General features: G+C 37.4%; 44 protein-coding genes, 1 tRNA gene and 1 pseudogene (1 of these 46 only partly in view). 18 read left to right on the forward strand and 28 right to left on the reverse strand.

Annotated features, from left to right (window positions below):
* Window positions 1–134, forward strand: partial view of a cryptochrome/photolyase family protein gene (locus tag AC59HC_RS14600; RefSeq protein WP_496558883.1) — the final stretch only. It extends 1,162 nt beyond the left edge of the window; 134 of the gene's 1,296 nt are visible here — the last part of the coding sequence; its start codon lies beyond the left edge, outside the window; it ends in the stop codon at window positions 132–134.
* 97 nt (window positions 135–231) lie between these two features.
* Here the strand turns inward: AC59HC_RS14600 and AC59HC_RS14605 are convergent, their stop codons facing one another.
* The 5 genes from AC59HC_RS14605 to AC59HC_RS14625 form a co-directional block, all read right to left on the reverse strand.
* Window positions 232–927, reverse strand: coding sequence for an ABC transporter ATP-binding protein (locus tag AC59HC_RS14605; protein WP_496558884.1), 696 nt, complete (start codon window positions 925–927; stop codon window positions 232–234).
* Window positions 921–2,267 (reverse strand): DUF3526 domain-containing protein, encoded by a 1,347-nt coding sequence (locus AC59HC_RS14610; RefSeq protein ID WP_496558885.1) that lies wholly within the window; start codon window positions 2,265–2,267, stop codon window positions 921–923. Before AC59HC_RS14610 ends, AC59HC_RS14605 begins: the two co-directional genes overlap by 7 nt.
* Window positions 2,268–3,713 carry an ABC transporter permease gene (locus tag AC59HC_RS14615; RefSeq protein ID WP_496558886.1) on the reverse strand — a complete coding sequence of 482 codons (1,446 nt, stop codon included), beginning with the start codon at window positions 3,711–3,713 and terminating at the stop codon, window positions 2,268–2,270.
* 3 nt (window positions 3,714–3,716) lie between these two features.
* On the reverse strand, window positions 3,717–6,026 hold the full coding sequence (locus AC59HC_RS14620; protein WP_496558887.1) for a TonB-dependent siderophore receptor: 2,310 nt from the start codon (window positions 6,024–6,026) through the stop codon (window positions 3,717–3,719).
* Window positions 6,027–6,156: 130 nt separating this feature from the next.
* Window positions 6,157–6,510: a hypothetical protein gene (locus tag AC59HC_RS14625; RefSeq protein ID WP_411413269.1), complete on the reverse strand. Its 354-nt coding sequence runs from the start codon at window positions 6,508–6,510 to the stop codon at window positions 6,157–6,159.
* Between the two features lie 298 nt (window positions 6,511–6,808).
* Here AC59HC_RS14625 and AC59HC_RS14630 point away from each other — a divergent pair, with 298 nt between their 5' ends.
* Window positions 6,809–7,195 carry a Rid family hydrolase gene (locus tag AC59HC_RS14630; protein WP_202842553.1) on the forward strand — a complete coding sequence of 129 codons (387 nt, stop codon included), beginning with the start codon at window positions 6,809–6,811 and terminating at the stop codon, window positions 7,193–7,195.
* A gap of 576 nt (window positions 7,196–7,771) precedes the next feature.
* On the opposite strand, the gene AC59HC_RS14635 is transcribed toward AC59HC_RS14630, so the two are convergent.
* From AC59HC_RS14635 to AC59HC_RS14660, 6 genes are all read right to left on the reverse strand, one after another.
* Window positions 7,772–10,033 carry a PAS domain-containing hybrid sensor histidine kinase/response regulator gene (locus AC59HC_RS14635; RefSeq protein ID WP_202842551.1) on the reverse strand — a complete coding sequence of 754 codons (2,262 nt, stop codon included), beginning with the start codon at window positions 10,031–10,033 and terminating at the stop codon, window positions 7,772–7,774.
* Between the two features lie 2 nt (window positions 10,034–10,035).
* The gene (locus tag AC59HC_RS14640) at window positions 10,036–11,172 is read right to left on the reverse strand and encodes an FIST signal transduction protein (protein ID WP_110008718.1); all 1,137 of its coding nucleotides are present in this window, start codon (window positions 11,170–11,172) and stop codon (window positions 10,036–10,038) included.
* A gap of 436 nt (window positions 11,173–11,608) precedes the next feature.
* Complete coding sequence (locus AC59HC_RS14645) at window positions 11,609–12,652, reverse strand: MlaD family protein (protein WP_110008720.1); 1,044 nt, start codon at window positions 12,650–12,652, stop codon at window positions 11,609–11,611.
* Between the two features lie 12 nt (window positions 12,653–12,664).
* The gene (locus tag AC59HC_RS14650) at window positions 12,665–13,444 is read right to left on the reverse strand and encodes an ABC transporter ATP-binding protein (protein WP_496558888.1); all 780 of its coding nucleotides are present in this window, start codon (window positions 13,442–13,444) and stop codon (window positions 12,665–12,667) included.
* Window positions 13,444–14,208, reverse strand: coding sequence for an MlaE family ABC transporter permease (locus tag AC59HC_RS14655; protein ID WP_137904014.1), 765 nt, complete (start codon window positions 14,206–14,208; stop codon window positions 13,444–13,446). The genes AC59HC_RS14650 and AC59HC_RS14655 overlap by 1 nt, the downstream gene beginning before the upstream one ends.
* A 38-nt stretch (window positions 14,209–14,246) precedes the next feature.
* Complete coding sequence (locus AC59HC_RS14660; RefSeq protein ID WP_202842549.1) at window positions 14,247–14,909, reverse strand: BON domain-containing protein; 663 nt, start codon at window positions 14,907–14,909, stop codon at window positions 14,247–14,249.
* A gap of 247 nt (window positions 14,910–15,156) precedes the next feature.
* Between AC59HC_RS14660 and AC59HC_RS14665 the strand changes: the two genes are divergently transcribed.
* From AC59HC_RS14665 to AC59HC_RS14695, 7 genes are all read left to right on the forward strand, one after another.
* A complete protein-coding gene (locus AC59HC_RS14665; RefSeq protein WP_496558889.1) occupies window positions 15,157–16,521 on the forward strand; it encodes a L,D-transpeptidase family protein in 1,365 nt (454 codons plus the stop codon).
* Window positions 16,522–16,532: 11 nt separating this feature from the next.
* The gene (locus AC59HC_RS14670) at window positions 16,533–17,408 is read left to right on the forward strand and encodes a universal stress protein (RefSeq protein WP_330746234.1); all 876 of its coding nucleotides are present in this window, start codon (window positions 16,533–16,535) and stop codon (window positions 17,406–17,408) included.
* Window positions 17,409–17,528: 120 nt separating this feature from the next.
* Window positions 17,529–18,716, forward strand: coding sequence for a PAS domain-containing sensor histidine kinase (locus tag AC59HC_RS14675; protein WP_330746235.1), 1,188 nt, complete (start codon window positions 17,529–17,531; stop codon window positions 18,714–18,716).
* A gap of 11 nt (window positions 18,717–18,727) precedes the next feature.
* Complete coding sequence (locus tag AC59HC_RS14680; RefSeq protein WP_496558890.1) at window positions 18,728–19,780, forward strand: response regulator; 1,053 nt, start codon at window positions 18,728–18,730, stop codon at window positions 19,778–19,780.
* Between the two features lie 81 nt (window positions 19,781–19,861).
* A complete protein-coding gene (locus AC59HC_RS14685) occupies window positions 19,862–20,233 on the forward strand; it encodes a hypothetical protein (protein ID WP_496558891.1) in 372 nt (123 codons plus the stop codon).
* 69 nt (window positions 20,234–20,302) lie between these two features.
* Window positions 20,303–20,719, forward strand: coding sequence for an Hsp20/alpha crystallin family protein (locus AC59HC_RS14690; protein WP_202842537.1), 417 nt, complete (start codon window positions 20,303–20,305; stop codon window positions 20,717–20,719).
* An 11-nt stretch (window positions 20,720–20,730) separates the two neighbouring features.
* Complete coding sequence (locus tag AC59HC_RS14695; protein ID WP_202842535.1) at window positions 20,731–22,110, forward strand: MBL fold metallo-hydrolase RNA specificity domain-containing protein; 1,380 nt, start codon at window positions 20,731–20,733, stop codon at window positions 22,108–22,110.
* A 256-nt stretch (window positions 22,111–22,366) separates the two neighbouring features.
* Here the strand turns inward: AC59HC_RS14695 and AC59HC_RS14700 are convergent, their stop codons facing one another.
* The 4 genes from AC59HC_RS14700 to AC59HC_RS14715 all read right to left on the reverse strand — a co-directional run bounded on the left by AC59HC_RS14700 (window position 22,367) and on the right by AC59HC_RS14715 (window position 25,647).
* Entirely contained in the window at window positions 22,367–23,446 is a 1,080-nt protein-coding gene (locus AC59HC_RS14700) for an alpha/beta hydrolase (protein ID WP_429814885.1), read from the reverse strand.
* Window positions 23,443–23,826, reverse strand: coding sequence for a DUF4890 domain-containing protein (locus AC59HC_RS14705; protein ID WP_343639966.1), 384 nt, complete (start codon window positions 23,824–23,826; stop codon window positions 23,443–23,445). Before AC59HC_RS14705 ends, AC59HC_RS14700 begins: the two co-directional genes overlap by 4 nt.
* A gap of 100 nt (window positions 23,827–23,926) precedes the next feature.
* On the reverse strand, window positions 23,927–24,706 hold the full coding sequence (locus tag AC59HC_RS14710; RefSeq protein ID WP_496558892.1) for a LytR/AlgR family response regulator transcription factor: 780 nt from the start codon (window positions 24,704–24,706) through the stop codon (window positions 23,927–23,929).
* Window positions 24,703–25,647: a sensor histidine kinase gene (locus AC59HC_RS14715; protein WP_395973415.1), complete on the reverse strand. Its 945-nt coding sequence runs from the start codon at window positions 25,645–25,647 to the stop codon at window positions 24,703–24,705. Before AC59HC_RS14715 ends, AC59HC_RS14710 begins: the two co-directional genes overlap by 4 nt.
* Before the next feature lie 239 nt (window positions 25,648–25,886).
* Between AC59HC_RS14715 and AC59HC_RS14720 the strand changes: the two genes are divergently transcribed.
* From AC59HC_RS14720 to AC59HC_RS14745, 6 genes and pseudogenes are all read left to right on the forward strand, one after another.
* A complete protein-coding gene (locus tag AC59HC_RS14720) occupies window positions 25,887–26,273 on the forward strand; it encodes a hypothetical protein (RefSeq protein WP_202842525.1) in 387 nt (128 codons plus the stop codon).
* 125 nt (window positions 26,274–26,398) lie between these two features.
* Window positions 26,399–30,746, forward strand: a pseudogene (locus tag AC59HC_RS14725) (CusA/CzcA family heavy metal efflux RND transporter).
* Window positions 30,747–30,748: 2 nt separating this feature from the next.
* On the forward strand, window positions 30,749–31,903 hold the full coding sequence (locus AC59HC_RS14730) for an efflux RND transporter periplasmic adaptor subunit (RefSeq protein ID WP_429814876.1): 1,155 nt from the start codon (window positions 30,749–30,751) through the stop codon (window positions 31,901–31,903).
* 42 nt (window positions 31,904–31,945) lie between these two features.
* Window positions 31,946–32,410, forward strand: coding sequence for a heme-binding domain-containing protein (locus AC59HC_RS14735; protein ID WP_202842517.1), 465 nt, complete (start codon window positions 31,946–31,948; stop codon window positions 32,408–32,410).
* A 75-nt stretch (window positions 32,411–32,485) separates the two neighbouring features.
* Window positions 32,486–34,993: a cation-translocating P-type ATPase gene (locus AC59HC_RS14740; protein WP_496558893.1), complete on the forward strand. Its 2,508-nt coding sequence runs from the start codon at window positions 32,486–32,488 to the stop codon at window positions 34,991–34,993.
* A 546-nt stretch (window positions 34,994–35,539) separates the two neighbouring features.
* The gene (locus tag AC59HC_RS14745; protein ID WP_238349679.1) at window positions 35,540–38,503 is read left to right on the forward strand and encodes a response regulator; all 2,964 of its coding nucleotides are present in this window, start codon (window positions 35,540–35,542) and stop codon (window positions 38,501–38,503) included.
* 92 nt (window positions 38,504–38,595) lie between these two features.
* On the opposite strand, the gene AC59HC_RS14750 is transcribed toward AC59HC_RS14745, so the two are convergent.
* From AC59HC_RS14750 to AC59HC_RS14760, 3 genes are all read right to left on the reverse strand, one after another.
* Window positions 38,596–38,667 (reverse strand) — tRNA-Arg (locus AC59HC_RS14750).
* 413 nt (window positions 38,668–39,080) lie between these two features.
* Window positions 39,081–40,511, reverse strand: a complete 1,431-nt coding sequence (locus AC59HC_RS14755) for a S41 family peptidase (protein ID WP_343639951.1) — start codon at window positions 40,509–40,511, stop codon at window positions 39,081–39,083.
* A gap of 145 nt (window positions 40,512–40,656) precedes the next feature.
* On the reverse strand, window positions 40,657–41,766 hold the full coding sequence (locus tag AC59HC_RS14760) for an epoxide hydrolase family protein (protein WP_482400050.1): 1,110 nt from the start codon (window positions 41,764–41,766) through the stop codon (window positions 40,657–40,659).
* A gap of 344 nt (window positions 41,767–42,110) precedes the next feature.
* Here AC59HC_RS14760 and AC59HC_RS14765 point away from each other — a divergent pair, with 344 nt between their 5' ends.
* Entirely contained in the window at window positions 42,111–42,752 is a 642-nt protein-coding gene (locus AC59HC_RS14765) for an NAD(P)-dependent oxidoreductase (RefSeq protein ID WP_496558894.1), read from the forward strand.
* Between the two features lie 153 nt (window positions 42,753–42,905).
* Here AC59HC_RS14765 and AC59HC_RS14770 read toward each other — a convergent pair whose 3' ends face one another.
* Both AC59HC_RS14770 and uvrA read right to left on the reverse strand, forming a co-directional pair.
* A complete protein-coding gene (locus AC59HC_RS14770; protein ID WP_343639946.1) occupies window positions 42,906–43,673 on the reverse strand; it encodes a methyltransferase domain-containing protein in 768 nt (255 codons plus the stop codon).
* An 88-nt stretch (window positions 43,674–43,761) separates the two neighbouring features.
* Window positions 43,762–46,554: an excinuclease ABC subunit UvrA gene (gene uvrA / locus AC59HC_RS14775; protein WP_496558895.1), complete on the reverse strand. Its 2,793-nt coding sequence runs from the start codon at window positions 46,552–46,554 to the stop codon at window positions 43,762–43,764.
* 631 nt (window positions 46,555–47,185) lie between these two features.
* Between uvrA and AC59HC_RS14780 the strand changes: the two genes are divergently transcribed.
* Together AC59HC_RS14780 and AC59HC_RS14785 are read left to right on the forward strand one after the other, a co-directional pair.
* Entirely contained in the window at window positions 47,186–48,997 is a 1,812-nt protein-coding gene (locus AC59HC_RS14780) for a TonB-dependent receptor plug domain-containing protein (protein WP_496558896.1), read from the forward strand.
* A gap of 71 nt (window positions 48,998–49,068) precedes the next feature.
* Window positions 49,069–49,785 (forward strand): DUF2490 domain-containing protein, encoded by a 717-nt coding sequence (locus tag AC59HC_RS14785; protein ID WP_062670101.1) that lies wholly within the window; start codon window positions 49,069–49,071, stop codon window positions 49,783–49,785.
* Here the strand turns inward: AC59HC_RS14785 and AC59HC_RS14790 are convergent.
* From AC59HC_RS14790 to AC59HC_RS14825, 8 genes are all read right to left on the reverse strand, one after another.
* Window positions 49,782–50,228 (reverse strand): phosphohydrolase, encoded by a 447-nt coding sequence (locus tag AC59HC_RS14790; RefSeq protein WP_041461800.1) that lies wholly within the window; start codon window positions 50,226–50,228, stop codon window positions 49,782–49,784. The genes AC59HC_RS14785 and AC59HC_RS14790 overlap by 4 nt on opposite strands.
* Before the next feature lie 79 nt (window positions 50,229–50,307).
* On the reverse strand, window positions 50,308–50,643 hold the full coding sequence (locus AC59HC_RS14795; RefSeq protein WP_062670100.1) for a YegP family protein: 336 nt from the start codon (window positions 50,641–50,643) through the stop codon (window positions 50,308–50,310).
* 26 nt (window positions 50,644–50,669) lie between these two features.
* Window positions 50,670–50,984, reverse strand: coding sequence for a hypothetical protein (locus tag AC59HC_RS14800; RefSeq protein WP_496558897.1), 315 nt, complete (start codon window positions 50,982–50,984; stop codon window positions 50,670–50,672).
* 148 nt (window positions 50,985–51,132) lie between these two features.
* Window positions 51,133–52,908 (reverse strand): acyl-CoA dehydrogenase FadE, encoded by a 1,776-nt coding sequence (locus tag AC59HC_RS14805; protein ID WP_496558898.1) that lies wholly within the window; start codon window positions 52,906–52,908, stop codon window positions 51,133–51,135.
* Between the two features lie 113 nt (window positions 52,909–53,021).
* Window positions 53,022–53,351, reverse strand: a complete 330-nt coding sequence (locus AC59HC_RS14810) for a four helix bundle protein (RefSeq protein ID WP_496558928.1) — start codon at window positions 53,349–53,351, stop codon at window positions 53,022–53,024.
* 92 nt (window positions 53,352–53,443) lie between these two features.
* A complete protein-coding gene (locus AC59HC_RS14815; RefSeq protein WP_114822156.1) occupies window positions 53,444–54,622 on the reverse strand; it encodes a thiolase family protein in 1,179 nt (392 codons plus the stop codon).
* 103 nt (window positions 54,623–54,725) lie between these two features.
* Window positions 54,726–55,190 carry an IS200/IS605 family transposase gene (gene tnpA / locus AC59HC_RS14820; protein WP_110008743.1) on the reverse strand — a complete coding sequence of 155 codons (465 nt, stop codon included), beginning with the start codon at window positions 55,188–55,190 and terminating at the stop codon, window positions 54,726–54,728.
* An 83-nt stretch (window positions 55,191–55,273) separates the two neighbouring features.
* Complete coding sequence (locus AC59HC_RS14825) at window positions 55,274–57,667, reverse strand: 3-hydroxyacyl-CoA dehydrogenase/enoyl-CoA hydratase family protein (protein WP_496558899.1); 2,394 nt, start codon at window positions 57,665–57,667, stop codon at window positions 55,274–55,276.
* Between the last annotated feature and the right edge of the window lie 4 nt (window positions 57,668–57,671).

The following is a 57,671-nucleotide window of genomic DNA, read 5'->3' on the forward strand; positions in this document are numbered from 1 at the left end:
AATTTGATAAAGATTTACTGTACATCAAAAAGTGGCTCCCTGAATGGAATACACCAGCATATCCATCACCCATTGTAGAACACACCTTTGCCCGCGAAAGAGCTTTGTCAGAATATAAGAAAGCATTAACATAAATAATGTGATATGAAAAATGCCCGGTAACAAAACGTCACCGGGCATCAACCAATTGATATTTAATATGAAAAGTTACTTACTAAAGTAACAGGATCATCAGATTGTTTTCAGATACAGCTCCTGTAATTCCTGCGCTGTAAATGCTTTGGAAGGTAAATTCTGGACAAGTTCTCCCTGTTTCATAATACCGATATTGGTAGCAACACTTACCGCATTGAAAATATCATGAGTTGCCATTAAAACCGTTCTGCCTTCTTTACCCAGCTGCCTTACAATTTCTGTAAATTCTGCAGTAGCAATCGGATCCAAGCCGCTGGTAGGCTCATCCAGAAGAAGCACTTTGGCATCTTTGGCCAGGGCAATGGCAATTCCAACTTTCTGGCGCATCCCCTTGGAATAACCGCCCAATGCTTTATGATGGGCGGTTTCCTGCAAACCGGTACGTTTAAGGAGCGCAGACAGTTCATCTTTCTGGTAATCAAAACCTGCGATTTTGGAGAAGAAATCAAGGTTTTCTATTCCTGTAAGATGAGGATATAAAAGAACCGTTTCAGGAATATACGCAAGATGTCTTTTAATTTTCTGAGGTTCCTCCTTTACCGAAATCTTATTAATGAAAGCATCTCCGGATGTTGCTTTAATGAGTCCAAGAAGAATATTAATTGTTGTGCTTTTACCCGCTCCGTTTTGTCCGAGCAGCGCAAAGATTTCTCCTTTTTTTACTTCCAGATTAAGAGAATGAAGTGCTGTGAAATCGTTGTATTTTTTATGCAGGTTGACTGTTTTTAACATAGTTTTCTGTATTTGTATTGTGAAAGAATGATGAATAAAGCAATGAAGATGAGGTAGGGAAGAAGTATCTGTATCCATTTGATAGAGGAAGAGAATTTGAAAACCTCTATCGTTTGTTGTGCCCAGTTGACAGATTCCGCACTCTTACCTGAGAAAATCAGAGGGTAGAAAAACAGCCTTTTTTTCTCATGGAATTTTTTGAGCGATGAAGCATACTGTAAATGATTATTCATATCAGATTTTGCTAAATGGCTTTGTGCCAGCTGAGTATGAAGATTCGGAAGGAAATAGCCTAAATAGTCTGCTGCCTGATTTCGTTTCTGCATTTTTTCCGTATACAGTTCGGATGATTTTGCAGATTCCAGGTCTCCCATATGCTGCATGGCATAATACCAGGTCCAGGTGAATGCATCATTCTCTTCCACGGTAAAATTTCTGTATTGAGGATATGCTTTGTAGAATTTTTCCATCGTAGGCTGCTTAGCTTCATCCCATTTGTTATGATAGCCTTCTCTCTGTTCCATCACAGCTTTAAGGGACTCATGAACCGGATAAAGCTTCTGTATCAGAATATTACTGCTCATCGGGATAATAAAATTGATGCCCACCCAAACAATCAGCAGAATTAATGCATTCTGGGCCGATGTTTTACGGAACGATACCATCCATCTGCACAAGGCAAACCAAAGAATAATATACAGCCAGCCACTGATGATAAAAGCAATATAATAAGAATCTAAAGGTATTTTTATCCAGACTGAAGCGATGATAATTAATGCAAAATAAACAGCTGTAACAGCCAAAAGACGAACGAACATCTTGTGATCCAGAAGTTTTTGTAAATTACCGCTCTGAACCGACAGCAGCTTCCAGGTTCCTTTTTCTTCTTCTTCAGAAATCAGATTATAGCAGAATGCGACAATCACCAGTGGAAACAGGAAAACAACAACGAAACTAAGGTCAAAATTTCCAACAGCTGCATTGGCGGGATTATAAAAATCTGCATTATAGCGCTGTTCTTCCAGATTCCGGATGGTTACTCCCTGAATAGAAGGGTTTAAATCACGCATTCCGATATTTAAAGCCGCCAATTTGGGTGTTTCATTCACCAGATTGAATTTAATATAATAAAGAACCAGTCCCAGATCATCCTTATGAAATTTTGTATTTCTTTCAATACTTTCTTTCTGAAATGCTCCGCTTCGGGAGATGATGTCTTCGTTCCTGTCCAGGAATTTTTTCCCTGTATAGATAGCCATAAGCCCTGCCATCAAAAGGAACAGAAGTGCAATGATGTACGATTTATTACGGTAAAATTGGATATATAAATAACGGTTCATTTAGATGAGTTTTAATTTTCTTCCACTTATTTCGATAGCAATGATGCAGATAACCATGCACAGAACTAGTGCAGCAGCAGGTATTGGCTGTTGCTTTAAACTTTTCAGAACAGAAGTATACTGATACTGAAAATCCGGAAACTTTTCCCAGTTGTGTTTGTCGATGACAGCAGGCGGCCCGCCGTTTTCCGGTTTGATATTACTGATCTTCTCAATTTGCAAATCATTTAAGTGCTGAGCCATTTTATAGCGATATTCTTCTGCCTGTTTTTGAAACTGATTATAAGAGAAGAAATCTGTTCCTGCGGCAATCATGGAAAAGTTTTTAATGGCAATGGCGGGATTAATGAATCCTGAAATATCAGTCAGATTTTGCTGTTTACTGTAAATGTTCTGCAGTTCTTTCTGATGTCTGATATAGATATGTGAACTTATTTTTTCCCCTTCCTTCATAACGAATCCGCCATAGTTGAAAGGAAGTTCATTGGTTGTTTTTACCTGATATTTTGCCAGTAAAGAATCCTTGATTTTTTTGAAATGTGGATCATCAGGATTATGGCTGTCTCCTGACTTTAAAATATCCTTTTCCAGGCTCGTTTCAAAAGCAATCCGGGAAGGGGCAGGATATAAATTCTGTGCTGCAAACTGAATTCCTTTAGGAAGAACGATAATAAAAAGAAGCCAGAACCCGATAAGGCTGATCAATGCTGATGAGGTACGTTTACTGTTTGCCGACACGACAACGGTTAATGTACAGATAAAAAAATAGTAAATCATGTAAGCAGGCAGCAGTAATGACAAACGTAATAGAATATCCGCAGAATCTGTTGTATCGGACATCAGTGCAGCGACGAAAACAACAGGAATTACAGGAATAAGAAAACAGAGAGAAAACAGCCAGAGTCCCAGAATTTTGCCCCAGATAATCGCTCTTCCGGAAGTTCCCTGAACACTGATGATTTTTAAAGTGGCATTCTCACGCTCCTGTACAATTAGCCCAAATCCTGAAAAGAGAATAATCAACGGGACAATGCTCTGCAGAATAAATGCACTGCTGAACGCTCCGAATCTTACCAAAGTACCCGAGCTCCCCGCTTCCGACAGATTGGCGGTATTCTGTTTATGAGCCTCCAGAAATATGACATTTCCCAGAAAGTCATCCAGTCCGTTGTCAAAAATATTCAGCGGATGTCCGATTCTGAAAACCAGATAGCCATAGTGAGCCATACGGTGCGGATGCTTATCAGGCCTGTGTTCCCAGTTTTCCCGGACTTCCTTCCGGTATTCTTTTATTTTCGAAAAAGAATCGGTGTATTTTGTATATCCTATGCCAATACTCAGCATACAGAACAGGAGTACGGCAATCGTGGTGAACAGATTTTGTTTTCCTTTAAACAAATCCTGCCAGGTTTTTCTCACCATCAGTTGTAAATTAGAAATAGCCATAGTTTAAAATTTATAAGTAGCAGTTAGCAGATAATTTCTCGGAGTTCCCGGAAACAGTCTTAAGTAGTTTTGAGCCCCGATCCAATAGACTTTGTTGGTTATATTATTCAGATTGAAAGAGAGCTGGACAGTTTTTGCCGGAGTGTAATACAATGCTGCATCCAATGTCGTATAGGCGGGAAGTTCAAAGCTTCTTGTAAACCAGGGGATTTTAGAACTCTGATAAAGCATTCCGGCACCGATTCCGAAGTCTTTCAGAAATTCAATGTTTGAAAAGTTGTAGCGTGTCCAGATATTCACCGAATTTTTAGAAGTGTTTTCCTTTCTTTTTCCCACAAGATCACGGTTGGTATCATCCAGTATTGTAGCATCAATATAGCTGTAGCCTCCGTAAATATGCCATTGAGGAAGGATATGTCCGGAAAATTCAGCTTCAAATCCACGGCTTCGGTCAGCACCACGCTGTACAAGTTCATCAGGTTCTGAAGGATTATTGGCATTGATGATTATATTTCTTTGTTTGATTTCATACACTGCAAGATTCAGTGAAATCCTGCCAAAAAGCTGCGCTTTGATTCCCAGTTCTTTAAGATCAGAAGTTAAAGGCTTAAATCGGGCTGCAGATCCGGTGAGGGCTGAGGTATTGGGCATCAGCGTTACGGTATTGGACTGGGGTTGATAGCCGGTTAAATAAGTTCCATATACATTGATATGATCCGTTACACTGTAGGTAATCCCGAATCTGTACAGAAGTTTATTATTTTTGAACGATGACTCATTGGCTTCTTTGAAATTGGTGATATCCTGAAACCATTCCTGACGTATTCCCGATAGTATTGTCAACTTTTTCCATGTAAGAAGATGCTGAATATAAGCCGCATGCGTTGTGGTAAGAGCAGAAGGCAGGGGTGTGATCACATTAAGCGTATTAAAATCAGTACCCTGATAATTGGCTGCTCCCGGATTCAGGTCAAATGGTGTTACATTAGGTCTGGGAATGATTGTTCCATTATAATTGATGGTCTGATAATCTGACGCTTTTGCAGGGTTGTAAGCGGAAACTACAGAGCCATTCTTTAAAAGAAAACCTCTTGCTGCATTCTGCTGTCCGCCTTTGCGTTTTTCCCATATCTGGCTGTCGTAACCTATCAGTGCCTGATGCTGAACAGAACCTGTTTTAAATTTAAAATTGAAATAGGCATTGATGTTATCTGTTGCCCAGTTTTGTTTTCTTTGAACAAACTGCATCATGGCAAGGCTGGAAACCGGGATATTGTTCATATCAGGAACAAATGAATTGGTAGTTCTGTGCTCCTGAAGATTTTCTCTCCAGTATTGCTTCATATAAGATGCATTAAAGCTGATATATTGGTTAAAATGATGGGCAACGGTTCCCATCAGGATCAGCTCTCTTGTTTTAAAAAAGTCATCAGGAGCTCCAAGATTCAAAGATCGTGGAGTGCTGTATAAATCTGTTTTTCCAGCCACTGCCCCGAAAATAGGCTGTCCACGATCCAGATTTCCATAGAGATCATTGAAAATCATTTCTACATTCACGGATGTTTTTTCATTCGGAACAAAAGTGATAGAAGGGGAGATCAGGATACCGCTGTTTTTAATATGATCCCTGAATGAACGGGCATTCTGATACGCTCCGTTAAAACGGTATAATAAAGTTTTGCTCTTATTTAAAGGACCTGTAAGATCTGTAGTGACACGATAAGTTTCAAAGCTTCCACCGGATAAACTGATTTCATGACGAGGATTGGATAATGGTTTTTTAGTAACCATATTGATGGTTCCTCCGGGATCTACACTGGACATCGTAATACTTGCCGGACCTTTGAAGACCTCCACACGCTCTATATTGGAAGTCATGGGCTGCAAAAAATAATATTGCCTTGTCCGCATTCCATTGATGATCTGGCCTTCTTCATTCTGGCTGATCCCGCGGATGTTGTATTGATTATAATAGCTTGAAGGAGAAACACCGTTCACATTTTTCATGACATCTCCAAGCTGAAAAGCCTGGCGGTCGGTGATCAGTTCTTTGGTAACGGTATTGAGTGTTAAAGGCAGATCTTTGTTTTTCATCGCAATCTTGGTGGCGGCAAAAGAATATTCGGAAGTATAATCTTTAGACTTTCTTCCGATAACTTCAACAGTTTGTACCACCGTAGATAACGAATCTTCCGGACGGGATTGAGCACAAAGAAGTGATGAGACAGTGATGAAACCTGTACTGAAAAGCTTCACCGGATTTGGGGAAATACAATAAATTATTCCCGAATAATTAAAATTACTGGTAGTCATGAATAAGCATGTACGGGCAGTGAATGGCCCATTAATAAAAGGATATCCTTAATTGTGTAAAGACACAGGTATCCACGGAATTACAGTACAGACCAAAAAATCTGTAAACGAAATATTAAGGCAGCATCGATTAAGCTACCGCGGAAAATAAGGCTGGGGGAGCTCTGGAGCTGAAAAAGTCAAGAAGACAACGATATGAAATGGCTTTTGGCTGCGGCATTTCATTATCACTGGTTGTGTCAATGGCAAAATCCATGTTCAAAGAGTCAGGAAGAAGAATTTGTGTCATATGCATATGAAGGGCACACTGACATTCGTCGTCCTGAGAAATGGAAAGAATTTTCTCTTCTTTTGACCCTTTTTTATAGATCACTTTACTTTTGGCGTGTCTGGCATGATCAAGACACGTGGTTACCCCGCTGACATTTGAAACAAATATCAGAAGTAAAGAAAAAACAAAAAAGACCCTGAGAAATTTTTGCATAATAGAAAACAAATGTACAATTTAATTTGATAAAAATTGAATGATGAAGAAAAAGTAGGTGATGTTTTCTTTAAAAATTAAAATAATTCAGTTCCAACTATCATTTACCGGATCGAAATGATTGTCTATTTGGGTTTGCAGCAATATTGATAAGCACTGATATGAAATAAAGCACTTATAAAACTACGGTATTTCGTATAGTATTTTTTGGTGACTCCATTTAAATAAGTTTATAATCAATGTATTATGATTTTGTGCCTGTTTATTGATTATAGATTATTGTAAAAATAAATACATTATGAATACTAAAGAATTCAGAACTTTTGATATGCCCTGGGAAAAGGCATATGGCTATGTGCAATCTGTAAAAAGCGGTGACACAGTGTGGATTTCCGGACAATTGGGCCACGATATGCAGGGAAATCTTGCAGAAGGAATGGAGAACCAGTTCAGACAGACCTATCAGAATATAGGCAAGTTGCTGAGTGAATTTGGATTAAATGCCGGCCATATTACAGAAGAAGTCATCTATGTTACCGATATGCAGGAAGGCTTTGAAAGCAGAAAGGTTTTAGGAAAAGAATTTTATGGTGAGTTCTGTATGGTTGCCAGTACCATTGTCGGAGTGACTGAGCTGGCACTTCCCGGACAGAAAGTGGAAATTAAAGTTACAGCTAAAGTTTAAAGGATTATCAGAATTCTTTGTACTGTTTTATCCGGTATATGATTGAGATCATATTCGACGGTATTGGCACTTTATTATATTTGGCCATTGAAAATTTCATATTTCTGACAAATTACAGTATAACCTCTCAGTGATTCGGGAGGTTTTTTGTTGAAAAAATTTAAGTATAACAATGTACAATTTGTTTCATGATTATTATTTATTTTCCTAAAATACAAATAATTAAACGCTAACATTACGGTTTCCCGTAGAGAATGATTACAGCTTATCCGTATATTTACAAAGTTTTAAATAACAATAAGTACAGAAAGTTTTTTTAGCCTCCTCAGGGAGGTTTTTTTATGACCATAATCATAACTCAATTTATGGAGATTTATTAATTTTGAAATGTTAATCAAATTTTTTTTATAAGTTTTATCCCCGGAGAGATCCGGGGATTTTTCATTGTATAATTTGGTATATCAGATTCAACCAGGGAAGCAGGCTTTGGAAGACTGTTTTATGATATTATGGATTGACAGGAAGATTGCAATCTGAAAATAAGATCAATCATACTTCCGGCTCAGACAGATGAGGCTATTTAATCTCATCTTTCAATTGAATCACAACTATTTCAAGGGTCTTTTTTATTTTTTCAAATAAGGAATACAGTTCAGGAAATTCCTTATTTTGTTCCTTTGCAAGTAATTCAAGCTGTTTTACAACATCCTCAATAGAAACTATTCCAATAGACTGTATGCCCGGTCTGATTTTATCCATCAGTGTTGCAATTTCGGTGTAGTTTTTCTCTTCAAACGCTTTTTCCACCAATGGAATTATTGTCTCGGTCTGCACAATAAATAATGAGATCATTTTCTGTATAAATTCTTTATCACCCCTGCTGAGTGCTTGTATCTTTTTCAGGTTGTAGAGGCTTTTTTCATCTGTATCAGATACTGTCTCTGCAGTTTTTTCATGAATTTTGACATACTTATAAATGATATTCAGTAAATTTTCTTCATTAAAAGGCTTAGTGATATAATCATTCATTCCCGCGTTAATGCAATGATCTATTTCTGTTTTAAAAGCATTGGCCGTAAGTGCTATTACGGGAGTCTTAATTCCAAGTTCCTTTCTTACTATTTTAGTTGCTTCGATACCATCCATTTCCGGCATTTGCAGGTCCATCAAAATAATGTCAAATTCTTCTCTTTTTAAAATTTCTATGGCTATTTTACCATTTTCGGCTTTGGCGACGCTGCATTTAAAATGATGTAGTGATTTTTCGGCAACCAGCTGATTAAGGGCATTATCTTCCACCAAAAGAACTCTTGTGCCGGCGATGGAAATATGTTGATTTTTCCAGTCATTTTTTTTCAGATCCTCTTCACTGCCTCTGTCCAGAAGTAAAGTTATTGTAATAGATGTACCCGTATTTTTTTCACTTTCTACATTAATTTCACCCTTCATAAGGTAAATAAGTTCCCGTGTAATAGACATTCCAAGACCAGTACCTCCATATTTTCTCGAAATTGAACTGTCTTCCTGATTGAATTTTTTGAATATATCACGTACATATTCTTCGCTCATTCCAATTCCTGTGTCCGTAATGCTGATTGAAATGGTCTGTTGGTCGGGGAAACTTTTCAGGACCTTGGATTCAACTCTGATCTGGCCCTCATTGGTGAATTTTAGGGAATTCCCAATAATATTATACAGAACCTGTTCAAGCCTTAACGAATCACCTTTTAAAACAGAAAAAATATCAGGTGAAAAATAGGTAATCAGTTTGAGTTTTTTCTCATCCGCTTTTGGTTTAAGAACAGAAATCACCTTTTGAATGCTGTCTTTTAAAGAAAAACTTTTGTTTTCCAGAGACATTTCTCCCGATTCAATTTTAGAGATATCCAGTATGTTATTGATAATTGATAATAAATGTTGTGAAGCATTATAGCTGTTTTCTACAAATTCTTGCTGATCTGAAGACAGGTGGCTTCTTTTAAGTTCACGCAAAAAACCAATGATGCCATTAAGAGGAGTTCGGATTTCGTGGCTCATATTGGCCAGAAAAACCTCTTTTGCTTTTGAGGCCTCCAGGGCTTTTGCTTTTTCAAGTTTTAATTCGTCTTCCAGTTTTTTTTGGTCGGTTATGTCAAGATGAATTCCTATGGACCCTAATAAATTTCCCTGATCATCATAACTGGGAGCTCCACTTATGGCCCACCATCTTGTTTCCCCCTTCTTATTCCTGACAGGAAGCTGATACACACTAGAAACTCCTTTTTTTCTTAATTCTATCTGATCTTGTATGAAACGGATATTATTTTCTCCATACAGGAAAAGTTCACTGGGATTTTTGCCAATGACTTCATCCAGTGAAAACCCTGAAACATCACAAAAACTCTGATTAGCGTAGCGGATAATTTCATGATTATCTACTTCAATGAGCCCTAAATTCATATTAGCAATAATATTACGGTATTTTTCTTCCTGTTGCTTTATGTAATCTTCGGCCCTTTTTCTTTTTCTCAGCTGTTCAGAAAGATACAGGGATAATTCTTTAAGGTCTTCTGATTTTTTTATTTCAATATCGGAGTCAATAATCTTTAATGACTCGTATAAATTGCTGATAGATTCCTGTTTAAGGGTATTTTCATCTTTAAGATTTTGATAAAGCTCCTGATATTCTTCTTCACTTTGTTTGAAAGCGTAGTCCATGAGTTCCTTATCCCTGTCAAATGATTTGTAGGATTCATTAACTGCATTGATGAAATTAGTAAACTGCGAATGATTTTTACAGTCGTCCGTAAGGTATTTATTAATCTGCCTTTCAAGCAAATTGTGTAATTTGATTTCCATAGCTATTCAATTTCATTCACTGTGGTAATGGTAATCGTTTGATTGTGCAGAGCACAGTTGCCAAACGGGCTTAAAGGAGATAATTCTCCATATGAATAAAATCCGGTCAGTACCGTATCTGATTTGAAAACATCCCGAACAATATCTGCTTCTTCATACACTCTGTCACCCAGTACGATCTTTCTTCCCACGCAGCTGATAATGATTCCCAGTTTAATGTTATGTTGGGTCATCCGGAGGCATTCATTGGCTGCGTCATTTGCTGCATCAATAAGCCTGTCCATATTGGCTTTCATAAACCTTACTTTGCTTCCTTCCGGTAAATCTCCCGCAAAAATCATTGTGTCATCTTTAATGGACAGAATCGTTCTTACTACTGATGACGGATCTTTGGATAGCTTAAGCGATAATGGAAAAAGCAGGGCAGAGCCGGGAAGCTCTTCAGCATATTTTCCTAGATATTTTTTATAGAGATCCAGTGCGTTTTTATTATCAATCTCGTAAAGAAGATTATTTTGTGATTTTGTAACTATCCTTTCAAGTCCAAAGCTTTCCCAGCCTCCGATTGAAGAATGTGATAATTCAAGATGTTCTCCATAAAATCCAACAGCAAGAATTTTATTGGGCTGGGGAACCTGATTGAGCCCAACCACTGTTTTTTCAAATTTATCCCCATCTCCGGCAAGTCCCCCTGAGATCAAAACTTTTTCCGGACGGCTGGCGTTAAGTCCATGTACCAGCTGGCTGCCATTTACCTTGTTGCCATCTGAAAGGATGAATACCCATCTAAGCCCTTCTGAAGGCAGATTTTCAATTAATTTTTTTCCTGCGTCATAGCTGTCTGAAAAATTTTCAATATCAATTTGTGACGTTTTTATGAAAGATGTTGAAAAACTGATTGCGGTTAAAACAACTGTTCCATCATACACTTCATTACAAAAAATTTCTCCTGAGGAAGAGGAGAGGGCGATCTCTGCATTCGGAAACTTTTTCTTTAAAAGAATAAAAAAGTCCTCTTTTTCTATAATATTTCTGGTTCCAAATCCTATGACGAGCTGCACTTCGTGATAGTCAAGCTTTTCTTCATTTCTTTCTGATTTGAAATCTCCGTTTATAAAAAGTAATTTGGCAACTTTCATGTAATTATTGCTGTTTCAAGGTTATTAATCGCTTATAAATAATTGATTTTCCTATTTTTTTTAGATGGCTTTAATCTGTTTAAAGAGTTCACCATCTTGAATGTCAGGTAATCGAAAGTCAGTACAAATTATACCAGGATATTTGTATGGGGTTGAAATGCAGTTTTTTGTATTGCTGAATAGCAGGACTTCGTAATCGGGATTTAGCGGGAGATGATATTTTAACATTTCTCCAAAGAAATTATTATCGTCGGCTATAAATATTTTACACATTTGCGTTGGTTTTAGTTTTAAGTTTACTACTAAAATAAGTAATTTTCATCAACTAATGAATTATTTTATCATAAAGATTGATAAATTTAAATTATAATCGATTATTATTGAATATAGTGTGTGAAAGTAGTAGGTGAGTATTTGAATCTATTAAAACAGGCTCTCACTTATTCCTAGTCTTTTTTTTGAAATATCCTCTCAATAAAAAGTTGTTTCGGGCCGCAGCCTCTAATTCCCTGAGTTCATCAACCCCTTTACCGATATTATTGATGGTAGAATCTACAGACCTTCCCAATCTTGGATTATCAACCAATTTGGAAACTACATTTTCGTCATTGTTGATCTTTGTAGTGAATTTTTTCAGATCCTCAGAAGATTTCTCCAGATTGGTCAATGTTTTTTCCAGTGAGGCCGCTAAAGTATCATTTGTCGTTATTTGAGAAAGTATATTGTTCTTATCATTGAGTTTCGCAGCGAAAAGGCTGATCTGCCCTGCACTGTTTTTTAAATCAAGAATACTGCTTTCCATATTATCGCTCAGACTTTTATCAGCAAATACCCTGTAGATAATTCCATCCTTATTGTGGAGAACAGGAGTGAATGAAGCGAAATCATTCATGCTTGTCTGAAGATTCTGTACCGTTTTGTCTATACGGTTCGCAAAATCCTTACTGGTCATTATTTTTACCAGTAAACCGTCCTTATTGTTCATCTTGGCTGTGAAATCAACCAGTCCGGTGGTAACGGTCCGGATATTGTCTGCGCTTTTCTTAATGCTGAAAAGGACATCTTCAATTTCCGTGCTTTTGTATGAAGCAATTACAGTATTATTACCAACTACATTGGCAGAACCTGTTCCCGGAGAAATAACAAGTACTTTATCACCAACCAATCCGTCTGAAGCGATGCTTGCAACCGCATCTGTCTTAATATACTGCTGAACATCTTTTTTGATGCTCATTTTTACCATAACCAGTGAATCAGAAATAAAATCTATTTTACTGACAGTTCCGATATTGATCCCGGAAAGGCGTACATTGCTGCCTTGTTTTAATCCGCTTACATTTTCGAATTCTGAACGCAGAATAAAGTTAGAACCAAATATATTTCTTTTAAGGCCAATAAAATAGATGGTCAATATAAAGAGGATGATCCCTGCGATAACAAAGATTCCTAATTTCAGATTATTTGATGATTCGTTTTTCATGACTTCCTCCGTTTATTTTTCAAAAAATGATTTTATCCAGCTGTCCGTATTGCTTTCAATAGATTGATAGGTTCCTTCCATATTGACCTTTCCATCTTTCAGTACAATAACCCGGTCACTGGTATACTTTGCACATAATAAATCATGGGTGATAATGATAGAAGTTGTATTGAACTTCTGCTTAATGCTGCGTATCAGTTCTATAATTTCTTTGGCAGTAATCGTATCCAGCCCTCCGGTTGGTTCGTCATAGATCATTATTTCAGGCTTGATGATCAGAGCTCTTGCGAGGCCTATTCTTTTGCGCATTCCTCCTGAAAGTTCCGATGGCATTTTGTCGATGGCTTCTTCAAGGCCAACATTGCTTAGCGCTTCTGTAATGGCTTGATATATTGTTTCTTCACTCAGATTTTTATTATGATGCTGTAAGGTGAATGCTAAATTTTGTCTCACCGTCATAGAATCATATAAAGCTCCGCTTTGAAACAGAAAACCAATTTTTTTCCTCACCTTGTTAAGCTCTTCTTCATTAAGGCTGGTTATTGCTTTTCCGCCAATATAGATTTCTCCTTCATCAATTTTGGTAAGACCTACAAGGCATTTTACCGTAACGGACTTTCCTGAACCTGATCTTCCTAATATCACCAGATTTTCTCCTTTTTTAACCTGAAAGCTGATCCCGTCCAATACCTTATTATTGCCATAAGATTTGCATACATTCTTAAACTCGATTAGCGGTCCGTTAATCTGAGGTAAGGTAAATTCAGCGTTAAGGTTTTCATATGTTTTCATTACAATTCAAAAAATAAATCCGCGATCTGTACTGCGAGCAAATCAATAATAAAAATCATCAGGGAAGCTGAAACTACGGCTGTGTTGGCAGCTTTTCCTACACTTTTTGTTCCTCCTTCAGCACTAAAACCATGATAACAGCCGATAATTCCGATAAAAAAACCGAAAAAAAATGTTTTCAGGGTTGCCGGAAGAAGATCGGCAAATTCCAGTGACTCAAAAACATGGGAAAAATAGTGACTGATACTATTATCTCCGTGAATATTGATTCCTATAAAACCTCCCAGAATTCCCACCAGATCGGCAAAAATTACCAGGACAGGGATCATTAATGTTGTGGCAAGGGTTCTTGTTACAACAAGATAACGGTAAGGATTAATGGCAGAAACCTCCATAGCATCAATCTGTTCGGTAACCTTCATAGATCCAAGCTCGGCACCTATTCCGGATGAAACTCTTCCTGCACAGATCAGAGCGGTAATAACCGGAGCAATTTCTCTTATTAATGAAAGGGAAACCATACCCGGTATCCAGGATTCAGCCCCAAATCTGGACATCGCCGGACGTGACTGAATGGTAAGTACCAGCCCCATGATAAAAGCAGTTACGGTTACCAGAGGTAATGACTGATATCCCACAACAAAACATTGTCTGGTAAACTCTTTATATTCAAAACCGGATTTCACCATTTCTCTGAAAAACCGGGCAGAAAAGGAGGCAATATTGCCTGCAATAGCAAAGCTTTTTGTAAGAAAAGATTTCACAATATTCTGTTTAATTTCTGATAACCGGAATCGTTTACTTATACATTGTATTCATAATCGACTTCCAGTTTGTTTTTTAAATGTTTAATACCAGGAGTTTTCCAGGCAATCCGGCCTGCTTCTTCCTTTTGCTGCCATGAATGGACAGTTCCTGTCAGGGTTACTGTTGTACCAGTTACAGAGACCGTTATTTCTCTTTCATCAACAGCACTTCTTTTCAATGCTTCTTCTACTTTATTTTTACTGACCGTATCATCAGTATCGGGATTGATGGTGATATTATTAAAGATACCTTTTATTCCGGGGAGGAATTGTACTGCATTTTCAGTAATCTCTCTCTGATAATCCCAGGGAAGCTCACCATCCAGATCTACCCATCCGTTTTCTACCTTAACCTTTATCTTATCCTGAGGAATAATAACATTGGAAGCAAAAGCACTGATGATTTCAGCACCAATTTCAGCATCCGTTTTTACCTTTGAATCCGGAAGTTTTACCTGGATGTTTTCGACCAGTACCCTTACTCCGGCTACATTTCTGGCTGCATTTTCTGCCTGTTTCTTTTTCGAAAAGCTATCAACAGTTCCGGTTAAAGATACAACCCCATCTGCTGCCGTAACTCCTATTTCTGCAGGGTGGAGCAGAGGTTCCCACTTGATGGCATCCTGTACATCTTGCTGTAATTGTTCGTTTGTTTTCATCTGTAGTCAATTTTATACTTCAAAGTTCAGGAAGACTTACAGTTAAAGGAATGATGGCAGTCATTCTGAAAAATGATGTTGATCATATGATGGTTGTGCATATAATTTTTAAGTTGATTTATCAAAACAGATGATTGCTATTCATATAAGAAAAATAGAGTACAGGATTATGTCATTTTTTTATGTGATAAGGGTCATTATTCATCAGGCAATGAATTTGGAACTTTACATTCATAAATTAAGGATTATGAAGACTTTATTGAATTGGATAACTGTTATTTTCAGTATTACATTTTTCCACGGACAAGATATAAGTGCTGCCAATCAAATAGCAATTGTACTCCGTGATAAAGCTGAACTTACGGAACTGCACTTTCCAAAATCTGTAAACCAGTTTTATCATCAACACGGGTTTGAATATGTCTGGATCAATCCTTCTGTAAAGAAGAGCCTGCTTCAGGATGCCATTCTTTTATTGAAAGATACCGGTAAAAGGGGATTGTCTTCCAAAGATTACCATGGACAGAGTCTTACCCCGGAAATTTTAAATATTGTTGCAGAGCAAACTCAATATACAGATACCAAAGAAAATGCTGTAACTGATATTTTAATGACAGATGCTCTTATTACTTATATCAATTACCTGCACTTTGGAAAATACAATCCTTTTTACAGTTCGTCTTTTATTGATGGTAATAATATAGAAGGTTTTAAGGCAGTAGAGATATTGCATCAGGCATTACAGAAAGATGATTTACAAAAAACAGTTCTGGATGTTCAGCCTGAAATTAAGGAATACGTTGATTTTCAGAATTATCTGAATGTGAATTATGGCGATGGTGTTAAAAGCCGGGAAGAAGAATTTAAAAAGATAGCTATCAATATGGAGCGTTTGCGCTGGATGGACGCAAGCAGAGATACTTATCTGTTGGTGAATATTCCTGCTTATTCCCTGGATTTCGTTCAGAAAGACAGGATACTCCATTATAAGGTGATTGTAGGAAAACCCTCTACGCCAAGTCCTGTTTTAAAGAGTACCGTTGATTATTTTACAACTGCTCCTGACTGGAAAGTTCCTCAAAATATATTCATAAAAGAAATGCTTCCTAAAATAGTAAAAAACAGCCGGTATCTCGAAGATCATCATTATTCACTGTATGACAGATCAGGAAAAGCAATACCTGCTACTTCTTCAAATTTGAAACAAATATATAAAAACCCGTATCAATACAGTATAAGGCAGTCTTCCGGCTGTGATAATGCGCTTGGAGCTGTCGTTTTCAGATTTTCAAACTCCTATGGGGTATACCTTCATGATACCTCTCAGAAACAATTATTTGAAAAGACGCAGCGGGCCTTAAGCCATGGATGCATCCGTGTAGAAAATGCAGGAGACCTGGCTGCCCAGCTGCTGAAATATGATGGAGCTGAAAAAGAGATCCCGCTTATGAAATCTTTTATGGATCGTTATGAAAGAAAAGATTTTGTTTTAAAACATCCGGTTCCTATCATGATTGCTTACCTTACCTGCCTTATCAAAAACGGAAAGCTGGTATTCTATAATGATATTTATAATCTTGATCCTATCCTGGAACGTAAACTTCAATTTTAATAACTAAAATAATGAGAACAATTGTAGTACCCACCGATTTTTCAGAGCCCGCCAGAGCTGCCGCAGAATATGCTCTTCACCTGGCACATACATTAAAAAGTAATATAGAGCTGTGTCATGCCTTCCATATTCCTGTAGAAGAGCCGATGCTCGGACAGACCGCTTGGACTTTATATGAATATCCTGTACTAAAGAAAGAATATGAGGATGAATTGAAGAAAGAGGTAAAAAGTATTGAATATAAAGAAAAGCATTTGTGGGGAGAGGATTCTTTTCCTTTTCATCCTTCCATCTATTATACATGCGAAACAGGAGATCCCATACGGCTGATCAACGATACAGCGGCTAGAAACAGAACATTACTGGTGGTAATGGGAATGAAAGGAGCAAGCAATCTTGCACGGTTTCTTCTCGGGAGCAACAGTATCAAAATGATTGAGCATACTGAATATCCATTACTTCTCATACCGGCAGGATATCAATATCAGGACCTGAAAAAGATTGCATTTGCTACAGATTTGAATATACAGGATATAAAAATATCACATGCGCTGATCAAATTTGCGAAGTATTTCAATGCTGAGCTGCTTATTACCCATATCACAGACACCGCTGTTGATCTTATAGATAATACATCCTATCAGCAGAAGAAAGATACTTTTTTTAGAGATCTGGAAGGAAAAATTTGTTATAACTATATTGAAAGCGAGAGCATTGATACAGGACTGAACATTTTAAAAGAGAAAAGCATCGATATGCTGGTTATGGGTCATCAGCAAAAAGGTTTTATAGGCAGGCTTATTGCCGGCAGTCATGCAGCCAGACAAGCTCACGATTTGCAGATTCCTTTATTGATTATTCCGGAAGGAGGACACATCTATTTTTAAACTCCGGAATATTGATAAAAATAATAATTAAAAAATATTTATTTGTTAACATATTAAAGTGTTTCATAGGAGATTGATTTAAAATACTTATCTTTAATAAGGGTAAGTATTTATTTTTTTATGGAAAGCACCAGACTCTTACAAGCAATTATTGAAACAGCAATAGACGGGATTATTACTATTGACAGTCAGGGTAAGATTGAAAATTTAAATCCCTCTGCGTTAAAGATATTTGGGTACAGAGAAGAAGAGTTAATTGGTAAAAATATTTCTGTATTAATGCCGGAACCCGATCACAGCAGACACGATGGTTATCTTCTGCGCTATCAGCAGACAGGAGAGAAAAAAATAATTGGTAAAGGCAGAGAAGTAAAAGGACTTAGAAAAGATGGTACCCAGTTTCCATTCAGGCTTGCTGTAAGCGAAGTCCAGCTCCAGGACAGGGTTATTTATACCGGGTTTATTCACGACCTGTCTAAAGAGAAAGAAGCTGAGGAATTCCTTAAAAAATACACCGGAGAACTTGAAGACCTGGTTGAAAAGAGAACAAAATCTCTTCAGGAGATGCTAAGTGCTTTGGAAAAAGCAAAAGAAGAAGCGAATCTTTCCCTTGAAAAAGAAAAGGAGCTTAACCGGATGAAAAGCCGCTTTGTATCTATGGCTTCGCATGAATTCCGTACCCCTTTAAGCTCTATGCAGCTTTCTGTCGTTCTTATTGAAAAATACCTTCAGCTTGCTGATCATTCTCAAATCCTGAAACATCTTCATAAAATAAAAAATGCAATTGCTGGTCTCAACGGGATTCTTAATGATTTTCTTTCCCTGGAAAAACTGGAAGCGGGTATGGTAACCCCGGCATATAATGAGTTTGATATTATAAAATTCTCAGAAGAACTTGTGGAAGAAATGCAGCTGATTACCAAAGACAATCAAATTATAATTTATCAGCATACCGGAGTAGAAAATCTTGTCAGTCTGGATCAGAATTTATTAAGAAACTGCCTCATGAATCTGATCAGTAATGCTATAAAGTATTCCGGGGAAAATACACTTATTGAGTTTTGTACGGAAATAAATAAAGAATATTACCTGATGACGGTAAAAGACAATGGAATAGGGATTCCTGAAGATGATCATGCAGGGCTCTTCCAGCCTTTTTTCAGGGCTCATAACATTGGTAATATTCCGGGAACCGGTCTGGGACTAAATATTGTTCTACGGTATGTTAATCTGATGAACGGGAATATAGATTTTAATAGCGAGCCTGGTAAAGGAACTCAGTTTACGTTGTCTTTTACAAGGAAATAAGTTCATTATGTATGGAAAAAACAAAAATATTGATCATTGAGGATCATGATGACATCCGGGAAAGCACATCCGAAATTCTGATGCTGGCCGGCTATGAGGTTTTGCAGGCAAAAAATGGCAGACAGGGAGTGGAGCTGGCCATCAGATATATCCCTGACATCATATTGTGTGATATTATGATGCCTGAACTCGATGGGTATGGAGTATTATATCTTTTAAGCAAAAGAGAAGAAACTTCACTGATTCCCTTTGTCTTTATTACAGCTAAAGCGGACAGGGCAGAAATACGCAGGGGAATAGAAATGGGGGCGGATGATTATCTGACAAAGCCGTTTGATGATATTGAACTTTTAAATGCTATTGAGAGCAGGCTTAAGAAAAGAGAGCATCAGAAAAAATTTTATAGCGCTAATGACGACCAGATGAACCATTTGTTCCGATCTGTAAGTGGTCTTGAAGAACTGAAAAAATCTTTTGATGTCCGCAAAATCAAAACTCTCAAAAAGAAACAGATTATATACACTGAAGGTGATACGGCAAATGCTGTGTACCTCATACTTTCCGGGTCGGTAAAAACTACAAAAATGACAGAGGAGGGAAAGGAGCTGATGACATGTGTATATTACCCTGACGAATATTTTGGAATTACCTCATTGTTTACAGGAAGAGAGTATAAAGAAACGGCCGAAGTACTTGAAGATGCTGCTTTATGTTCTATTCCCAGAGAAGAGCTGGATCAGCTGATCTGTAAATATCCTGATGTGGCAGAAAAGTTTATTAAAATTCTTGCACAAAATGTGGTCAATCATGAACAGCAGCTTTTACATCTCGCTTATTTTTCAGTAAGAAAAAGGATGGCAGAAATTCTCAGCAGATTATATCAGGTGCATTCGGAGACGGGAAATTTTGAAATTTCCAGGGAGAATCTCGCTTCTATGGCCGGTATGGCTATCGAGACAGTAAGCAGGATACTCGGAGACTTTAAAGAAGAAGGTCTTATTGACAGAAATGCAGGGAGAATTACAATTTTGGACATTAGCCGATTACAGAAAATGAAAAATTAAAATACAGATCATCTTTAATAATGATTTTGCACACGGCTGGCTTTTTTATTCTTCAATACATTTGATGAATGAACAGAAGCTATGAAAGTGATCGCATATAATATAAGTCAGATTGACAAAGAATTTCTTGCTTTAGCCAATCATAAAAGACATAAAATGACCATCATCAGCGTTCCGTTGGATGAGGCAACAGTATATTTTGCCCAGGCAAAGGATGTTGTTATCATTACCGGTGACGCCTGTTCTGTTTCGCCCTCTATTTTTGAAATTCTTATTTCATTAGGAGTCAGATATATTATAGCATGGCTTAAAGACCCTTTTAAAGATGATGTGCCCGGAATACGGAATGACAGTTTACGATGGACATTTATCAGAAATGCAGATCCGTCCGGTGCCTGGGAAGTTATCAATATTATCAATAGGTGGCAGAAGGATGATGACGATCACAATTAAGTACAATCACTGTCACGGTTTCTGAATACGTCTTATGGTACCTTTGATATCTAATCAAAAACGGTTATTATGAAAACTTTAGCCCAAAAACAATCTGCAGTAAAACTATTAACAGAAGAGTTCTGGAGTAAAAACGAAATTGTTAACCAGCCTGCTAAAATAGAACATTCAGTCAATATCATTGATAAAAACGGAAATTACAAGATACAGGTTAATGCTCCCGGCTTTAAGAAAGATGAATTTAAGATAAAGATAGAAAACGGCGTTTTGAACATTCAGGCTTATACATCAGATAAAAAAGAAGAAATTAAAAAAAATTATGTAAGAAAAGAATTTTTAACCTCTTCTCTTGCAAGAAGTTTCAGGCTTCCGGAAGGTATTGATATCAGTAATATCAAAGCCCACTATAAAAATGGCCGGCTGTACATTAAAATGGGTAAAGCCAATACCGTAAAACAGATGAATAAAAAAGTAAAGGTCCAGTAAATTATATCAAAATGAAAACGATTACTTTAAAATCACTTGGCGGTGCAGAAACAGTTACCGGATCGAAACATTTATTAAAAACTCCTGAACTTACTATTCTTATTGATTGTGGTCTGTTTCAGGGCGTAAAATACCTTAGAGAGCAAAACTGGATGCAGCTGGATACCGATGTTTCGGAAATAGATGCCATTATTCTTACCCATGCCCACCTTGATCATTGCGGATATATTCCGCTTATCGTAAAAAATGGGTTTAAAGGTAAAATTTACATGAGCGGCCCTACTAAGGAACTTACAAAATTGATATTACTTGACAGCGCCAAACTTCAGGAAGAAGATGCCGAAAAAGCCAACCGTCATCATTATACAAAACATCATCCGGCAAAACCTCTGTATACGGTAAATGATGCAGAAAGATCTTTCAAACAGTTTTTTGTGATTGATGAGAATAAGGAAATTAAGCTAAGCGAGCATATAAGCTGTATGTTTAAACCCTGTGGGCATATTATAGGAGCCTGTTCTGTGAGAATTACCTGCTTTGGGAAAATAATAGTTTTCTCAGGAGATATAGGAAGAAATCACAGCGCAGTTTTAGCTCCTCCCGATTTTTTTACACAGGCTGATTTTTTGGTTATGGAATCAACTTACGGAGACAGACTCCACGAAAATAAAGATTTATCTGATCAGTTGGAATATTGGATTAATAAGACTGTAAAAGACCGGGGAAATATAATTATTCCCTGTTTTGCAGTGGGGCGGGCACAGGAAATCATTTATATCCTTCAGGAACTTAAAAACAAGAATAAAATCCCGGTCAGTATTCCAGTGGTTCTGGATAGTCCTATGGCAGCTGCTGCTACCGAAATTATGGTAAGATACTCAGATTATACATTAGTTGAGAGGCAGCAATGGAATGATATTATGGAAAAGATTTGCATAACAAAAGATTATACTGAAACCCAGGAAATAATTGCAGAAAAGCAATCAAAAATTGTCATTGCAGGAAGTGGTATGATTACAGGCGGAAGAGTGCTTGAATATCTGAAACACTATATCGGCGACAGGAGAAATACAGTGCTGATCGTTGGATTTCAGGCTGAAGGTACGAGGGGCCGGGCATTGTTAAATCAATCTCATGAACTTAAAATGCACGGAAAATACTATGAGGTCAGAGCCCATATTGCAGAAATTACAGGGTTATCCGCTCATGCAGATCAGGCTGAATTATTGGAATGGATCAGAAAATATAAAATTCCTCCAAAGCAGGTCATGCTTGTCCATGGTGAGCTGTCTGCATTGGAAGCCCTCAGGGTAAAAATCCAGACGGAACTTCAGATCCCGGTTAAGATTCTTAAAAAAGATGAAGAAAGTATTTTAGCACAAGCGGAATAGGAAATTATTATTTTAAATGATAAACCGCATTGCCACTGAAATGGTGTCCATAAAGATAAAAGTGAACCACAATGAATTTTTCCAATTCTCCACAGTACGTTTCTTGCTGATAAAGTTCAGGTCTATATAATAATATAACAGAAAGCATAAAATAAGAGAGGCCTTTTTCCTTCAGGAACAAAACCTCTCTTTATTGTTGATATTTTTTAGGATTATTTAATGAGATATATCGGATATTCTTCTTTCAATTTCAATTTCAATTACAATAATTGTTTCGTGGATTGGTATTGCTTCCGCAGAAAAACTGATATTTACTTTGCAAATACTTCGGGGTAGGATTATCTGTGACTTCGAGTGGGGCCATTATCTGTCCGTTGTAGGACGGCATAGTAACCTGTGCCGTTGAACCATTACCTAAAGCAACATTCTTGGCATTGACATTTCCATTAAAGCTATAATCCATCATGGCATCCAGAAGACGGTATACCCCATAATAATCCAAGGCATCAAAAGCTTTCCGTGAACTTGGCATAGCATGATCAGTGATGTAATTGTATCCATTAATAGCAGACGATTTAAAATAAATAAAATCTTTTTCAGTTGTAGAAATATTAATGTTTTTAAATATATCAATTGCCATTCTGTGATCATTTACAGTATCTTCATCATAAACCTGGGTAATCATTTTGGTATTGGCTGGAAAATTCTGCAGTTGCTGTTGTGTGGTTAACGGGCTGTTCCAGTTAAAAGAATACCAGGGTGCCATGGTAAAAAGAAAGCGTGCATTTTGTCCCCATCCTCTTTCTGTAAATGCTTTATAGGCAAGATCTATGCTGGCCCCACCACCAAAAGAATGTCCCATAAAACCTACTTTCTGCGTATCTATGATGTTGGGATAATCTGTTGCAGCTTTTATAAATCCTTCCCAAAGTGTCTGGTAACGGTGATCAACACTTATATCTACGGTACGGTATGGTACAAATACCACAACATAGCCTTTCTTGGCAATAAAATGATACAGCTCTATATTGTAATCCTTTTCTTCACCACCAAACGGATGCGAAAAGAATATAGTGGGTCTGGGTGAAGTAATCCCATTTGGATAGAAAATGGAAACTTGTGTTCCTGCGTATTGCGGATTATTAAAATCAATTTCAGCAACTTCATAATTTCCATCTGAGCCATACCCTGATGCAGGTTTTTGTATAGGTCCCTGAAGACTGTTGGTGAGCTTGGATTGTTGAGAAGAGCCTTCCTCAGTATCGTTATTACTCTGAGAGCATGCCGAAGTGGTAATAAACATTATCATTACCCATGGATAAAATAGTTTTTTCATTGTTTTTTGTCTTTAATATTATGAATCATCTGATCTTTAGCTTCCAGATATTTTCTATATTGTCCTGCATCCAGAATGTGGCTTAGGGCATTAGATTTTTCATTCTGTAACGCTTTCATCTTTTTGAATTTAAAAAAATTACCCTCCTTACTTTGAATAATGGGATCATTCTTTTGGGCATACTGAAGGTTAAGAGCATATACCTGTTTAACTTGTATCGTGTTTAATGCAAGCTTCGTTCGCATCCATTCAGTCTGCATTTTTGCCCTCTGTTCAGGGGTAGCTTGTTTGAGGCTTTTACTTTGTGCAGATACTGTAAAGGGTATACATAATATAACTGCAGTAAACAGAAGCATTTTCTTTATTGTTTTTACATGCATATTTGATAAGTTTTAGTTTTTAATGAAACAAATGTAATAATGCAGGTAGATTTTATAAAGAAAAAAAAGGGTCAACCGACTAAATCCGGGGGTGAAATTGTTACTGATCTATCCATTTTCGAAAAGCTGGTGCTTTTGCTTTACTTATAAGTACTTGTTCCTCCGGAGCAGGATGTATTATAACGGATAACCTTCCATTGAAAAAATACTCAATAGAATCAATAGCCTTCTTATTAATTATAAACTGACGATTGGCACGGAAAAAAAGCTCCGGGTTCAGTTGCTGCTCAAGTTGTTCTAAAGTATATTCTACAATATATTTTTGTCCGTTCTCCAGCTGGGCATATACCATTTCATTGGAAGTTTGAAACCAATAAATTTTAGAAGCTTCAACAGGAATCAGCTTTCCGCAGTAATGGATAAGAAATGTTTTTTTATAACGACTCACAGAAGATTGTAGCTGTTGTAATAAGGCAAGTAGTTTTGATTGTTCCAGACCATTATCAGTAGCAGTCAGCGTTATATATTTCAGTAAAGAACGGTTGATTTCTTCTTTATCAAAAGGTTTTAAAATATAACCAATACCATTATTCCTGAAAGCTTCCAATGCATAACCATCATAAGCTGTCACAAAAATAACGGGTTTCAGGATAAGAATCTGCCGGAAAATTTCAAATGAGAGACCATCCGAGAGATGGATGTCCGAAAATATAAGATCATAGTGATCCTCGTTTGAAGAAAGCCACAGTACTGACTCCCGGACAGTTTGTAAAATGACTGTAATCTCAAAACCAGAATTGATTTCTTTTAAAATAAACTCAAGATCTCTTGCTGTGGCAGCCTCATCTTCAATAATTACGATGCGAAGTTGCTGGCTCATAATAAGGGTAGTTTTACAATAAAATATTCTTTTGTTGTATGAATTTCTATCTCATGTTGTATTTGCAGCTTGTATCTTTCACCCAGATTAATTAACCCAAGTCCAGTACCTTCCGTCTCATGAGGTAAAGGCTGAAGATTGTTTCGGACAACCAGACTGTTGTTTTCATTATAAATATCAATACACAAAGGTTGTGAAATTGTAGCAATATTATGCTTAACCGCATTTTCAACCAATGGCTGCAAGGATAAATGCGGAATCTCCCGCTGTAAAGTCTCCTGGCTTATGGCGATGTTGATTTGGAAACTATTTTCCAGACGCATGCTAAGCAGTTGGGTATAGGAAGAAAGATGCAGAAGTTCCTGATTGATAGTTACCAAATCATTACCCGTGTGTACCAATGTGTATCGGAAAACTTTAGACAGATGTACAATATAGGATTGTGCCTGTTGGGGATTTTCCCGGACAATGGCAGACAGACTGCTGAGGGTATTGAAAAGAAAATGAGGATTAAGCTGCTCCTGAAGCTGTCTGAGCTGGGCCTGAAGATAGGCTGTTTGCAGTTGCTCATTAATCTGGTCCTTATTTCTGCTCTCCCGCATCAGCAGAATTAGCCGGATGACTACAGCAATCATAATGGTACTGAGTAAAAACCTGGCAAAATATCCTCTGATCATAGTCCCCGGAAGATGCACTGTACCGAAAAATATATAATGGATAGTACTTCCGGCAATAAAAAAAACAGCAATAAGAAAAGTATTTGCCAGATAGAACCTGATCCATTGTTTGTTTTCTCTGAATATGCCAAAAAATCTGTTGCGGGAAAGATTAAAATAAAACAGCAGAAGACAAAATACGAAGTTGTAAAGAAACTGAAAACTATATTCCCAAATATTGAAGTGCCAGTAGCGGGCAATAATTCCATTCGTGTTAAGTGCCATGAGTTTAGCTGAATTGACTACTAAAGTAATCAATAGTGAACTGTAAAAATATATTTTTCCTTCGTTTTTAATCATTTATACAAAGAAAATAAATATTAAGTTTAATATGATGAAATAAAATGCTGAAACTGGAAAATTAAAGGATGAACTGACTGCTTTGCTTCAGAAATCTTTATTATGAGCTATAGAACCTGTTATTTAAAATCATTCTTAATGAAAAAAGTTGTAATTTTGATAGAGTGAAAAAGCTGATTTCCATACTGTTGTTAACATTGTATTTGGTTTCTACAACCGAACTTTATCAGCTTTTGAAAATGCCGTTGCTCATTGAGCATTACATTCAGCATAAAGACCTGAATCCTGAAATGTCATTTACTGCATTTCTGAAAACCCATTACGATCATCCTGTAAAAGACAGTGACCACGATCAGGACCAGAGATTACCTTTTGTTTCACATGCAAACCTGCTAGCTGTGGTTTTCACTATTAATTCTTCCTTAGATTTTCATTGTATAGAAAAGGTTTGTAATCCTATTGAAATAAAAAAGACCTTTTACAAAAACGCGCTTTATAACAAGGAAATTCTTAATTCTATCTGGCAGCCGCCAAGATTTTGTCAATCTTAATCTGTTTTCCCAGTCATTTTTTGACCGGAAAGGTATTCTGTATCTGTATGTCATGCGGATGCATTGAGTCTATGCGTCAGAATACCAGAATTTTATTACGATAATTAAGATTAATTAATCATTATATGCTTACAAAAATCATTGAGTTTTCTGTAAAGAATAAACTCATTATTGCATTGTTGGTATTGGGACTTATTGGTGTAGGCGCCTATCAGGTTACCAGACTGCCGATAGATGCGGTACCGGATATTACCAACAATCAGGTACAGGTTATTACCACTGCGCCATCATTTGGTGCAACAGATATAGAACGGCTTGTTACTTTTCCTATAGAGCAGGCCAACAATAATATTTCAGGATTAAAGGAAATCAGAAGTTTCTCCAGGTTTGGACTTTCCCTGGTGACTATTGTCTTTGAAGATGATGTTGACATTTACTGGGCGAGGCAGCAGGTTGCCGAAAGACTTCAGCAGATACAGGCTGTTATTCCGCAGGGAATAGGAAATCCACAGCTTGGGCCTATTTCTACAGGGCTTGGTGAAATTTTCCAGTATGTAGTAAGACCTGAAAAGGGATACGAAAAAAAATACAATATCACAGAACTCCGCACCATTCAGGACTGGATTGTAAGAAGACAGCTTTTGGGAGTAAAAGGAGTGGCAGAGGTGAGCAGCTTCGGAGGCAAGCTGAAACAATATGAAATTGCTGTAAATCCAGACAGGCTTAATGCCTATGGAATAACAATCAATGACGTATTTGATGCATTGCAGGCCAACAATCAGAATACAGGAGGTGCCTATATTGAGAAAGGGCCTACTGTTCTGTACATCAGGAGTGAAGGGTTAGTAGGAAGTATTGAAGAAATCAACAATATTTCTATTGCGACAAAAACAAATGATGTTCCGCTGTTTATACGGGATATTGCTGAGGTAAAGCCGGGGTTTGCTACGCGTTATGGAGCGATGACTTTTAATGATGAGGGAGAAGTGTCAGGTGCTGTAGTAATGATGCTCAAAGGTGAGAACAGTAATCAAGTCATAAAAAATGTAAAGGAAAAAATTGCCCAGGTTCAGAAATCGCTTCCGAAGGGAGTGGTGATAGAGCCATTTCTGGACAGAACCAAAATGGTGAACAATGCCATAGGAACAGTAGAAAAAAACCTTACAGAAGGGGCATTGATTGTAGTCTTCGTACTGGTTTTATTTCTTGGGAATATAAGAGCAGGGTTGCTGGTTGCCTCTGTTATTCCTTTGGCGATGCTTTTTGCAATATGTATGATGAACCTCTTTGGAGTCAGCGGGAATCTGATGAGTCTTGGGGCTTTGGATTTCGGGCTGATTATTGATGGAGCAGTGATTATTGTGGAATCTGTTTTACATCAGTTTAGTCATAATTCAAAGTTTAAAAAGATTTTCTCTGTCGGAAAATCAGAAATGGATACCGTCGTTATAGAATCTGCAGGAAAAATGATGAACAGCGCTGTTTTCGGACAGATTATCATTTTGATTGTCTATCTCCCGATCCTTACCCTGCAGGGAATTGAAGGCAAAATGTTTAAGCCTATGGCCCAGACCGTAGCTTTTGCACTGCTGGGAGCATTTTTGCTCTCACTGACCTATATTCCAATGATGAGCGCGTTATTGCTTAGAAAAAGAAGCGGTAAGCCTACATTATCAGACAGAATGATGAAAAAGGTAGAGAAGGTATACCTGGCAGTTTTGCTCAAACTTCTCAGAGTGCCCAAAATAGTTTTTGGGATAGTGGCAGTCTTATTTATAACTGCTGTTTTCATTTTGTCCAAAATGGGTGGTGAATTTATTCCTTCCCTTGAAGAAGGTGATTTTGCAGTAGATACCAGGGTTTTACCTGGAAGTAATCTGACGACAACTATCGAAAGTACCCAGAAAGCAGCACACATTCTCAAATCCAGATTTCCTGAAGTGGAAAAAGTGGTCACAAAAATTGGAAGCGGGGAAGTTCCTACAGACCCGATGCCAATGGATGCTTCTGATATGATGGTTATTCTAAAAGATAAAAAAGAATGGACTTCAGCGTCCACTTTTCCGGAGCTGGCTGATAAAATGGGGAAACAACTGCAGGATGTACCAGGAATTACTGCCAGCTTCCAATATCCTGTTCAGATGCGTTTTAATGAACTGATGACCGGGGCAAGACAGGACGTCGTGATCAAAATTTTTGGGGAAGACCTTGATATACTTTCCCAAAATGCACAGAAGCTCGGGAAGATTATAGAAACAGTGGAAGGAACCCAGAATCTCTATATAGAGCCTGTTTCGGGAATGCCGCAGGTAATCATTGAATATAACCGCCCTCTGATCGCTCAGTACCATTTATCTGTTTCAGATATCAACCGGGTGGTTAATACCGCATTTGCGGGGCAAAGTACCGGATTGGTTTTTGAAGGTGAAAAACGCTTTGATATGGTCGTACGCCTGGATAACAAAGACAGGAAAAATGTTACCGATATTAAAAATCTTTTGGTTCCTACACCGTTTGGAAATCAGATTCCGCTGTCTCAGCTTGCTAAAGTAGAAGTGAAGAATGGTCCCAATCAGATTCAGAGGGAAAATGCCCAACGAAGAATTGTAGTAGGTTTTAATATCAAAGGCAGGGATGTTCAGAGTATTGTAGAAGAACTTCAGCAGAAGGTAGATCAGAAGATGAAACTTCCTACAGGATATTATATGACGTATGGAGGTTCGTTTGAAAACCTCAATAATGCCAAACAGCGTCTCATGATAGCAGTTCCCATTGCTCTGGCTCTTATTTTCGTAATGCTTTTCCTTGCCTTTAATTCCGTTAAAGAAAGCTTGTTAATTTACACCGCGATTCCACTTTCTATTATTGGTGGTGTATTTCTGATGGCACTTAGAGGAATGCCTTTCAGCATCAGTGCGGGTGTGGGATTTATTGCGCTCTTCGGAGTGGCAGTGCTCAATGGAATTGTGCTGATCTCAGAGTTCAACCGTCTTCAAAAGAGAGGAATTAAAAATATTGTAAGAATCATTATAGATGGTGGAGAATCGAGGCTTCGTCCGGTTTTGATGACGGCTTTTGTTGCTTCATTAGGATTTATTCCGATGGCGGTCAGCAACGGAGCTGGAGCAGAAGTACAAAGACCTTTGGCCACAGTGGTTATTGGGGGTCTGATGGTTGCAACTTTTCTTACTCTGTTCGTCTTACCATTATTGTATGTAACTATTGAAAAAGGATTTAAAAATGAAAAAAATAAAAAATAAAAAACAGATTTCCGTTCTGGTCTTTATTATATGTTTCGGTTTTGCGGGGCAGGTAAACTCCCAGACTTCCGTTACATTGCAGGATGCTGTTGATATTGCTTTGAAAAATAACAGAAATCTTAAAAATGAAAAATTAAAATCAGAATATACAAAAGCCCTTATCAGGTCATCATCTGATATTCCTCAAACGGGAGTAACAGTAGATTATGGTCAGATCAACAGTGCACTGACGGATATGAAATTCGGAATTTCACAGAATATAGCATTTCCGACTGTGTATAAAAAGCAGAAGAATGTATACACGGAAGAATGGAAAAAGTCTCTGCTGAACGTTTCTCTTAAGGAATATGAACTGAAGAAAGCGGTGAGTCTTACCTTTTATAATATTCTGTATGCGAAACAAAAAGAAAAGCTGCTTCAGGAAACATTAAAGCTGTACACTGATTTTCTCAATAAGGCAAATATCCGTCTGAAAGCAGGAGAAAGCAATATTCTGGAAAAAACTACGGCTTCCAATCAGAAATCTTCTATTGAAATTCAGCTGAAGCAATTGCGCCAGGAGCTTACTGTGCTGGGATATCAGCTTCAGTGGCTTTTAAATACAGAAACAGATTTTCTTCCTGAAGATCAGAAAATTTACCATGGAGGTTTTAAAGAGGAGCTTAGCTTGCATCCGGCTATTAAAGTATTACAGCAACAGAAAAATATTTCTGAACAGCAGATTGCCCTTGAAAAAGCAAAAATGCTTCCCGGACTTCAGCTGGCCTACAACCTCAACAGCTTTAGAGGGACGGGTGCTGATGAAAAAGTCTACAACGGTGCACCACAGTTTCATTCTGTACAGCTTGGGGTTTCGGTTCCTGTTTTTTCAGGCGGACAGAAAGCCAGAATTCAGGCCGCAAAAATTGCTGAATCTGTTGTGGACAGTGATATTGCCAATATGGAATTCAACCTGCAGAATCAATACAGAAAGGCATCCGGAATTTATCAGGCTAACCTTGATATTGTTTCGCAATATGAAAACTCGGAACTGAAAAATGCCGATATCATCACTGAAACAGCTAAAAAACAGTTTCTTGCCGGCGAAATCAATTATCTGGAATTTGTCATCCTGATCAATCAGGCGGTTACTTTAAAAAACAGCTATACCGATGCAGTCTGGAAACTAAATCAGAGTGCTATAGAGCTGGAATATCTCACTTTAAATCCATAACAATGAAACGTACATTTAAAATTATATCATATTCCCTGTCAATAATAGGATTGCTCATGTTTTATGAGTGTCAAGACCATGGAAAAGCCAAGCCGGCACCAGCCGCAGTATCTTCTAAAGATGAAAATGTTGTAACGCTTACGGATGCTCAACTGAAAAATGCACCTGTCGTAACAACGGTACTTTCTTTACAGAAGATTTCCTCTGTTTTAAAACTTAACGGAATGATAGATGTACCACCGCAAAATCTGGTTTCTGTCAGTATTCCTTTAGGCGGATACCTGAAATCGAGCAGCCTGCTTCCGGGAAAGCCGGTATCAAAAGGGCAGGTGATTGCAGTGATAGAAAATCCACAGTTTATTCAGCTTCAGCAGGATTATTTAATGGCAAAATCTAAAAATCATTTTGCCCAATTGGATTATAACCGCCAGAAAACCCTTAACCAAAGCCAGGCCACCAGCGATAAGGTAATGCAGCAGGCTCAGTCTGAAATGAACAGTCAGAAAATCCTGATGAACTCCCTGGATCAGCAGCTCCGCCTTATCAATATCAATCCTGAATCTCTCAATTCGGGAAATATTCAGAAAAGCGTACCGGTTTACAGCAGTATCAATGGCTTTGTAAGCAAAGTCAACGTGAACATCGGTAAATATGTCAATCCTTCCGATGTTCTTTTTGAACTCATTAATCCGGAAGATATTCATCTTAATCTTAAAGTATATGAAAAAGATCTGGCTAATCTGAAGAAGGGGCAAAGATTTGCTGCGTATACCAATACTGAACCCGATAAAAAATACTACGGTGAAATTCTGCTGATCAGCAAAGATGTGAGCCCGGGCGGATGGGCTGAAGTACACTGTCATTTTGAAAAATATGACCAGAGCCTTGTACCGGGAATGTATATGAATGCAGAGATCGAAACCAGTACTTCTTTTTCCAATGCTGTTTCTGAAGAGAGTATTGTCAATTTCGAAGGAAAAGACTTTGTCTTCGTTGAAGAAAAGAAACAGACCTACCGATTGACTCCTGTAACGTTAGGTGAAACAGAAAACGGATTCGTACAGATTATGAATACAGATGATTTTAAAAATAAAAAGATAGTCATCAAAAATGCTTATACACTTCTTATGAAACTTAAGAACACTGCAGATGAATAAAAATTATAGTAAAATAAAAGAACTTATAAATAAATACAAATTATGAAAACATCATCTTTATTAAAAACAGGAGCAGGTTTTATAGTCTTGTTTCTGATTACAATTCAGTTTTTTGATACTGATAAAAATATAGCGGCAGCTCCTTCAGAAAATGCTATTGAAAAGCATTACCAGGTTCCGGATCATATACAGGGATTATTAAAAGCAAGCTGTTATGACTGTCATTCCAACACTACAGCTTATCCGTGGTACAATAACATACAGCCTATAAAATGGTGGCTGGCAGATCATGTGAACTCAGGAAAACGGCATTTCAATTTTGATGAATTTAACAGCTATTCGAAAGAAAAAAAATTAAAGAAACTTGATGAGGTTGCAGAAACCATCAGAGAGGGAGAGATGCCCCTTACATCCTATACCGTTCTTCATCAGAATGCAAAGTTGTCTGATACCCAAAAGTCAGAAATAGAACAGTGGGTAAAAGAAACCAAAAAGCAGATTGAATAGCAGGTTGTTAAAAAAAGAAATAGTATTCTGATATAACAAAAACAATCAGTAAATTTAATATCATATCCATTTCGTATGAATTACAATATACCGGAAGATTTGAAAGGGCTTACAGAATCTGAAGTAGCCGCTTCCAGAAAAAAATACGGATACAACCGTCTCGAAGCAGTTAAGAAAGAATCATGGGCAGATCTTCTTCTCAATATCCTGAAAGAGCCAATGCTGATTCTTCTTATATGTGTTTCCTTCATTTATGTGCTTACAGGAGATTATGGCGAGGCTTTATTTATGTTTGCTGCTATTGTTGGAGTTACTGCAATTTCTTTTTACCAGGATAACCGGAGCAAAAAGGCACTGGAAGAACTTGAAAAATTGAATGAACCTTTAAGTAAGGTCATCAGGGATTCAAAGATTATAGATATTCCTACTTTTGAGATAGCAGTCGGAGATCTGTGCATTACCGAAGAAGGCAGCCTCATCAATGCGGACGGAAGAATTGTTTACAGCAACGATTTTTCTGTCAACGAATCTTCCCTTACCGGAGAGAGCTTTTCTGTTTTCAAGGACAGCAAATCTGAAGATAATAAAGTCTATAGCGGAACAATTACGGTTTCCGGACTTGCGGTTTTTGAGGTTGAAAATATTGGAAAGGAAACAAGAGTAGGAAAAATAGGACAGTCCATACTCAATATAAAAACAGAAATATCGCCTTTACAGCTTCAGATCAGGAACTTTGTAAAGGGGATGGCTGTTATCGGGCTCATCATCTTCCTGGCAGTATGCATCTTCAGCTTTGTCAAAACAGGAGATTTTGTGACCAGTTTATTGAGTGGGCTTACATTAGCAATGTCTGTTCTTCCTGAAGAAATTCCTGTAGCCTTTACGACCTTTATGGCCTTGGGTGCATGGAAACTGATGCGGGAAGGAATTATTATTAAACGAAGCAGTATTGTAGAAACGCTGGGAAGCGTTTCTGTAATCTGTACTGATAAGACAGGAACGATTACGGAAAACTCCATGCAGTTGAAGCATCTTTATGATTACCGTTCTGACAGAATTTATGAAGAAACAGAGTTTGAAACAAAAGAACTATATGAGCTTATTGATTATGCAATGTGGAGTAGTGAACCTGTACCTTTTGAACCTATGGAAATAACACTACATAAGGTCTATGAACAGAATCGTAAGCCTGATCAAAGAAAAGACTATCAGCTGTTTCATGAGTACCCGCTGGAAGGCAAGCCTCCGATGATGACCCATCTTTTTGAAAATGAGCACAAAGACAGAATTATAGCAGCTAAAGGAGCTCCGGAAGCCATTATAAGTGTTTCCAGTCTTTCAGAAGAAGAAAAAAATAAAATAAGAACGTTAATAAAGAATTTCGGAGAACAAGGATACAGAGTTCTCGGTGTTGCCAGATCTCATTTTGAAGGAAATGATTTTCCTGATAAACAGCAGGATTTTAAATTTGACTTTTTAGGATTGACTGTATTTTATGATCCTCCTAAAAAAGGAATAAAAGAAGTATTTAAACATATTTACGACGCCGGTATTCAGGTAAAAGTCATTACAGGAGATAATGCAGATACTACTAAAGCCATTGCATTGCAGGCAGGAATAGTAAACAATACTCCGCCCGTTAATGGAAGTGAAATAGCCGCGTGTTCAGAATCAGATCTTATAAAACTTTCTGAAGAGACTACTTTGTTTACAAGAATGTTTCCCGAAGCAAAGCTGGAAGTGGTCTCTGCCTTGAAAGCTCAAGGCCGCGTAGTAGCAATGCTGGGAGATGGTGTGAATGACGGGCCAGCTTTAAAGGCAGCTTATATTGGAGTGGCCATGGGAAATAAAGGGACTGAAATTGCCAAATCAGCCGCAGCACTGGTCATCACCAATGACGATCTGGATAAGCTCGTAATTGGTGTTGCTGCTGGAAGAAGAATTTATGCCAATATAAAAAAAGCGGTCCAGTATATTATTTCTATTCATATTCCCATTATACTCACCGTTTCTTTGCCTTTATTTCTGGGCTGGGTATTTCCACATATATTCACTCCGGTACATGTTATTTTTCTGGAATTGGTTATGGGGCCAACCTGTTCCATTGTTTATGAAAATGAGCCAATGGAAAAAAATGCAATGAAAAGACCTCCAAGAGCACTGACAGATACTTTTCTGAACTGGAGAGAACTCACAATAAGCATTATTCAGGGGATCATCATTACCGCAGGGATATTATGGCTGTATCAGTACTCTGTCAGTCATGGAAATGGTGAAGCTAAAACCAGAGCATTGGTTTTCACTACGCTTATATTTTCCAATATACTGCTAAGTCTGGTGAACCGTTCTTTCTATTACAGCATGTTGGAGTGTTTTAAGAACCGAAACGTCCTGCTTGCCGGGATTTCAGTATTGGTTGTAATTTTCCTTCTGATTATTCTCTATGCAGCTCCTGTTTCCGGGTTTTTCAGCGTAACCGCTCTCAGCATAGAAGAACTTGGACTGGCACTGCTCACTGCTTCAGTTTCCGTACTGTGGTTTGAGGTTTATAAATTCATAAAAAGACTTTATTTTAGGAAATAATCTATAATAAGAAAATAGAATTTAGATCGTATGCAGGAATATACATTAATAAACGTCCATATATTAATAAAAAAATAACATATTTTTGTTATATTGACTTGATTTTTTCCCCGGCGAGATCCGGGGATTTTTCTTTTCATAATTTAGGGTAAAAATCAACTATAGAAGTAAAGAAATTGCTTTTTAGCAAATTAATGACCGGAAATGGTAAGATGTTAGGAATTGATTTTTAATAAAACTACGATGCCCGGGAAATCATTTTCACTTACTCTCCAAAATTTACGTTAAACTTTTGAGCTGGTCGCAAAAGCTTTACAAGTATAAAAATTTTATTTTTTAATCGAATATCTCTTGTAATCATGTTTTTTAAAATAAACACCAATGGAGAAAGATGATATACAAAGTAAACTTTTATAAAATTGATAAACCCATCTTTAACACTTTAATTGTACTCATTTTCCAATATCTGCTGACAAATTTTTAAATTAATTTGTTAATATTACAAAATGACCTATTTTTAGTATTTTATTGCCAAAATACGATTAAATGCCAAAAAAAATTATTAGAAATCTTCAAATTGGAGTAGTAATTTCTTTGATGCTTCTGATTGCTAGTTCCATAGCATCTTATATCAGCATACATAAGCAGATGGAGAATAGGAAAGAGTTATTAAAAAATAAGGAATCTATAAGCTTAGCAAAAGATATCTTAAGTACTCTTTTAAATGCTGAAACTGGAAATCGGGGATATCAGCTTACCGGGAAGGAGAATTTTCTTGAACCTTTCAATAAAAGCAAGAATGAATATCCGCAGTTTGTCTCTCACAAAGATAGGCTTAATCTTAGAGATAAAGATCAGATTAATATCCTAAATGAACTGCTGTATACTTCAGAGGTGTTGATGAAAGAATATGCCTTGCTTATTGAGAATCGTAAAAAAGGAATTGTAATGAGTCCGGCAGAACTTGTACAAAACAAGGAGGCTATGGATAGATGCCGCATGCTCGTTCAGAAATTTGTAAAACTTGAGGAAGTTCAACTTGCCATAAAAAATGAAGATCTGAACAAATCTTCCAATCGGACTGTTTTATTCATCATCTTTTCTGCTGTTGCAGCTATCGGTGTAACCCTTTTTGTTTATATACAACTAAAATCTGACCTTATTCGTCGTAGTAAGTTAGAAAACGACCTGTCTTATACTAAAGAAATGCTTGAGGAAACAGGTTCAGTAGCCCAGGTGGGAGGCTGGGAAGCTAATATGAAGACGGGAAAGCTTTTCTGGTCTCAAAGTACAAGAGAAATTCACAAAATAGAAAATAATTTCCAGCCTACTTTTGAAAATGCCCTTGGATTTTACAAAGGAAAAAGCGGGGATAGAATAAAATATCTTTTTAACAGGGCAATACAACAAGGAATTCCTTTTGATGAGGAGCTTCAGCTATTGCGTAATGATGGCGCTACGATCTGGGTAAGAGTAAAAGGCATTCCCGAATTTGAAGGTGATAGTTGTAAAAGAGTTTTCGGAATCATTCAGGACATTGATGCCTTCAAAAAAATGTTTCTTGAAGTTACCCGAAAGGAGGCTATAATGCAGTCTTTTGCCACTGATGTTCCTGTTCCTTTGGCTATGTTTGATAAAGACCTTAACTATATTGCTGTAAGCAGCAGATGGAGAGAGGAATTTAATATGAATGATATAGATCTTATCGGTAATAATCTTTTCACAATATCACCTAATATTCCCGAAGAAGGAAAAGAGATCTATAAGAATGCGCTGTTGGGAAAAACGTACATCAACGGTGATTTTACGTTAAAGGTGGAAGGAAAAGAAGAAATTCAGCATTACGACCTTAAAGTGGGACCTTGGTATCTTACAAAAAATGAAGTAGGCGGTGTCATTATTTCCATACAGAATATTACCAATGCTGTTAAGATCAATGAAGAACTGAAAAATGCCAAAGAAACAGCAGATACAGCCAGCCAAGCAAAATCCGAATTTCTTGCCAATATGAGTCATGAGATCAGGACTCCTTTAAACGGAGTTATAGGTTTTTCAGACCTTCTCCTCACGACACCGCTGAATGAAACCCAGATGCAATATCTGAATTACATCAATGAGTCTGGGGAAAATCTTCTTAGCATCATCAATGATATATTGGATTTTTCTAAAATAGAATCCGGAAAAATGGAGCTCTTGATTGAAAAATGTGATGTTTATGATATGTTGAGCCAGGTGATCAATGTGATTATTTATCAATCCCAGAAAAAAGATATTGAACTTCTGCTCAATATTGAGCCGGGTCTTCCCAAAATACTTTTTATGGATGAAGCAAGGTTAAAACAGATCCTGATCAACCTTCTCGGGAATGCTGTGAAGTTCACAGAAAAGGGAGAGATTGAGCTGAAAGTTGAGAAATTGCGCATGGATGATCGTACTATTGCTTTGCGCTTCTCAGTAAGAGATACTGGGATTGGCATCCCTATTGAGAAACAAAAATACATTTTTAATGCCTTTACACAGGAAAACAGTTCCATTAGTAAACAATATGGTGGCACGGGTCTGGGACTTACGATTTCAAACAATATCCTGGGATATATGGGAAGCCATTTGTCGCTGAGCAGCGTAAAGGAAAAAGGGTCTGTATTTTTCTTTGACATTGAGATTCCTTACGAGATCCCTCCATTGAGAGACGAGGAGGAGATAACTATTAAAACAGCCTTAGTGGTTGATGATAATGAAACCAACAGGATCATTCTTGAGCATATGCTTACCTATAAAAATATCAAGTCTACCTTGGCTTCTAATGGGATGGAAGCCTTAGAGATCCTGTTGAAAGGTGAGCGGTTCGATGTGATCCTGATGGATTATCATATGCCTGTTATGTCCGGATTGGAAACAATAGATAAAATAACAGGACTGTTCAATCAGCGAAATGAGACTTCTCCATTTATAGTACTTTCTTCTTCTTCTGAAGAACTGGGCATACTTAGCTCAGTTAGAAAAATAGAAAATGCACATTTATTATTGAAACCCATCAAATCTCATGATCTATACAAAACCTTAAAAAAGGTAGACCAAAGTTATACAGTGAAAATTAATAAGGATCAGCCTGAGAAAACTTCGCATGTATTTGATTCGGAATTAGAAGTGCTTTTGGTTGATGATAACGTAGTGAATATGGTCCTGAATAATAGAATAATGAGATCTCTTGCACCTGGTATACATCTAACGGAAGCCGTTAATGGGTTGCAGGCTTTGGAAGAATGTAGGAAAAAACAGTTTTCCATTATTATGATGGATGTACAGATGCCGGTAATGAGCGGTATTGAGGCAACACGAAATATTAGAATGCTTCCGGGGTATGAACATATACCTATCATAGGTGTTACAGCTGGAAATGTGCTGGGTGAAAAAGAAAAGTGCCTTGAAGCCGGAATGAATGATTTCCTTCCCAAACCTGTAAAGCAGGCGGACCTTCTTGAAGTACTCAAAAAATATATTATCGTTTAGAAATTATGAAAAAACAGGACTTGATTTCTTCTTAAAATAGAAAGAAAATAAAATAATATATCTTATTTAGCTAGTGCCATTTGGCAAATTTGTGGCCTCACCAGGAATCGAACCTGGATCTAAAGTTTAGGAAACTTCTATTCTATCCATTGAACTATGAGGCCTTGGTTTGATTCATAAAAATACAAATTATTTAATTTTAATAATCAACAATTAATGCAGAGAATGGAGACTGGGGCAAAGATGTTTGTACCGTTTTGTACATTTTATAGCAAATATGCGAAAATACTTCTATAAAAGGATGTAGGATAAAAGAATCTGCCCTTTAGAGGCAGATCCAGTAGATAAATACATCTCATTTTTTTAATTAGACAACAATAAAAAGCACAGCCGACAATGCTGTGCTTAAATTTTTATTTCAAATTTAATTGCAATTTCAAGAGTAGTAAGAAAAGCAAATAAAGTTTCCACTTCGATGTTTATTACATAGTAAATGTAGTAATTATTTTAATACGAAAAATGAATTAAATGTTAAAATTCACAAGTTATCCACATTTTTTTGTGGATAAGTCTGAAACTAATTTAAAATCCAGGCTTTAGCAGTCTCCAGATCCATATCGTGACCTTCTTTGGATTCTACCGGAACGTCCGGATCAATTTTCCCGTAGTAGACTTTCCCGTTTCGGTCCATTTCATAAGAAGAAGCCAGAGCAAAGCTTTTACCATCGCTTAACGGATAAATACTATTGGCCGAAGTATAGCCCGCAGATGGTTTTCCAAAGAGTTTTACATTGCTTTTTCCAATAAATGCAATTGTTGTAGCTTCTCCTGAACTGGCGGTGTTTGGACCTATCAGAACTGCAATTTTAGATTGTCCGCTTTTAAGATTATAAGGTTCTGTAATTTTATTGGAACCAAACTTCCTGTCTTTATAAATCCATGGAGTTTTTTTATCCTTATATACAAAATATCCCAAAGTTCCTTCTCCAATCAGACTTCCGAGACCTCCGATCATAGGATACATATTTCCTCCTGTATTGCCTCTCAGATCTACAATCCAGCCTTTAATCGTATTTTCAGAGTCCAGTTTTTTAATCATATTGTGAATCTGCAGGGCAAAATCATTTCCAACTTCTGTGTTGACGGAACCAAAGCCGGGAACAGAAATATAGCCAATACTCTGATCAATTAGTCTGGAATCGGGCTTTGCCTCATTGGTGTTGCTTTTCTTTTGTTTTTCTGAACGTTCTTTGCCGGAAATAAATGAATGGTTATCACCAACCTGTCTTAGATTTTGTATAATATAGCTCAATGCAGGGTCTGTATCATCAATGGTTTTCATGCCTTTTGAAAGATATTGAAGGTTGGTTTCAATATTTTTCCAGTCCAGTTGGTCTGAAAAGATTGAATTCTTTTTCACAATATCTTTAAACTCCTGAATATATTTTGCAGATTTTTTCGAAGGTTCTTCATTTGAAAATGCAATTCTGTTCAGTTCAAAGTGGTCAAACCAAACCGTTCCGTTTCCTGAGAATACGCCTCCAAGAAGAAGGCTTTTTACATTTTTATCAACAGTGAAAATTAAAGAATATTTTGTCCAGTCTTTATTCAATGCAATGGACTTTTGTTGTGACTCTGAGTTTCCAAAGTCTATCATCTGCCCCTTCTCATCCTTCACCTGTGTCCATAGATTGATTTTCCCATTGGTGTTCTCAGATTTTACATAGGCACTGATTTCTATTTTTTGCAATTGCTGAATATCAAGAGGTATTTTTTGAGAAAAAGATTGAAAGTCTTTGGAATGATCAGCCTTTCCTATAAGCTGCATAGAGGCTTTTCCTCCAAAATATTGGGTATAATCTACTTTTCCTTCGTACGAATCTGCTTTTTTTATATTCCAGTGATTGGGTAATCCATCGGTCATGTTCTCAAAACCGGCATTTTGTATCTGAGCTTGCACTGAGCAGAATAGAAATGCTGCTATAATCGTGAAGGACAATTTTTTCATAGTTATTAATTTTGGCTAAAATAAAAAACTTGCCAACAACTTTATACTCTATTAACAATATTTTAGTAATGGTTTAGAAGGATTAACATTTTACCATCAAAAAGGAGCTGCAAAAAGGCAGGACCGATTGTAGCTCATGAATTGTTTATGTGGCAGAATAAAAAAATGATCTCAGTTCATCTGCAAATAAATGAGGTAATTCCAGGGCGGCAAAATGGCCACCTTCATTCATCTTTTTAAAGCTGGTGACATTCACGAAACGTTCTGCCCATTCTTTCGGAAACTGAGCTTCACGGGGAAATACAAGCACTCCGGCCGGAATATTGCTCTTTTGATGCACATGTGTTCCGCTCCATAAAGCGGCTGCATCTTCCTTATACATTCTGGCAGAAGAACCAATGGTTTGGGTTACCCAATAAATCATAATATTGGTAAGCAACTCATCTTTTCCGCCAAATGCTGTTTCAATCATTTCAGGTGGTGCGCCTGCATTGATAAAACTTATGATCCAGCCTGCCAGTCCGACAGGAGAGTCATTAAGACCATAAGCCAAAGATTGAGGTTTGGTAGACTGTACCATGGCGTAAGCTCCTTCACTGTACCACCATTGCTGAACAAACTGTGCGAATTTCTGTTCCTCTTCACTCATTGTAGCAGGGTCTTCCTGGCCGGTGGGGTAGCCAACATCTGTAAGGTGAACAGCTTCCAGGGCTTCAGGATATTTTGAAGTCAATGCCTTTACGACTCCCATTCCGATATCTCCTCCGGCAGCACAGAATTTTTCATAACCTAGGACTTCAGTCATCAGTTGTTTCCACAGATCTGCCACCTTTTCACTGCTGACCGCTGTTTTATCAGAAAAGCCAAATCCCGGAATGGAAGGAATAACCAGATCAAAACTCTGTTCACCTTCCGTAAGCAGTGGAATAATTTTATGAAAGCGGTAATAGCTGTCTGGCCAGCCATGCGTAAGAATCAGCGGTTTAGGATTTGACCCTTTTCCTCTGATGTATTGAAAATGAATCAAAATTCCGTCAATCCGGGTGACATACTGTGGATGCTGATTCAATTGCTGTTCGTGCATCTTCCAGTCGTAATCATTGATCCAATAGCGGGTAAGTTCTTTCAGGTATGTTTCACTGGTGCCGTAGTTCCAGCCGGAACCTTCCGGTTCTCCCGGCCAGCGGACATTTTGCAGCCGGTTTTTAAGATCGGTTATAACCGATTCGGGTATGTTTACTGTAAATGGTTCCATATTATGATATTTTATTGGGTGTAAGTTTGTTTTAAGGAAAATACTGACAGTAAGATAATTATCAAAGTTAAAAACTTTCTCTTTTAATACATGTTGTCAAAATCATAAATTTTTGATTTTTTTTGAGGGAAAAAATGTAAATTTAATTGATTAAAATCTCGTAATACATATTACTATGAGTCAGGTGTTACTTTTAAGCCTGAACATCTTAGGTTCAATTTTCTGAACCCTATATAGCTATTATTCTTATCTAAAGAAAAGACAATTCATCTTTTATAATACTAATGGTCATTAGCGGTGAATCAGCTGCTGATTATTGATATTTAATATTAAAAAAAATCATTATGAAAATCCATAAAATTGCCGTCATCGGCGGAACCGGAAAATCCGGACAATATCTGGTACAAAACCTTCTTGAGAAAGGATATCATCTTAAACTTTTATTAAGGCATCCCAAGAATTTCACCCTTCAAAATCCATTAATTGAAGTGGTAAAAGGAGATGCAAGGGATACAACAGCGATCGATAAATTGATTCTAGGAACTGATCTTGTCATGAGTACTTTAGGGCAGCCAAAAGGAGAGAAGTCTATTTTTAGTGATGCTACAAAAAATATCATTTCTGCAATGAGTCATCATGGAATCGGTCGTTATATTGTAACTACAGGCTTGAGTGTAAATACACCGTCCGATCATAAAAATGAAAAGGTAAAAATGGCTACAGGCTGGATGTATCAGAACTATCCTGAGACAACCGCTGATAAGCAGAAAGAATATGAACTTCTTCTGGAAAGCCATCTGGACTGGACATTGGTAAGATTACCACTCATTCATCTTACAGAGGAAAGCTTGCCAACGGAGACAAATCCTACAGACTGTAAAGGAGAAAGCATCAGTGCTACAGATCTGGCGGATTTTCTGGTTTCTCAGATTGAAAATTCTGAGTATATCAGGAAAAGTCCGTTTTTGTATAATCTGAAAGAGTAACTATTTTATTAATAAACAGAAGCAGCTGTCGCAATTTTGTCATTCTGAATGAAACGAAGTGTAATGAAGAATTTCATATCATTGGTTATTAATGAGATTCTTCCTTCGTAAGAATGACAATTGTGGCAGTTTTTTATTGGGCGTTAAGGTTTTCTATTTCTTACGGCCATACATCAGGATGCGCTTGAATGCATAGATAGCCGGATATTTTGTAAACCTTTTGGCGATACGCGATTTAAATTCGGAGATGAATTGTTCTTTCTGTTCTCCTTCCATGCGTTCTAAATAAGGTAACAATGCTGTTCCTGAAATAAAGGTGTATAAAGCCTCGTGATCATCCGCAATAATAGGGTATACCTTCTGAAATATTTCAATATCCTGAATTCCGTTATCAAATAATATCTGTGCGTAGTCATCCATTGAAAGAACCGGAGAATCACGGTTGAAATGATTTAGTTGGGATGCGTAGGGTTCTTCACCTGCCATTTCTGTTAAAATCTGATTGAGGATATTTTCTTTCTGAACCGGCATTTGTATTGCTAACTGTCCATTCTCTGAAAGTAATCCAATGATTTTGGGAAATAAAGTTTCGTGATCATCAGCCCACTGTAAAGCGGCATTACTGAAGACAAGATCCCATTTCTCGTCAGACTGGGATGTTTCTTCAATGCTCTGAAGCTTAAAGTGTAAATGATCGTTTTCATATTTCCTCGATTTTTCAAGCATTTCTGCTGATGAATCAATTCCTAAGAATGTAGAGCCTGTCAGTTTTTCCGTAAGAATAGAGGTCTGTTCTCCGGTTCCACAGCCTAAGTCAATAGCTTTTATATTGTTTTCAGGCTTGATTAACGCTGCTAAATCATAAAATGGCTTATAACGTACATCTTTGTACTGATCATATAATTCGGGATTCCAGGGCATAAATAATAATTTTGTAATGGTTTGATAAGTTGAATAAAGATAAGTAATCTCAATAAAAAACCGGCTGTTTAAAAACAGCCGGTTGTATTTATTGTTCCAGTTTTTCTTTGATATATTTTGCCGTATAAGACTTTTTATTTTTAGTCAGATCTTCCGGTGTTCCTGCAAATACAACTTCTCCGCCGTGTTTTCCTGCTTCCGGACCGATATCGATAATATAATCGGCACATTTGATAATATCAGGCTGATGCTCAATAACAATCACCGAATGTCCGAGATCAATCAACGCCTGTAATGATTTCAATAATTTTTGAATATCATGGAAGTGAAGCCCTGTGGAAGGCTCATCAAAGATAAATAGCGTTTTATCCGTTGTTACCCCTTTTACAAGGAAAGAAGCCAGCTTCACACGCTGTGCCTCACCGCCGGAAAGGGTAGAGGAGCTTTGTCCCAGCTGTAAATAACCTAAACCTACTTCCTGCAAAGGTCTCAGCTTCGTTACGATCTTTTCTTCATTATTATCTTTAAAGAATTCCAATGCTTCATCTACGGTCATATGAAGGATATCAGAGATGTTTTTCTCATCAAATCTTACTTCAAGGATCTCATTTTTGAAACGTGTTCCTTTACAAACCTCACATTCAAGCTCGATATCCGCCATAAACTGCATGGAAACATTGATCACTCCTTCTCCTTTGCATTCATCACATCTTCCGCCATCTACGTTGAAAGAGAAGTGTTTAGGCTTATAACCCATCATTTTGGCTACTTTCTGCTTGGCAAAAAGATCACGGATATCGTCGTAAGCCTTTAGATAGGTTACAGGATTTGAACGGGATGATTTTCCAATAGGGTTCTGATCAATCAGTTCAATGTTTTTGATCAGTTTTTTTGGAAATTCGACAGTATCATAATCTCCTTTTTTACCGCCCATTCCCAACTGGATCTGGATGTCATTGGTAAGGATCTCTTTCATCAAAGTAGACTTTCCACTTCCTGAAACTCCGGAAATGACTACCAGACTTTCCAAAGGAACGTCTACATCTATATTTTTAAGGTTATTCTGACGGGCTCCTTTAATGTGAATCCATTCTTTTGCTTTTCTTCTTTTCTTCGGAACTTCTATTTCAAGTCTTCCGGTAAGGTATTCTGAAGTAAGTGTATTCGCTTTTTTCAGATCCTTATAATCTCCGGCAAATACCAGTTCCCCACCAAGATAACCTGCTTCCGGACCAATATCAATAATATAGTCCGCTGCTCTCATTACATCCTCGTCATGTTCTACCACAATCACGGTATTTCCAAGGTCGCGAAGATTTTTCAATACTTCGATCAGGTTTTCCGTATCTTTGGAATGCAGCCCGATAGAAGGCTCATCCAGAATGTAAATAGAACCTACCAAAGAACTTCCTAAGCTTGTTGCCAGGTTGATTCTCTGACTTTCTCCTCCTGAAAGGGTATTCGATGTTCTGTTTAATGTTAAATATCCTAATCCTACTTTTAATAAAAATTCCAGACGGGTAGTGATTTCGTAAATCAGTCTCTTAGCGACTTCCTTGTCATGATCTGAAAGTTTTAATCCGTTGATCACCGGAGCAAGTTCATCCAAAGGAAGTTCAATCATCGACTGGATATTGTGTCCGTCTACTTTTACCCAGCTTGTTTCTTCACGAAGTCTCAATCCTTCACATGTCGGGCAAAGGGTTTTTCCTCTGTAACGGGAAAGCATTACCCTGTACTGGATTTTATAAAGGTTTTCTTCAAGCATCTTGAAGAAATTGTTGATGCACGGGAAATTACTCCTTCCGTCACCTTTCCAAAGGAAGTTTTTCTGTTCTTTTGTTAATTGATGATAAGGTTTGTGGATAGGGAAGTCACCTGTTTTTTTGATGAAATCCTTTTTCCATTCGCTCATGGTTTCTCCCCGCCAGCAGACAACGGCATCTTCGTAGATGGATAATGTTTTATTTGGAACTACAAGATCTTCGTCAATTCCGATCACTTTTCCGTATCCTTCACATGCCGGACATGCTCCGTAGGGGTTATTAAAGCTGAAAAAATGAACGTTGGGCTCAAGAAACTCCATTCCGTCCAGCTCAAATTTATTGGAAAATTCTTTTACCTTCTCAGTGTTTGTATTCTTTAATGAACAATATCCGCGTCCTTCATAGAATGCCATTTGAATAGAATCTGCAAGTCTTTGTAAAAAGCTTTCGTCTTCTTCGTAAGAAAAACGGTCGATGACAAGGTTGATCGTCATTCCTTTTTCCGGGGCAAAACCAAAACTTTCCAGATCTTCAATCCCGGCTACATTTCCATTAATTTCAAGTCTTGTGAAACCTGCCAGTTTTAAAACATTCAGGGTTTCTTTAAAATTGTCTGCATCATATTCCAAAGGAGCAGTTAATAGAAAGGATGTACCTTTTTTTGAAGCCTTGATGAAGTCGACTACATCAGAAACCGAATCTTTCTTCACTTCTTCTCCCGAAACCGGTGAAAAGGTTTTCCCGATCCTCGCAAATAAAAGCTTCATATAATCGTAGATCTCTGTAGAAGTTCCCACCGTAGAACGAGGGTTGGAAGAAATTACTTTCTGCTGGATGGCAATAGAAGGGGCGAGTCCTTTGATATCATCTACTTTTGGTTTTTCAAGCTTTCCCAAAAACTGACGGGCATAAGAACTTAAACTTTCAACATATCTTCTCTGTCCTTCTGCGTAGATCGTATCAAAAGCCAAAGATGACTTACCGCTTCCCGAAACTCCTGTAATAACAATCAGTTTGTTCTTTGGAATAAGGACGTCTATATGCTTCAGATTGTTAAGATGTGCATTCTTAACGAAAATCTGTTTTTTTATATCTATTTCTGTTGTGTTAGCCATATTTTGTTTATTCATATAAAGACTGCACAGCATTAAGGCTGGCAGTAATGGTGTTTGGCTACAAATATTCTGTGGCCGGTATCAATTGAACTTTTACATATATCCTGATTCCTCCGAAATCTGTTGCTGCAATTTTTATAAACGCTGGCAAAATTACTGTTGAAATAGAATACTTTCATCGTAAAATTAAGACCCACAAAATTACGAAATTTTAGCGAAAAATTTACGCTTATCTTATTGTTAAAAATTGTTATAATGATTGTTACATTGAACAGGTTAAACCCATATTTTGCTTTCAAAACCACCTGAAAAGATGTATGTTTTGTGGACTTAATTTTATTTTGCTGTTTATTTTACAGTGTTTTATATAATTTTTTAAAATATATTGTGTTTTTTTATTGAACTATTGTTTTATATTGTAAAATTATTTAAAATTGCATTCATAAATATGTAATAGAGAAATGAGAAAATTATTCAGAGATCTGGTTACACATTTAATGAGAAAAAGATAGAAATTACTCCCTCAGAAAGATGCAGCGTGAAGCTGCATCTTTTTTATGACAACTATCATTTGCCTGTCTTGGTGAACTCCCTTACTTTTGGACTCTCTTAAAAAACTACGGAAACGATTATGATCAAAAAGATAGGAAGTGCTTTTTTTCTGGGATCTTTACTTTGGGTAAATGCACAGGAAAAGACTACAGATATTGAAAGCATTGAATTTCAGGGTAAATTTATCTCTACACCTTATAAAAGCGCTAACCAGAACATCAGCGTTATCACCAGAGAAGATATTGTAAATTCTCCGGCTAAAAGTATTGACGAAATTCTTCAGCAGGTGCCGGGAATGGATATCAGAAGGAGAGGAGCCAATGGAGTGCAGAGTGATATCGGTTTCCGTGGTAGTTCTTTTGAGCAGGTTCTTCTGTTGTTGAACGGAATCAGGATGAATGACTCCCAGACCGGACATAATAATATGAATATTCCGGTAGATCTGGATGAAGTAGAAAAGATAGAAATCATAAAAGGCCCGGCTGCAAGACGTTTCGGACAGAATGCTTATGCCGGTGTTATCAATATCATCACCAAAACTTTTCCGGGGAAAAAAGTGAAGATAAGCGCTGAGGGAGGAGATTATGGAAGTTATGGTCTGGGATTTAATGCTCAGATCGGAAATGAGAAGTTCACAAACTCCCTTCAGGCTAATTCTGCTTCATCAGAAGGGTACATGTTCAATACTGATTATGAGATCAGGAATGTATTTTATCAGGGAAAACTGAATATCAAAAACGGAGATGTGAGAGTTCAGGCCGGCTTTTCGGAAAAGAAATTCGGAGCCAATGGCTTTTATGCTTCCAGTGCTGCAACGAAGCAGTATGAGGAAACGCAGGCTTCTATCGTAAGTGTAGCTCATCAGCAGACTTTTGGAAAGCTGAAACTTAATTCTAATGTATACTGGAGAAGAGGACAGGATATGTACCTTTATGACAGATGGAATCCGGATTTTTACCGAAATATGCACATTGGAAATAATGCAGGTGGAGAGGTAAATTCCAGCTATCAGTGGGGGTTGGGAATAACCGGAATTGGTGTTGAACTGAGAAAAGAATTTTTAATAAGCAGTAATTTGGGTGACCGAAACCGTTTTGTATCTCAGGTTTTCTTTGAACATCATTTTTCATTACTGGATAAAAAACTGAACATCAGTCCGGGAATTTCATGGGCTAATTATTCTAAAGAAGGAAATTTCTTTTATCCGGGGCTTGACGTAGGCTATAACTTTAATACTAATTCTAAAATCTACGGAAATATCGCAAAAGTACACCGTGTACCCACTTTTACCGAACTTTATTATGTGAGTAAAACAGAACAGGGAAATCCGGATTTACAGCCTGAAAATGCTTTGTCATCAGAGATAGGTTATCAATATCAAAATAACAGAATTTTAGCAAAAATAAGTGGATTTCTTAGGAATTCCAGCAACTCTATTGACTGGGTAAAAAAAGACCTTAGTGATAAAGTATGGTATGCCCAGAATGTAGGAGATATCAAAACAAAAGGAGTCGAAGCCGAGTGGAGCCACAGACCGACAGACTGGTTAAAATATACAGTAGGATATACTTATATTGACAGTAAATATGAAGAAAAAGCTGGTGTGGTTTCAAGATATATTCTGGACAATCTGAAGCATCAGTTTGTGTCCAAGTTAGAGGTGAAATTCCTGAAAAACTTTACCAACGAGCTTGTTTACCGTTACAATGAAAGAGTCAATCTGGGAACCTATAATCTTGTAGATGAGAAGCTGAGTTTTGCTAAGAAAGATTATTCAGTGTATGTGTTGATTAACAATTTGACCAACACAAAATATACTGAAGCATTTGGGGTGGGAATGCCGCAAAGGTGGTTCCACATTGGGTTTTCTTATACAATTAATATTAAGTAGGTGTTAATTTAATATTAATGAAAGTTAATATTAACAAATTGTTAAAAAATATACATTTGCAAAAATTTTTTATGAAACGTCTTATAGGCTTAGGTTTATTACTTGGAATATCTTTTTTTAAAGCGCAGGAACACATTTCCAGCTTCAATGCAGTGACTCTGACCTATAAGTTTCATCCGAAATTTTTCCTTTATGCTGAAGGGCAGATGCGTGGTAACGAAGATTATACCTACCCTGATTATTATGAAATAAAAGGGGGGCTAGGGTATAATCTTACCAAAAACCACAAGCCTTTTGTAGGGCTGGGAAGATATGTTAACTATAAAGAACATAGTCTGAGCAGAGAGGAGTTCAGGGTATGGCTTCAGGACGTTATTGATATCAAGAAAGGTATCGTAAAGTTTGAAAACCGTTTCCGTGCTGAAAAGAGCTGGTTTTACGAGCCAAAAACAGATCAGACTTCCCAGAGAATGCGTTACAGATACCGTCTGAACGTTAGTGTTCCTTTGAACGCTAAAACCATTAAGAAAGGAACTGTTTTCGCTAATGCTTATGACGAGGTTTTCTTTGTCTCTCCGATGAAGCCTACTTTCGCCAGAAACAGAGTCTATGGCGGTTTCGGCTATCAGATCGATGATTATTTCGGAATCGTGAGCGGATATCTGTGGCAGCGTGAATTTGAAGCAAAAGGAAACAAAAATTTACATTTCGTTTACCTTGCGTTAAATATTAATATCGATGGAACAGATCATCACACGAAGAGTTACGATTTCCCGGGTGCGGATTAATATTTCTCTATCAGATAGCGATAGGCTTTCAGATATTTATTGAATCTTTTGATATCCTTAGGGGTAAGCTCTCTGTTTACTCTTCTGAGATCCATATTATCACGAAGATCATTTAGTTTTACAGCTACAGAAAGGAGAGATCGTTCTGTTCTTTTAATGAATTCATCATAGTCTTCTTCCGGATCAAGCTTTGTAAGGCAGCTGATGGCAAAAATAATATATTCAGGAAATCCTTCCGACCTTAAATAGTCCAGACTAAACTCCTGTGGATGGTCTTCTACAACATCGTGAAGTACTCCAACGATTTTTTCATCCAGTGTTTTACCATAGTTCATCACCCGCATTACGTGGGCAATGTAGGGAGCATGGTATTTATCGGTTTGTCCTTTATGAGCCTTATCGGCGATTTTGATTGCTTTATTCAGTAATTCTTCTTTTGTCATTTCTAATGAAAAATAGAGTACAAAAATAAAAAATGCCTTAAAAAAATAAGACATTTTATGAAGAATATTTTATATGATTTTAAAAGTCTGTTTCGTCCTCTATATGAGCATGAGGAGCATTGTTTTTTACAGATTCTATTCCGTTTTCCATACCATTGTCAGATTCATACATCTGGCTGGTTCCGATGATCTGTCCGTTTCCGGCTTTTAGATTAAAATAACATCTGCCGTCATTGGCTGTATTTCTTTCAAATTTTGCATCTTCCTGTGCATTGAGTTTTACGGATCCGATTCCGCTTTCACAGGAAGGTTTGGTACTGTATCCCTGGCTGGTTAAAATAACCTGCCCGTTTCCAGCTTTGAGGTTGAACTGAAAGTCTCCGTTTGTTCTTTTAGAGATAATAAATTTTCCCATGGTAATAGTTTTTAGTTTGTGTTATGTTATTTGGACGGTAGTATTTTTTTCCGATTGACCTGAAGCTTATCTGGAGTAATCGAATTTAAAATTTTATATTGTGAATAATCCTTTGAAGGCTCTTTTAAGGCCAGATAAAGGGCCGTATCTTTAGGCTTAGCGGTCAGTATCCTGTAAAATTCTTTTTGAGAATGCACGGGCTTCACAGCAGAATATCCCGGGAATTTCCCTTTAGCAACAATTTTTGTGGTATCCATCTTGGGAACAGGAACTAAATTTTCTTTTTTTTGTGCCGTAACCATAGCCGAAATGAGGACGAGGGGAAATAATAATTTCTTCATGTGTTATTTAATTTAGAATAAAAATAATAATTTTTTTTGAATATACTTATGGGCTGTCAATAAATCCAATGGTCATCATCATAAATAAGGGTGAAAACAAAAGCGCCCCAAAAATTGGGACGCTGAATCAAATTTATATTATTAAAGACTAATAAGCTCCTTTCTCAATATAGTGAGCGGCTACTTTTTCAGTAAGGGCTACCACATTTGGATGGTTGGTATATTTTGTGAATCTTCTTAGTCCTGAAAGCATCATTCTCTGCTCATCTCCTTCAGCGAAAGAAACGATTCCTTCTTTAGCTGCAGTAATGATTTTCTCCACAGCTTTGTAAAGGTTTAACTGAGCCATAGCTGCTTCTACAGATTCAGGAGAGAAGTGTTTCTCTGCTCTTAATACTGCGGATTCTGCCATATAGATCTGGTTAAGGATTTCAGATGCATTCAGTAATAAATGCTGCTGTTTTTCAATATCCATCATGTATTTCTGAAGAGCAGCTCCGGAAACCATTAAGAATACTTTCTTAAGATTGGCGATAATTGCTTTTTCTTCACTCATGAATTCTGAATAATCAGGAACTTCAAATGAAGGGATACCCATCAATTCTTTGCTGATCGCCATTGCAGGAGATAAAAGATCCAGCTCACCTTTCATGGCTCTCTTAATAAGCATTCCTACAGCCAGCAGTCTGTTGATTTCGTTAGTACCTTCATAGATTCTTGAAATTCTTGAATCCCTCCAAGCCGCTTCCATAGGAGTGTCTTCAGAGAATCCCATTCCTCCGTATACCTGGATTCCTTCGTCTGCGGTGTGTTGTGCTAGATCAGAAACGAATACTTTAAGGATTGAGCATTCTACCGCGAATTCTTCAACACCTTTCAGTTCTGCTTCCTGATGGCTTAATCCACCTGCTACTAATTCGTCAATTTTATCCTGAACGTTTTTAGCTGCTCTGTAAGAACCTGCTTCACTTACGAAAACTCCGGTTGCCATTTCTGCCAGTTTCTTTCTGATCGCTCCGAAAGTAGCGATTGAAACACCAAACTGTTTTCTTTCGTTAGAGTACTGGATAGAGTGGTTTAAGATTCTTCTCTGTGCATCAAGACATGCGGCAGCCAATTTGATACGGCCTACGTTTAATGCATTTAAAGCGATCTTGAAACCATTGTTTCTTTCTCCTAAAAGATTTTCCACAGGAATCTTCATATCATTGAAGAAAACCTGACGGGTAGAAGAAGCACGGATACCCAGTTTATGCTCTTCCTCACCGAAAGTTAAGCTTTCAGGGTTTTCAAGTTCAGATCTGTTGATCACAAATCCTGTGATATTTTTATCATCATCAATTTTAGCGAATAATGTAAATGTATCTGCAAATCCTGCATTGGAGATCCACATTTTCTGGCCGTTGATGATATAATGTTTTCCGTCTTCGGAAAGTTTTGCTCTTGTTTTCCCTGAATTGGCATCAGAACCGGCATCAGGCTCTGTCAAACAGTAAGCTCCGAATTTTGTTCCCGTTGCTAAATCCGGAAGGTATTTTTTCTTCTGCTCTTCAGTTCCGTAAAGAACGATAGGAAGCGTACCGATTCCCGTATGGGCTCCATAAGCTGTAGCCAATGACCCTGTTGTTCCCGATAGATAATCGCAGGCAAGCATTGTTGTTACAAAGCCCATTCCAAGACCTCCGTATTCTTCAGGAACAGCGATTCCCAACATTCCCATTTCTCCCAGTTTACGCATGGTCTCTTCAGTGAATGCGTAATCTTTCTTCTCAAAACGCTCTCTTTGAGGAACTACTTCTCTATCTATAAATTCCTTCGCAGAATCACGAAGCATCTTTTGTTCTTCATTCAGTTCTTCAATACTGAAAATTTCATTTGCAGGAATCTGTTTGATCAGGAATTCCCCGCCTTTTAATGTAGCCATATATTATTTTGTTTTTTAAATTTTTTGAGACATTCAGATAATAGACGGATAGATGATAGGCTTTTATACTGTCTATTTTCTTTCGATCTATTATCTCCTAGTCTTTTGTTTTCTTAGTCCCTGTTTAAAGTATTCTGAAATACCATTGTTGCTTTTTGAAATTCTTCAATCTTAATTTCAAAGATTTCAGTTTTTTCATCAGATAAATATTTTCTATGATTTGCTAACAATATTTGTGTTTGCAATTCAAATGAAGAACCTAAAGAAATATCCAAAAAATGACTAAAAGACTTATTTGTCCTGCTTGAACCTTCAGCTATATTTGATGGAATTGAAATTGCACATCTGTCCATTTGATTTTTCAAACCATACTTTTCATAAGTCGGAAAAGTATCTGTAAGATCTAAAGTTAATCTTGATAATTTCATACTCATTTGCCAGATTTTAAGCTTTTTAAAATTGTGCCTCTTAAATCATTCATACATTTTTGGTGTCTTTAAGTCTATTATCTATCCGTCTATTCTCTATTTGTCTATTAAAGAAGTTCAAAAATAGAAGCTGCTCCTTGACCTGTTCCCACGCACATAGAAACCATTCCGTACTTGTTGCCTCTTCTTCTCATTTCGTCAAGAAGTTGTACCGTTAGTTTTGTTCCTGTACATCCAAGCGGGTGTCCAAGGGCGATTGCTCCTCCGTTTACGTTTAAGATATCAGGATTTAAGCCTAATTCTTTTTTGATTGCAACCGATTGAGAAGCGAATGCTTCGTTAAGCTCGATCAAATCGATATCTTTTAATTCTAAACCAGCTTGTTTCAATGCTTTTGGAATAGCATAAATTGGCCCCATTCCCATGATTCTTGGTTCTAATCCGGCTGCAGCATAAGCCACTAATCTTGCCTCAGGCTCCAGTCCTAATTCTTTTACCATTTCCTCACTCATTACCATTACGAAAGCGGCTCCGTCACTCATCTGAGAAGAGTTTCCGGCAGTAACACTTCCTCCGTTGGCAAATACAGGTCTTAGTTTTGCTAATCCAGCTAAAGAAGTATCAGCTCTAGGCCCTTCATCTACAGAGAAATCAAACTTTTTAGTCTGCAGTTTCTGATTTTCGTCCAGGAAATTATATTCTACAGGAATCGGAACAATCTGGTTGGCAAATTTACCTTCCTGATTGGCTTTTAAGGCTTTCATATGAGATTCAAAAGCAAACTGATCCTGTTCTTCTCTTGTAATATTATATTGTTTTGCAACTTCTTCCGCTGTGTAACCCATTCCCCAGTAATAATCAGGATTTGTTTTTGCGATATCCGTTTCAGGAACCGGCTTATAACCTCCCATAGGAATATATGACATCGATTCTGTACCACCCGCGATGATACAATCTGCCATACCAGCCTGAATTTTCGCAGAAGCAATAGCAATTGCCTCACTTCCTGATGCACAGTATCTGTTCACGGTTACTCCCGGAACTTTATCGGTATTTAACCCCATCAAAGAGATCAGACGTGCAACGTTCAGTCCCTGTTCAGCTTCCGGCATTGCATTTCCTACGATAAGGTCGTCAATTCTGTTTTTATCTAATTGTGGTAGCTCAGCCATTAATTTTTCAATAACAGTAGCCGCCATGACATCAGGTCTTGTAAATCTTAAACTTCCTTTTGGAGCTTTTCCAACGGCAGTTCTGAAACCTTTTACTATGTATGCTGTTTTCATTTTTTTTGTTTAATTAAATTGTTTTAAGAATTTTTTGCCTCGTAGAGGTAAACTGTTCATAGATTTTGTTTTTGCTTTTGCGGAGCTCCGTAGGAGCGACCTGTTAATCATTAATCCATTCAAATAAATATTTTGGATCATATTCTATCTCAAATTTTGACATAAAATCCAGGTATTCTTCTCTAAAAGTTTTCTTTTTATGATGTTCTTCCTGATTTAAAATATATTTTACAACAGAATCAACACTGCTTTTAGAATAAGAAAAAGCTCCGTACCCTTCCTGCCAATTGAATTTTTCATCTACCCATCCTTTTTCATTGATGAATTTTGAAGAACCTGCTTTAATATCTCTTACTAAATCTGAAACCGAAAGTGTGGGATTCATACTTACAAGAATATGCACATGGTCAGGCATTGCAAAAACTGCGAATAATTTTTGATTTCTATTGGAAACAATACCTGTTATAAACTGATGTAATTCTTCTCTGTTTTCTTTTGAAATCAGATTTTGTCTTCCTTTTACCGCGAAAACAATTTGAATATAAATCTGAGTGTAGGTGTTTGCCATACATTAACAGGTCGCCTCTACGAGGCTTTCCGATTTTTTTAATTATTCATGCTATTAACAGTTCGCTCCTACGGAGCTCTCTATTAGTTTCTCAAAGGTTTCCCATTTTGCAACATATACTGAATTCTCTCTAAAGTTTTTCTTTCTCCACAAAGCTGAAGGAAAGTTTCCCTTTCAAGGTTCAATAGATACTGTTCCGTTACAACTGTTGGCTCTGATAGATTTCCACCTACCATCACGTTGGCTAGTTTATCAGCAATTTTCTTATCGTGTGCAGAAATAAAGTTTCCGGTTAACATCTGGTCAGTTCCTACGTAGAACATTCCTAATGCGTCTTTACCAAGAACTTTTACTTTCTGTTCGATGGGCTGGGTATAGCCTTGTTCTGCTAATAGTTTCGCTACTTTTTTCGCTTCAGCAATCTGTCTGTTCTTGCTAACTGAAACAATGTCTTTACCTTTTTCAAGGATTCCCATGTCATAAGCTTCATAAGCAGAAGTAGCTACTTTACCCATGGCGATGTTCATGAAAGCATCACGAAGTCTGTTATTTTTAACATCATCATTGTGGAATTCTCTGGAAGTTCTTAAAGTAAGCTCTTTAGTACCACCACCACCAGGAATTACTCCAACTCCGGTTTCAACAAGTCCGATATAGGTTTCTGCCGCTGCAACCACTCGGTCTGCGTGCATCGTCATTTCACATCCTCCACCTAAAGTCATTCCGTGAGGAGCAACTACAACCGGAATAGAGGAGTAGCGTACTCTCATCATTGATTTCTGGAAGTAAGCGATCGCCATATTCAGATCATCCCAATCCTGCTCAATAGCCATCATAAGGATCATCGCAAGGTTGGCACCTACAGAGAAGTTGGCTCCCTGGTTTCCTACAACCAATCCGTCGTACTCTTTTTCTGCCAAATCAATCGCTCTGTTCAATCCGTCAAGAACTTCACCTCCAAGAGAGTTCATTTTTGAACGGATCTCAAAGTTGATAATTCCGTCTCCCAAATCTTGAATAGCAGCCCCTGAATTGCTCCAAAGCGTTTTATTTTTTCTGATATTATCTAAGATGATGAATGCATCCTGACCAGGGATTTTGTTATATTCTCCTGAATTTTTATCAACGTAAATGCTTTGACCTTCGTCATTAACTTTATAGAAAGTTTCTACATTTTTCACCCAGTCAGAAACTTCATATCCGGCATCTTTCGCCAGTTCAATACCTTTCCGAACACCTACGGCATCCCAGATTTCAAAAGGACCGTTTTCCCATCCGAAACCTGCTCTCATGGCGTCGTCAATTTTGTAAACTTCGTCAGAGATTTCAGGAACTTTGTGAGAAACATAAGCGAATAATGCCCCTAAAGATTTTCTGTACAATTCACCCGCTTTATCTTTACCGCCGATCAATACTTTGAATCTGTCGATTGGCTTATCAATAGATTTTGTTAATTCTAATGTCGGGAATGACGATTTGCCTTGAAGTTCATATTCTAAAGTATCAAGGTTTAATCCATGAATTTCAGATTTTCCTTCTGCGTTTTTCACTTTTTTATAGAATCCTTGTTCCGTTTTTGAACCCAGCCATTTATTATCCATCATTTTCTGGATATACCCTGGAAGGGCAAATACATCATTGAAGTCGTTTGCTTCCGCACCGCTCTGGCGGACACCGTTGGCTACCATTACCAAAGTATCAAGACCTACAACGTCAGCTGTTCTGAATGTAGCAGATTTTGGACGTCCGATTACCGGACCAGTTAATTTATCAACATCAGAAACGGTAAGTCCTAATTTCTGTACATTGTGAAGAAGATCCATCATGGAGAACACCCCGATTCTGTTGGCGATGAAGGCTGGTGTATCTTTGGCTAAAACAGTCGTTTTACCTAAGAATTTTGCTCCGTAATTCATATAGAAATCGATGATTTCAGGAGCTGTATCGTTAGTTGGGATAATCTCTAAAAGGGGAAGATATCTTACCGGGTTGAAGAAGTGTGTTCCGGCAAAGTACTTCTTGAAATCCTCGCTTCTCCCTTCTGTAAGGAGATGAATAGGAATACCGGATGTATTGGAAGAAATTAATGTTCCCGGTTTTCTGAACTGTTCAATTTTTTCGTACACAGACTTCTTGATGTCAAGTCTTTCAACGACTACTTCAATGATCCAGTCGGTATTTTTTATTTTCGGCAAATCATCATCGAAATTTCCGATTGTAATTCTGTCTGCAAACTTGGGTGAATAAAGAAGTGCAGGACTTGCTTTTTTAAGTTTTTCAAAGTTTTCGGAAGCAATTCTGTTTCTTACTGCTTTGTCATCTTTGGTCAAACCTTTTTTCTGTTCAGCTTCAGTTAGTTCAAAAGGAACAATATCCAAAAGTGATACTTCAACGCCTATGTTGGCGAAGTGAGCAGCGATTCCGCTTCCCATAATTCCTGAACCAAGAACCGTTACATGTTTGATTCTTCTTTTCATATGT

This window comes from Chryseobacterium sp. DZ-32 (assembly GCF_059587025.1).

Coding starts and splice junctions, on each gene's coding strand:
- AC59HC_RS14605 (WP_496558884.1), bottom strand. CDS start 927: ATGTTAAAAACAGTCAACCTGCATAAAAAATACAACGATTTCACAGCA.
- AC59HC_RS14610 (WP_496558885.1), bottom strand. CDS start 2,267: ATGAACCGTTATTTATATATCCAATTTTACCGTAATAAATCGTACATC.
- AC59HC_RS14615 (WP_496558886.1), bottom strand. CDS start 3,713: ATGGCTATTTCTAATTTACAACTGATGGTGAGAAAAACCTGGCAGGAT.
- AC59HC_RS14620 (WP_496558887.1), bottom strand. CDS start 6,026: ATGACTACCAGTAATTTTAATTATTCGGGAATAATTTATTGTATTTCC.
- AC59HC_RS14625 (WP_411413269.1), bottom strand. CDS start 6,510: ATGCAAAAATTTCTCAGGGTCTTTTTTGTTTTTTCTTTACTTCTGATA.
- AC59HC_RS14630 (WP_202842553.1), top strand. CDS start 6,809: ATGAATACTAAAGAATTCAGAACTTTTGATATGCCCTGGGAAAAGGCA.
- AC59HC_RS14635 (WP_202842551.1), bottom strand. CDS start 10,033: ATGGAAATCAAATTACACAATTTGCTTGAAAGGCAGATTAATAAATAC.
- AC59HC_RS14640 (WP_110008718.1), bottom strand. CDS start 11,172: ATGAAAGTTGCCAAATTACTTTTTATAAACGGAGATTTCAAATCAGAA.
- AC59HC_RS14645 (WP_110008720.1), bottom strand. CDS start 12,652: ATGAAAAACGAATCATCAAATAATCTGAAATTAGGAATCTTTGTTATC.
- AC59HC_RS14650 (WP_496558888.1), bottom strand. CDS start 13,444: ATGAAAACATATGAAAACCTTAACGCTGAATTTACCTTACCTCAGATT.
- AC59HC_RS14660 (WP_202842549.1), bottom strand. CDS start 14,909: ATGAAAACAAACGAACAATTACAGCAAGATGTACAGGATGCCATCAAG.
- AC59HC_RS14665 (WP_496558889.1), top strand. CDS start 15,157: ATGAAGACTTTATTGAATTGGATAACTGTTATTTTCAGTATTACATTT.
- AC59HC_RS14670 (WP_330746234.1), top strand. CDS start 16,533: ATGAGAACAATTGTAGTACCCACCGATTTTTCAGAGCCCGCCAGAGCT.
- AC59HC_RS14675 (WP_330746235.1), top strand. CDS start 17,529: ATGGAAAGCACCAGACTCTTACAAGCAATTATTGAAACAGCAATAGAC.
- AC59HC_RS14680 (WP_496558890.1), top strand. CDS start 18,728: ATGGAAAAAACAAAAATATTGATCATTGAGGATCATGATGACATCCGG.
- AC59HC_RS14685 (WP_496558891.1), top strand. CDS start 19,862: ATGAAAGTGATCGCATATAATATAAGTCAGATTGACAAAGAATTTCTT.
- AC59HC_RS14690 (WP_202842537.1), top strand. CDS start 20,303: ATGAAAACTTTAGCCCAAAAACAATCTGCAGTAAAACTATTAACAGAA.
- AC59HC_RS14695 (WP_202842535.1), top strand. CDS start 20,731: ATGAAAACGATTACTTTAAAATCACTTGGCGGTGCAGAAACAGTTACC.
- AC59HC_RS14700 (WP_429814885.1), bottom strand. CDS start 23,446: ATGAAAAAACTATTTTATCCATGGGTAATGATAATGTTTATTACCACT.
- AC59HC_RS14705 (WP_343639966.1), bottom strand. CDS start 23,826: ATGCATGTAAAAACAATAAAGAAAATGCTTCTGTTTACTGCAGTTATA.
- AC59HC_RS14710 (WP_496558892.1), bottom strand. CDS start 24,706: ATGAGCCAGCAACTTCGCATCGTAATTATTGAAGATGAGGCTGCCACA.
- AC59HC_RS14715 (WP_395973415.1), bottom strand. CDS start 25,647: ATGGCACTTAACACGAATGGAATTATTGCCCGCTACTGGCACTTCAAT.
- AC59HC_RS14730 (WP_429814876.1), top strand. CDS start 30,749: ATGAAACGTACATTTAAAATTATATCATATTCCCTGTCAATAATAGGA.
- AC59HC_RS14735 (WP_202842517.1), top strand. CDS start 31,946: ATGAAAACATCATCTTTATTAAAAACAGGAGCAGGTTTTATAGTCTTG.
- AC59HC_RS14740 (WP_496558893.1), top strand. CDS start 32,486: ATGAATTACAATATACCGGAAGATTTGAAAGGGCTTACAGAATCTGAA.
- AC59HC_RS14745 (WP_238349679.1), top strand. CDS start 35,540: ATGCCAAAAAAAATTATTAGAAATCTTCAAATTGGAGTAGTAATTTCT.
- AC59HC_RS14755 (WP_343639951.1), bottom strand. CDS start 40,511: ATGAAAAAATTGTCCTTCACGATTATAGCAGCATTTCTATTCTGCTCA.
- AC59HC_RS14760 (WP_482400050.1), bottom strand. CDS start 41,766: ATGGAACCATTTACAGTAAACATACCCGAATCGGTTATAACCGATCTT.
- AC59HC_RS14765 (WP_496558894.1), top strand. CDS start 42,111: ATGAAAATCCATAAAATTGCCGTCATCGGCGGAACCGGAAAATCCGGA.
- AC59HC_RS14770 (WP_343639946.1), bottom strand. CDS start 43,673: ATGCCCTGGAATCCCGAATTATATGATCAGTACAAAGATGTACGTTAT.
- uvrA (WP_496558895.1), bottom strand. CDS start 46,554: ATGGCTAACACAACAGAAATAGATATAAAAAAACAGATTTTCGTTAAG.
- AC59HC_RS14780 (WP_496558896.1), top strand. CDS start 47,186: ATGATCAAAAAGATAGGAAGTGCTTTTTTTCTGGGATCTTTACTTTGG.
- AC59HC_RS14785 (WP_062670101.1), top strand. CDS start 49,069: ATGAAACGTCTTATAGGCTTAGGTTTATTACTTGGAATATCTTTTTTT.
- AC59HC_RS14790 (WP_041461800.1), bottom strand. CDS start 50,228: ATGACAAAAGAAGAATTACTGAATAAAGCAATCAAAATCGCCGATAAG.
- AC59HC_RS14795 (WP_062670100.1), bottom strand. CDS start 50,643: ATGGGAAAATTTATTATCTCTAAAAGAACAAACGGAGACTTTCAGTTC.
- AC59HC_RS14800 (WP_496558897.1), bottom strand. CDS start 50,984: ATGAAGAAATTATTATTTCCCCTCGTCCTCATTTCGGCTATGGTTACG.
- AC59HC_RS14805 (WP_496558898.1), bottom strand. CDS start 52,908: ATGGCTACATTAAAAGGCGGGGAATTCCTGATCAAACAGATTCCTGCA.
- AC59HC_RS14815 (WP_114822156.1), bottom strand. CDS start 54,622: ATGAAAACAGCATACATAGTAAAAGGTTTCAGAACTGCCGTTGGAAAA.
- tnpA (WP_110008743.1), bottom strand. CDS start 55,190: ATGGCAAACACCTACACTCAGATTTATATTCAAATTGTTTTCGCGGTA.
- AC59HC_RS14825 (WP_496558899.1), bottom strand. CDS start 57,667: ATGAAAAGAAGAATCAAACATGTAACGGTTCTTGGTTCAGGAATTATG.